The following is a 57,671-nucleotide window of genomic DNA, read 5'->3' on the forward strand; positions in this document are numbered from 1 at the left end:
CGGCTTCTCAGGGACCGCAGGCCTTGCGGGAGTTCGGAGCGGTCGGCAGGCCGGGGGCGCGAGTGTAGGTGAGATTCCGGTAACGAGCCGTTCACCCCGCGCGGGCTTCCGGGGAAACACGCGGTTCCTAGTGTCTCCGCTCATGGATGCGAAGCTGTATACGCCCTCGGATGCCGTGCCGGCGGATGCCGCGCCGGCGGCGGGAGCGCCGCCCACGCCCTCACTGCGCGAGACGGTCTACGCGAAGCTCCGCGCGGCCGTGCTCGACGGCGAGTTCGGTGCCCGCGAGCGGCTGGCCGAGGTGCGGCTGGCGGCGCGGTTCGGGGTGTCGCGGACCCCGGTGCGGGAGGCACTGGCGCGGCTGGCGTCCGACGGGCTGATCGAGCGGGGGGACGGCGGCTTCTTCGTCACGATCCCCAACCTCAGGCAGCTGAAGGACTTCTACGAGCTCCGGGTCACCCTGGAGCTGCGCGGTGTCGCACGGGCGATCGAGGACCCCTCCCTCAGGCACGACCCCGCGGTCATCACCGTCGAGCTGGACCGCTGGTACGCGATGCGGAAGTGCCCCCCGGCGCCCGACCCGCGGTTCGTCGTGCAGGACGAGCGTTTCCACGCCGAGCTCTCCCGCGCCTCCGGCAACCCCGCGCTCACCGACGCCCTGGTGGCCGTCAGCGAGCGGATCCGCCAAGTGCGAATGTACGACTTCCTCACCCAGGACCGGGTCGAGACGACCATCGCCGAACACATCGAGATCATGGAACTCGTCCGCGACGGACGGCTCGACGAGGGCTACCGGGCCCTGCACGCCCATGTCGGCGACTCGATGGCCGTGGTGCTGGAACGTGCCCAGCGCGCCATCACCCAGATGGCCGTGCACGCCGACCGTCTCTGAATCCCCCACACACACCCGCACGCCGGAAGGGCTGACCATGAGCACCGCCGAGTCACGGCTGACGACGACCGCACCACCCGGCACCGAGAAGAGCCAGGCGACGAAGGAGACCCTGGAGGACTACACCCTCCGCTTCGCGCCCCGCAGTTACCGCCGCTGGACCCCGATGGTCGTGGCGACCACCGCGCTCGGCGGCATCGCCTACATGGCCGACTTCTCCATCGGTGCCGGCATCGGCCTGGCCCACGGCACCGGCAACGCGCTCGTGGCGATCGCCGTGGCCGCCGTGGTCATCTTCGTCACCGGCTTCCCGCTCGCCTACTACGGCGCCCGCTACAACGTCGACCTCGACCTGATCACCCGCGGCTCCGGCTTCGGCTACTACGGCTCGGTACTGACCAGCGTCATCTTCGCCAGCTTCACCTTCATCTTCTTCGCCCTCGAAGGCTCGATCATGGCCCAGGGCCTCAAGCTCGGCCTCGGGCTGCCGCTGTGGCTGGGCTACGCGGTCTCCACGCTGATGGTGATCCCCCTGGTGATCTTCGGCATGAAGGCGCTCAGCAAGCTCCAGGTGTGGACGACGCCGGTCTGGCTGGTGCTGATGGTCGCCCCGCTGGTCTACCTGATCGCCGACGACCCCGGCAGCGTCGACCGCTTCCTCTCCTACGCCGGCACCGGCGGCGAGGGCGGCGTCAACCCCGCCTCCGTGCTGCTCGGCGCCGGCGTCTGCCTGTCCCTGATCGCACAGATCGGCGAGCAGATCGACTACCTGCGCTTCATGCCGCCCAAGACCGAGGCCAACAAGCGCGGTTGGTGGACCGCCGTGATCATGGCCGGCCCGGGCTGGGTGGTCCTCGGCGCCCTGAAGCAGGCCATCGGCGTCTTCCTCGCCGTCTACATCATCACCAAGGTCGGCGCGGCCGCCGCCCCGGAGCCGATCCAGCAGTTCAAGGGCGCCTTCGACGCGATGATGCCGTCCTGGCTCGTCGTCCCGCTCGCCGTGGCCCTCGTCGTGATCAGCCAGATCAAGATCAACGTCACCAACGCCTACTCCGGCTCGCTGGCCTGGACGAACTCCTTCACCCGGGTCACCAGGCACTACCCCGGCCGGATGGTCTTCGTCCTGGTCAACCTCGGCTTCGCGCTCGTCCTGATGGAGGCCGACATGTTCAGCTTCCTCAACAGCATCCTGGGCTTCTACTCGAACTGCGCGATCGCCTGGGTCGTCACCGTCGCCACCGACATCGGCGTCAACAAGTACCTGCTGAAGCTCTCCCCGCTCCAGCCGGAGTTCCGCCGCGGGATGCTCCACGCCGTCAACCCGGTCGGCGTGGTGGCCTTCACCGCCGCCTCGGGCCTGTCGATCGCCATGTACTTCCACGCCCTCGGCGACACCCTGCAGCCGTACTCCCCCGTGGCCGCCGCCGTCATCGCCTTCGTCCTCACCCCGCTGATGGCGATCGTCACCAAGGGCCGGTACTACCTGCGCCGCACCGGCGACGGCATCGACGAGCCCCTGCTCGACGCCGCGGGCAACCCCAGCGCCGTCACCCTCGACTGCCACGTCTGCCGCCAGCCCTACGAGCGCCCCGACCTGACCGCCTGCGCGACCCACGAAGCGGTCGTCTGCTCGCTGTGCCTGAGCACCGACAAGGTCGGCGACCACGTGCTGCCCGCACAGCCGGTCACCGTCTGACCCCTAGACACCCCGACACGCCCAGAGACACACCTCGCGACACCGGCAGCCCGTCAAGCACCGCCCCCACCGCCCCGCCGCCCGCTCCGGAGGAGCCGCCATCGTGTTCGACACCTTGCTCGTAGCCAACCGCGGCGAGATCGCCTGCCGCATCCTGCGCAGCGCACACGCCCTCGGGTTGCGCACGGTGGCGGTGTACTCCGACGCCGACCGCACCGCCCCGCACGTCCGGATGGCCGACGAGGCCGTACGACTCGGCCCGGCGCCCGCCGCCGACAGCTACCTGCGCGCCGACCTGGTGCTGGAGGCGGCCCTCGCCACCGGCGCGGGAGCGATCCACCCCGGCTACGGCTTCCTCTCCGAGAACGCCTCCTTCGCCGCCGCGGTGGAGGCGGCCGGCCTGGTGTTCATCGGCCCCACCCCGGCCCAGCTGGAGGTCTTCGGCGCCAAGCACACCGCCCGGGCCGCCGCGCTCGCGGCCGGAGTCCCCCTGCTGCCCGGCAGCGGCCTGCTCGCCGACGAGGCGGAGGCCCTGGGCGCGGCGGAGACGGTCGGCTACCCGGTCATGCTCAAGGCCACCGGCGGCGGAGGCGGCATCGGCATGCGGGCCTGTGCCGGACCGGGGGAGCTGCGGGAGGCGTTCACCCAGGTGACCCGCCTGGCCCAGGGCAGCTTCGGTGACGGCGGGGTCTTCCTGGAGCGGTACGTCGACAGCGCCCGCCACGTCGAGGTGCAGGTCTTCGGCGACGGCGCCGGCGGGATCGCCGTGCTCGGCGACCGCGACTGCTCCCTCCAGCGCCGCAACCAGAAGGTCCTGGAGGAAGCCCCGGCACCGGACCTCCCCTCCGACGTCCGAGCCCGACTCCACACGACGGCACGGGAGTTGTGCGCGTCGGTCGACTACCGCTCCGCCGGTACCGTGGAGTTCGTCTACGACGCCGCGCGCCAGGAGGCGTACTTCCTGGAGGTGAACACCCGTCTCCAGGTCGAACACCCGGTCACCGAGGAGACCCACGGCGTGGACCTCGTCGCCTGGATGCTGCGGCTGGCCCGCGGCGAGACCGGTTTCCTCCACGAGCCGGTCCCCCGCGGCCACGCGGTCGAGGCCCGGATCTACGCCGAGGACCCCTCCCTCGACCACCGGCCCAGCTCCGGCCTGCTGACCCGGGTCCGCTTCCCCGACGGCGTCCGCGTCGACGGCTGGGCCGAGACCGGGCAGCTGATCTCCACGGCGTACGACCCCATGATCGCCAAGATCATCGCGACCGGCGACACCCGCGCCGAGGCCCTCGACCGCCTCGCGCGGGCCCTGGCCGACACCAGGATCGACGGCGTGGAGACCAACCTCGGCCTGCTCCGCGCGGTCTGCCAGGCGCCCGACGTGCGGGCCGCCCTGCACACCACCGCCACCCTCGCGGGCATCACCGATCCGCGACCGCGCATAGACGTCGTACGCGGCGGCGCGCAGACCACCGTGCAGGACTGGCCCGGGCGCACCGGCTACTGGGAGGTCGGCATACCGCCCGGCGGCCCGATGGACGACCTCTCCTTCCGCCTCGGGAACACCGCCGTCGGCAACCCCGAGGGCGCGCCGGGCCTGGAGTGCACCCTGGAAGGAGCGGCCCTGCGCTTCTCCCACCCGACGGTCGTCTGCGTGACCGGCGCCCCGGCCGAGGTCCGGGTCGACGGACGGCCCGTCGAGCAGTGGCAGCCGCTGGAACTGGCGGCCGGCCAGGTCCTGGACGTGGGCACCCCGAAGGGCCCCGGCATGCGGACCTACGTCCTCGTCCGCGGCGGCCTCGACCTTCCCGACTACCTCGGCAGCACCGCCACCTTCACGCTCGGCGCCTTCGGCGGGCACGCCGGACGGGCGCTGCGCGCCGGAGACGTCCTGCGCCCGGCCGCGCCCGCCGCCGACGCCCCCGCCCCCTCGGCGGTGCCGGCCGCGGACCGCCCGCACCTCACCACCCACTGGCGGATCGCGGTCAGCGAAGGACCGCACCCCGCACCGGACTTCCTCACCCGCGACGGCCTGCGCACCGTCTACGAGACGGACTGGAAGGTATCCGCCCAGTCCGCCCGCACCGGCGTACGGCTCATCGGCCCGCGTCCCGAATGGGCCCGGCCGGACGGTGGCGAGGCCGGCCTGCACCCCTCCAACGTCCACGACACCGCGTACTCCGTCGGCGCGGTCAACTTCACCGGTGACACGCCCGCCATCCTCGGCCCCGACGGCCCCAGCCTCGGCGGCTTCGCCTGTCCCGTCACCATCGTCCGCGCCGACCGCTGGAAGACCGGACAGCTGCGCCCCGGCGACACCGTGCGCTTCGTCCCCGTCGGCGAGACGACCGCCGACGCCCTGCGCCGCTCCCCCGCCCTGCTCACCCTCCCGACGAACGCCGGCCCGGACGGCGACGACGGTGTCGTCGCCCGCCGCCCGGCCACCGACACCACCCCCGAGGTGACGTACCGGCGCGGCGCCGAGGACAACATCCTGGTCGAGTACGGCCCGATGACGCTCGACCTGTCGCTGCGCATGCGGGTCCACGCCCTCGCCCAGCACCTGCACGCGCTGCGCCCCTCGGGGCTCGTCGACATCACACCGGGCGTGCGCTCCCTGCACCTGCACACCGACCCCGACGTGCTCCCCCTGCGCACCCTCCTCGGTCTGCTCCAGGAGGCGGAGGACCAGCTCCCCGCGACCGCCGACCTGACCGTGCCCAGCCGGGCGGTCCACCTCCCGCTCTCCTGGGACGACCCGACCGTCGAGGAGGCCATCGCCCGCTACACGGCCTCGGTCCGCGACGACGCGCCGTGGAACCCGTCGAACCTCGACTTCATCCGCCGCATCAACGGCCTGGACAGCGTGGAGGACGTACGACGGACGGTCTTCGCTGCCCAGTACCTCGTGCTCGGCCTGGGCGACGTCTACCTCGGCGCCCCCGCCGCCACCCCGCTCGACCCGCGCCACCGTCTGGTCACCACCAAGTACAACCCGGCCCGCACCTGGACCGCCGAGGGCGGGGTCGGCATCGGCGGCGCCTACCTGTGCGTCTACGGCATGGAGAGCCCCGGCGGGTACCAGCTCATCGGCCGCACCGTCCCCGTCTGGGGCGGCCTGCGCCCGCCCCGCTCCTTCGCCGACGGCCAACCCTGGCTGCTGCGCTTCTTCGACCGGATCATCTGGCACCCGGTGAGCCCGGAGGAACTCCTCGACATCCGCGCCGACCTCACCGCCGGACGCACCGCCCTGGACATCCGGCCCGGCACCTTCTCCCTCGGCGAGCACGAGAGGTTCCTGCGCGAGAACGCCGACAGCATCGCGGCCTTCCGCACCCGCCAGGCGGCCGCCTTCGAGGCGGAACGCCAGGCGTGGGAGAAGGCGGGCGAGTTCGCCCCCCGTGAGGCACCGGAGGCGGTCGTCCAGGACGCCGCTTCCTTGACCCTCGAACCGGGCAGTGTCCTGGTCGAGGCGCCGCTCAGTTCGACCGTGTGGAAGGTCAAGGCGCGGCCGGGAGACCGGGTCGAAGCCGGCCAGCCGCTCCTCGTGCTGGAGGCCATGAAGATGGAGGTGGTGGTCCGGGCCCCCGCCGGCGGCGTCATCGCCGACGTGCTCGTCACCCCCGGCCAGCAGATCGACGGCGGCACCCCGCTGGCCGTCGTCAGGGAGTCCACCATGGAATCCGTCGTTGAATCCGTCGTTGAATCCGTCCTGGAAGAGGAGACCGCATGACCCAGGCCCCGACCGTCAGCTGCGCCGAGCGCGTCACCGACGCCTACCGGCGCATCGCCGAAGCCGACCGGCCCGAGGTCTGGATCACCTTGCGCCCCGAGACCGACGTCCTGGCCGAGGCCGGCGAGCTGGACCGGCGCATCGCCGCGGGGGCCGAACTGCCCCTGGCCGGCACCCTGGTGGCCGTCAAGGACAACATCGACGTGGCCGGCCTGCCCACCACCGCCGCCTGCCCCGACTACGCCTACCCGCCGGGGCGCTCGGCGCCCGCCGTGCAACGGCTGGTGGACGCGGGCGCGCTCGTCCTCGGCAAGACGAACCTGGACCAGTTCGCCACCGGTCTGGTCGGCACCCGCAGCCCCTACGGCCCCGTCCGCAACGCGCTGCGCCCCGAGAAGATCTCCGGCGGCTCCAGCTCCGGTTCGGCGGTCGCCGTCGCCCTGGGCATCGCCGACATCGCCCTCGGCACCGACACCGCCGGCTCCGGCCGCGTCCCCGCCGCCCTCAACGACATCGTCGGCATCAAGCCCACGCTCGGACTGGTCCCCACCACCGGAGTCGTCCCCGCCGCCCGCTCCTACGACGCCGTCACCGTCTTCGCCCGTACCCTCACCGAGGCCCAGCGGGCCCTGGCCGTGATGATCGGCCCCGACGAGGGCGATCCGCTCAGCCGCGCCTGGCCGGAGGACGTGCGGCTGTCGGCCCCGGAGCACCCCCGCCTCGCGGTCCCCCGGGACGAGGACCTCGCGCCGCTCTCGCCGGAGGCGCGGGCCGCGTTCCGTACGGCCGTCAAGCGCCTGGAGGCCGCCGGCGCCGAGGCCACCGTCATCGACGTCTCGCCCCTGCTGCAGGCGGCACGCCTCCTCTACGACGGCGCGCTCGTCGCCGAACGCTACGCCGCCGTGGGCGAGTTCATCGCCGGTGACCCGTCGGCCGCCGACCCGACCGTGGCCGGGATCATCCTCGCCGCCGGCGGACTGCCCGCCCACGCCCTGGCCGCCGACCAGGAACGCCTCGACGGGTACAAGGCGCTCGCCCGCCGCCTCCTGTCCGGCTACGACGCGCTGCTGCTGCCGACCACCACCGAGCACCCCGACATCGCCGCCGTCCAGGCCGACCCCGTGGCCGTCAACTCCCGCCTGGGCACCTACACCAACTTCGTCAACCTCCTCGACCTCGCCGCCGTCGCCGTGCCGGCCGGCGAGGCCGACGGCAGCCCCTTCGGCGTCAGCGTCATCACCCGCGCCTTCGAGGACCAGCCCGCCCTCGACATCGCCGCCCGCCTCACCGACGAACAGGCTCCGACTCCCCTGCCCGGCACGGGACTCGACCTCGCCGTCTTCGGCGCCCACCTGCGCGGCCAGCCCCTCAACCACCAGCTCACCGACACCGGCGCACGCTACGCGGGCGAGGTCACCACGAGCGCGGCCTACCGCCTCACCGCGCTGACCACCGTCCCGCCGAAGCCCGGCCTGGTCCGGGTCGGCCCGGGCGCCGGAGGCCCGATCGCCGGAGAACGCTGGACCCTCTCACCCGCGGCCCTCGGCCGCTTCCTGGCCGCCCTGCCCTCCCCCATGTCGCTGGGGCGGATCGAACTCGCCGACGGCACCTGGGTGCTGGGCTTCCAGTGCGACCCGCACACCGCGTCCACCGGAACGGACATCACCCACCACGGCGACTGGCGCACCTACCTCGCGACCGGCGCCTCCTGACCGTCGCTGCCGCGGCGGCGGCCGCCGGGCTCCTCGGGAGGAGTCGAGGCCCCGGCGGCCCGCACGACACCCGGCCTTAACGCCGGGGACGTGGGGGTGTGACGAACGGCCAGCAGAATCCACCACACGCCCATCGATGCGGAAGATTCATTCCGCTGTACGGAATTCTTCCGGGAAGGGGATTCGCATGACCGACGCATCCGCGCCGGCCCGAAACCGGGCCGTGGCCGTGCTGCTCTCACCGTTCGCCCAGGTCATCGCCGCTATCGGGCTCGGGATCGCGGTGGGGAACCTGTGGCCGGACGGCGCTCACCACCTCAAGCTGATCGGTGACGCCTTCCTCAACGCGATCAAGGCCGTCATCTCGCCGCTGGTCTTCTGCGTGGTGGTGCTCGGGATCGCCAAGGCCGGCGACATCAAGACCGTCGGACGGATCGGCGTCAAGGCACTGATCTGGTTCGAGGTCGTCAGCACGGTCGCGCTGCTGGTCGGCCTGGCCGCCGGCAACCTCCTGGAACCCGGGCAGGGCTTCGCCGGTGGTCACCCGAAACTCGACGCCGCGGCCGTGGACCAGAAGACCGCAGGCGCCCAACTCCCCGGTTTCACCGGCTTCCTGCTGAACCTGGTGCCGACCAGCGCGGTCGGGGCCTTCGCCAACAACCAGCTGCTGCAGGTGCTGTTGCTGGCCGTGCTCTGCGGGACGGCGATCGGACACCTGGGCCACACCCGCACCCCGCTGGTCCTGCAACTGGTCGACCAGGCCGGTCAGGTGATCTTCAGGGTCGTCGGGTACGTGATGAAGCTCGCGCCCCTCGCCGCGTTCGGCTCCGCCGCCTACCTGATCGGCCAGTACGGCATGTCGGCGCTCTCCTCGTACGGCGCCCTCATCGCCTGCTGCTACGGTGCCGCGCTGCTGTTCGTGGTGGGCCTGGCCGTGCTGCTCAAGGTGTTCACCGGGCTCAGCCTGTGGCGCTTCCTCCTCTACACCCGGTCCGAGTTCTCGCTCGCGGTGGCGACGGCGTCCAGCGAGGTCGTGCTGCCGAGGATGATGCAGAAGCTGCGCGACGCGGGCGCCGGCGAGGCGCCGACCGGGCTGGTGCTGCCGACCGGCTACTCCTTCAACCTCGACGGGGCGTCGATCTACCTCTCCGTGGCCACCCTGTTCATGGCGCAGGCGCTCGACGTGCACCTGTCGCTGGGCCAGCAGGTCACCATCGTGCTGATGCTCATGCTCACCAGCAAGGGCATGGCCGGCGTCCCGGGCTCCGCGTTCCTGGCCCTGTCGGCGACCGCCGCCGCCGTGCACGCCTTCCCCGCAGGCGCGGTGGCTCTGCTGCTCGCGGCGGACCGCCTGATGGACACCATGCGCGTGGTCACCAACCTGCTCGGCAACTGCGTCGCGACCTTCGTCGTGGCCCGCTGGGAGGGTCTGCTGGACATCGGCCGCGCCAAGGCCGCACTCGCCGGAGAGCCGGTGTCCACGGAGCGCGGCGCACGCGACACGACGACTGACCACCCGGAGCGGAGTGCGCCCGTACCGGTGGCCGCGCTCGACTGAGCCACCGGCCGGTGGGCGTCCCTCAGGAACGGGGTGGCCGCCTCAGCGCTCCGGACCGCCGAACCACCGGCCGGCGGCCCGCTCGAAGGCCGCACGATCGAAGGCCGAACGCTCGAAGGCCGCACCATCGAAGGCCGCACCATCGGGTTCGCGATCGCCCGCCCAGGCGACCGTGCCGTCGGGCCGGACGAGCACGGCGCCCAGGCCGAGGTCGTTCCTCGCCGTCCCGGCCGTGTACCGGATCCGGCCCTCCCAGCCCGTCGCCGAACCGTGCAGGGCCCGGTCGGCGGTGAGGTCGAGCAGGACCCCTCGCCCGTCGTGCATCAGGTCACCGAGGCGGGTGCCGTCCGCGAGGCGGAGGTCCGGGGCGCTGCGGCCGGTCAACGGGTGTTCGCCGCCGAGGTCGTAGCGGTTGGCCGAGCCCGACGTCCGCTCGAAGACGTAGGTCGTCCCGTCCCGGGTCCCGAGCAGGTCCCGGACCACTCCCTGGATCGCCCGGGCGTGCGGGTCCGGCCTCATGACCTCCACCTGGGCGCGTGACCAGTCGAGCACCGCCGCGCCGATCGGATGGCGCTCACCGGTGTAGGTGTCGAGAAGCCCGTCCGGCGCGTGCCCCCGCACGGTCGCCGCGAGCTTCCATCCCAGGTTCACGGCGTCGCCGAGGCCGAGGTTGAGTCCCTGCCCGCCGAGCGGGGAGTGGATGTGGGCGGCGTCGCCCGCGAGCAGCACCCGCCCCTGGCGGTAGGTCGTCGCCTGCATCGCCCGATCGGTGAAGGTCGAGGCGAGCCGGACGTCACTCAGGGTCACGTCGGTGCCGGAGACCCGGCGCAGGACCTCCTGGAGCTGGTCGCGGGTCGGTGGCTGCGAGCGGTCGAAGGCTCCGCCGTCGAAATCCATCACGCCGATGTGCCCGTCCAGGTGCGTCCGGAGGTACAGGCCCATCGGCGTCAGGTTGAACCCGGGGCGCAGCTTCTCCGGATCGGCGACCGTGGCGTGCATGACGTAGCCGGTGAACTGCGGCTCGGTGCCGACGAATTCGAAGCCCGCGTGCCGGCGCACCGCGCTGCGCCCGCCGTCGCAGCCGACGAGCCAGCGCGCCGGGTACTCGTGCTCGCCGGCCCGCGCGACCACACTCCCGTCGTGCTGGTCGACGGCCGTGACCGTGACGCCGCGCCTGATCTCCACGCCGAGCTCGGACGCCCGCTCGGCGAGCACCGTCTCGACCGCTTCGAGGTTCGTCACCGCACCCTCGGCCGCCGGGCCGGACAGCCGGAACGGCAGGGCGGTGAGGTCGACCTTGGCCGGGTCGAGCATCATGCCGGCGAAGTGGCCCGCGCCGCGCGGGGGTGACGGTTCGTCCGCGTCGAGGTCCGCACCGGGGTCCGCACCGGAGTCCCCCTCCGCGTCGTCGAGGGCGCCCGAGGCCGTCAGCAGCGGGCGCAGCAGCCCCCGGCGGTGGAACGCCTCGACCGACGCGGCGGACAGGCCCCGCATCCCGAGCGGTTCCGCCTTCCACGGGGAGCGCGGCTCCGGCTCCCGCTCCAGCACCAGGACGGAACAGCCCGCGAGGCGCAGCTCGCAGGCGAGGAACAGGCCGACCGGGCCGGCGCCCACGATCGCTACGTCATGCATGAGAACTCCTCGTTCCGAAGCGGGGGTCGAACGGCTCATCGGCCGTACTCGGTGATCATGTCGGCCAGGCGCCGGGCCGTGTTGTCGCCGGAGTCGGCTCCCTGGACCTGGGCGCCTTCGAAGACGACGTCCTCGGTGGGGCGGGCGAACATGGCCTGCTCGTACGCGGTGAGCACGGCCTCGACGTCGTCGGGGTGTGCGGCGAGGGCCGTGCCGAGTTCGGCGCCGTCGAGCATGGCCAGGTTGGCGCCTTCGCCGTTCGGGGCCACGAGGTGGGCGGCGTCGCCGACCAGGGCCACCCCCGGGACCCGGTTCCACCGGTGCCCGATCGGCAGGGTGTAGTGGGGGCGCAGGACGCGGGCGAGGACGAGGCCGCTGAGCCCGGCGCCGACGATCGTGACAGGCGTGTTCATGCTGGTGTCTCCTTCGGGATCGAGGCCGCCCGGTGAGCTCCGGCCGGCCGCCTCCGGAATGTCAGGCACTCAGAGACTGACCCGGGCCGCTCACACGGCGCACACACGGCACTGACAGCGGCTCACATGCGGCTGACACGCCCGTACGGCGGTGACGGGGGGCTGCTCGGTCTGCCAGCACTCACCACGAAGGGTCCGCCGACACGTCGGCGGACCCTCAGGAGTGATCGCGGTCGGCGATCTGTCGGCGATCTGTCTGCGGCGGGAAGACGTCCCTCAGCGGGTGTGGGCGATCTGCGAGTTGACCGCGCACCACTGGCCCTTCGCCATGTCTCCGGTCGTGTTGTCCGGCACGTCGAAGGCGGCCACCGCACCCGGCTGGAAGACCAGGACCATGCTGGAGCCGCCGTAGCTGAAGTACCCCAGCTCGTCGCCCTTGCCGACCGTCTGCCCCGGCGTGACCCCGATGGTGAGCGAGGAGATCTCGGTGATGCCGACGGGCATCACGCAGACGACGCCGACGGGGTCGGCGCTCTTGATGAAGACCAGGGCGCGGGCATTGACCGAGGCCTCGTAGATCTGCGACTGCACTCCGGCGTCCTCGTCGTGGCCCGCCGATTCGAGCTCCGTGAACGTCAGCCCCTCGACCACCCGGGCGCTGATGACCGTACCGCCGACCGGTGCGTGCCAGCGGTGGTAGTCACCGCCGGAGAGGAACGACTGGTAGACGTCGCCGCCCACGAAGCCCTCCGTCAGATCGCTGCCGTCCAGCATGTCGTAGAGGGAGTAGCGCTGGCCCTTGACCCAGAACTCGTCGGTGCGCTGCACGTTCCCCTGGATCCTGACCACCCTGCCGTCGTTGGGGGCGACGATGACCTTGGGATCCGTGCCGCCCGCGACCGGCCGCTTCTCGGGCCTGATCTCCCGGTGGAAGAAGTCGTTGAACGAGGCCAGCCCGCCGTAGGGCCGCCCGAAGTCGATCTCGAAGTCGTCGAGCTTGAGCTGCTGCCGAGCCGCCGGTGACAGCCATTGGTCGGTGGTCAGCACCTCACGGCTGGCGGGGCTGTCCAGGTACGCGCACCACTCCCGCATGATCCCCACGAGCGCCCTGTTGAGGTCCCTGTTGCGGAAGACCGCCTCCCCGGCCGGCGTGAACATCATGTCGTGCCGCACGATCGCGTTCCGCGCCTGCTGCCGCTCGACGTACCCGCCGACCTCCTCCAGCCAGGCGTGGACGACGGACCGGTCCTCCGGCAGGTACCCGCCCGCCCGGCCGAACGAGTTCCGGTAGCGGGCCTCGACGGCCTGCTCGCTGTACTGGTTACCGTTGCTGTACGTCATCGGGCTCCCTCACCTGACTGGTGAACTGAACGCGACAGGGAAGTCCTGACTCCGCGTCCACGTTCGGCAGCACGACCTCGACCCGCGGCGCGGGGTGCCCCGCGGGGTGCCGCACGACCCGGACGAGGCCCTTCGAAACGATCTTGATTCCGCCCACCCCGATAGAATTATCCGCACACGATCTACTGGGTGTCCATCCGGCTCATCACGCGGAGTCACATCGGTCGGGTTTCCACCACAGGGCAGGGGCCCGCAACCCACCACCCACACGTGGCGAGTGGACGATCAACGGGTGGCCGACTGCCACCGGAGGCGAGTTCGGCCGAACCCGTACCGATCGACGGTGTCCCGCGCAAGGATGTGCGCCGTCGAATGATTGACGGAGGATCAGATCATGAACGAAGTGATGCCGCCGCGGCGGCCGGGGGACGGCGCGGGAGCGGAAAGCGGGACGAACGTCGTCAACGTGATCACCAACTCGACGGTCCACGGCTCGGTCGTCCAAGGCGGCACCGTCCACCTGCCGCCGCCCCCACCACCGGAATGGCCGGTGTCCATCGGCGTCATCCCGATCCTGGCCAGCGCCTTCCAGCCGCGCACCGCCGTACGCGAGGCGATCGACCAGGTGCGGGCCGGGAACGAGACGGTGGTGCTCTCCCAGGTCCTCGCCGGGGGCGGCGGAGTCGGAAAGAGCCAGCTGGCGGCCCACTACGCCTGGCAGGCCCTGGAGGACGGCGTCGACGTGGTGGTCTGGGCGGCCGCCGCCGACCCGGTCTCCGTCCTCCTCGCGTACGCCGAGGCCGCGGCCGCCGTTCAGCTGCCCGGTGCCACCAACGCCGCCGACCGCGTCGACCAGGACGCCCGGCGCTTCCTGAACTGGCTCAGCAGCACCGAGCGCAGCTGGCTGGTGGTCCTCGACGACGTCACCGACTTCACCGCCACCGGGCCGCTGTGGCCCGGGCGGTCACGCCGTGGCAACGGCCGGGTCCTCGCCACCACCCGCCAGCGCGGCGCCCACGCCTCCGGCGGCGGGCGGGCCGTCGTCCCGGTCGACGTCTACGACACGGCCGAGGCCGTCGCCTACCTGCGCGAACGCCTCACCGGCGCCGGCTACCCCTACCTGCTCGACCCCCGGGCCGAGGACCTCGCCGAGGCGCTCGGACGGCTGCCGCTCGCCCTCGCCCACGCCGCCGCCTACATGGTCAACCAGCAGCGCACCTGCACGGCCTACCTGGACCTCTTCCGGGAGCGCACCCGCACCCTGGACGCCGTGCTGCCGCCCGAGGCGGACACCGAACTGTACGGGCGGCCCGTCGCCGCGGCGCTGCTGATCTCGCTGGACGCCGCCCAGCAGACCGAACCCAAGGGCCTCGCCGTCCCGGCCGTCCGGCTGGCGGCCCTGCTCGACCCCGCCGGACACCCCCGCGAGCTCTGGACCACCGACGCGGTGACCGAGTACCTCGCGAAGCAGCGCGCCGCCGGAGCGACCGGACCGGACTCCCCGCCACGCGCCGGCGGCCCGGACGCGGAGCCGGCCGAACCGGGGGAACCTCCGCCGGTCAGCGCCGACGAAGCGCTCACCGCCCTCGCCGTCCTGCACACCTACAACCTGATCAGCAGCTACCCGGCCGGGGTCGACCTCCCGCACCGGGGCCCGGTGGCCGCCCACCGGGAGGTCTCCATCCACGCCCTCACCGCCCGCGCCGCCCGGGACACCACCCCGGAACCGACCCCCACCCAGTCCGCGGTGATGTTCGCGATGTACCAGCTCTGGCCGGCGGAGGACCACCTCGACCACCGCCTCGCCGCCAGCCTCCGGGCCAACACCGCGACCCTGCGCGACACGGTCGGCAGCGAGGTCCTCCGGCTCTTCCCGGGATTCGCGCTACGGGACAGAGCAGGGCTGAGCCTCCTCGCCGCCGGCCTGCACACCGAAGCCGTCGACCACTGGGAGGAGGAGGTCGAGGCCAACCTGGCCGAACTCGGTCCCGAGGACCAACGCACCCTCATCTCCCAGGCCAACCTGGCCGCCGCCTACGAGCAGGCCGGCCGTGCCACGGACGCCGTCGTGCTCCGGAAACGGGTCGCGGTCGAACATGAGCGCCTCTTCGGAGCCGACTCCCCCGAGACCCTCGACATCCTCGGCTCCCTCGCCGCCTCCTACACCCAGATCGGCTTCGAGAGCGACGCGGTGACGCTCAAGGAGCACGTCCTGGCCGCCCGGGAACGGGTGCTCGGCCCGCTCCACTCCGACACCGTGAACTCGCGGAACAACCTCGCGCTCACCTACGAGATCAACGGGCGGTACGAGGAAGCGCTGGCCCTGAAGGAACAGGTGGTCGTCGAACTCGCGAACCTGCTCGGCGCGCAGGAGCATCCCCGGATGCTCATCGCCCTGGCGAGCCTCGCCTCCAGCTACGCCCAGGCCGGCCGGCTGGCGGACGCGATGGAGATCGAGGAGAACGTGCTGGAGGCCTCCGAGCGCATCCTCGGGCCCGACCACCCCGACACCATGGCCGTCCGGGTCTCCCTCGCCTCCTCGTACGCCGCGACGGGCCGGGGCGAGGAGGCCCTCGCCCTGCGACGGCAGGCCGTGGCCGACCAGACACGGGTCCAGGGCCCGGAGCATCCCGACACCCTCAAAGCCCTCGCCGACCTCTCGGTGTCCTGCCGGAGGACGGGGCGCCACGACGAGGCCGTCGAGATCGCGGAGCGGGTACTACCGCTCCGGTCGCGAGTCCTCGGACGGGACCACCCGGACACCCTGATCTCCGCCGCCAACCTGGTCAACGCCTACGCCACGGCAGGCCGACCGGGGCGGGCCCTGAAACTCGCCGAGGCCCTGCGCCCCCACCAGGAACGCGTCTTCGGCCCGCACGACGACAGCACGCTGGCGGGGCGCCACGCCGTGGCACTGCTACGCGTCCTCCGGGGCGAGTCCGTCCTCGCCGAGGATCCGGCACGGGCCGCGAAGGACGCCGAGCTGGCCATCGAGGCCGTCGGCCCGCACGTCGAACCCCGGCTGCCGGCCCTCGACGAGGCGCTGGAAGACGCCCGCCGCCTCGCCGAGGCGGCCCGCGCCGCGCTCCGGGCGCGCGAGGGTGCCCCCGGGGGCGGGGGCAAGGGCTGAGCCGGCGATACCGGCGGGTCCCCGGACACCCTCGCACGTCCCTGACCCTCGCGGCAGGACGGTCAGTGTGTGAACGCGTCCTTGACCCCGCGCACACCGGATCGCCGGTACGGCGTGGCGCTTCAGCGCTTCGACGGCCCCGCTCGGTTTCATGGTCCCGACCGGCCGTCCGGCGGGGCCGAGGACTGAGCGGCTGAGGGGCTGATGTGGTGAGCGGCATGTCGGCACGGGGTGCGGAGGACGGCCGGGGGAACCCGTCGCGCCGGCGGCTGCTGGCCGTGGCGGCGACGGTGCCGGTGCTGGTCGGATCCGCTCCGAGGGCGGCCGCGGTGGAACCGGCCCGGCGGCAGACGGTGATGCCGGTGCCTACCGTGGAGGCGGACTGGGGTGAGGTGGCCGAAGTCCTGGGCCGGCCGGGCACGATGGCGGACGGCTCGGTCTACCGGGTGCGCTTCACCCGGCAGGACCTGCCGGTGACCACCTACGGCGTCCGGCTGTTCGTGGGCTCCTACGCCGCCTTCACCCGCTACGGCGACGGCCGGACACTGCTGATGGGCAGCCTGTCGGTCACCGAGGCCGAACTGCAGCCCGCCGTCGACGCGCTGCACGAGGGCGGGCTGGACGTGACCGCGGTCCACAAGCACCTGCTCGCCCACGAGCCGGCCATGTGGTGGGTCCACTTCCACGGACACGCCCTCGCCCCCTCGGCCCTGGCCCGCACCCTGCGCGCGGCACTGGACGCCACCGACACCACCCCCGCCGCCTGACCGGGCGTCATCCGCACCGGCCGTCCGCCGGCCGCAACCAGTGCGGCATCGCCACCGAGGCCGACCTACCCGTCCTCAACCGCCCCGCCCCCTACCAGAACCCCTGGCCCACGCTCCCCCAGCCACCGTCGGGTCCGGCTCGCCCGGGCGAACCTCCGGGCGTCCCCGGACCGCGCGATCCGTGAGCCGGCCGGGCGGCAGTGACAGGTCCGCCCACACGGCCTTGCCTCCGTTGAGGGGGTAGTGCCCCCAGCGCACGGCCAGGCGTTCCACGATCATCAGCCCGTAGCCGCCGTGCCCGGCCGGCCGGTGTCCGGCGCGGCGCGGCGGCTCGGGGCTCGGGTCGGTGACCGTGACGCGCAGCCGGGCGCCGTGCTGGGTGAGGCCGAGGTCGCAGGGGCCGTCGGCGTGGCGTACGGCGTTGGTGACGAGTTCGGCCGTGACCAGCAGGACGTCGTCGGATGCGGCGGGCGGGTCGGCGAGGTGCCGGTCCCGTACGAACCGGCGGGTGAAGGCGATGGCGTCGCTGACGCAGTACGGATTGCCGTCGGTGTCGAGGGTGAGCCGGCGCTGGTGGTGGGAGGCCGCAGGGGCGGGGGTGGGACACATGGAAGGACCCGGCCTGTCCGGAGCTTCTTCGTGGTCGGGCGTGTGCCCCGCTCCGATCCGCCCAAACCGTTCCGTGCGGAGGGTTCAGTGCGGAGCTTCAGCGCGGCGCGGCGGGCGGCCGCAGGCTGTGGCGGACGGCCTGTTCGGCGGTGGCACGGACCGGGAAGAGCGGGGCGGTCTCGGTGATCTCCAGGACCCGGCGCACCATGTCGCTCGGCGCCACCAGGACCAGTGCGGTCGGTCGGCCGAGTGTCCGTTGTCGCAGCGTGAGCAGGAGGTTGAGGCCGGTGGAGGTGAACAGTTCCACCCGGGAGAGGTCGACCGCGAGGACGGAGGGTGCCCGGTCGAGGGCGGCGTTCAGCGCGTGTGCGGCGATCGGTTCGCTGTCCATGGTCACGTCGCCCGCCAGGGCGCAGACGAGCGCGTCCCCGATGGCCACGGTGTCACTCTTGAGACGGACGGACATGGGAAGGTCTCCTTCACGTACCGTTTCCATCCTCACCCGCTCACCGCATATGTCAAGATTTGCGTGAATCGAATGTCGTGTTTTCGACACCGTGAACCGGCGGTCGTACGCTGAGAGACGTGGAGAACGGCACCGCTCCGGGTGGGTCGTGGACCTTCCTGACCAACCACGCCCGCGTGCTCGTCCAGATCGCGCGCGACCCCGGCATCCGGGTCCGCGACATCGCCGCGCGCTGCCTGCTCACCGAGCGGGCCGTCCAGCGCATCATCGCGGATCTCGAAGAGGCCGAGTACCTCTCCCACGAACGCCGCGGACGCGCGAACCACTACCACGTCATCGACGGCAAGCAGCTGCGGCACCCGGCCGACAGCGGCCCCACGATCGCCGAACTCCTCGCCACCCTGCTGCGCTCGTCGACCGACGGCACTGCCGCGGCCCCGGCGGCCGGGCCGGGCGACGCGGCCTGAACCGGGCGCGCGGTCAGTCCGTGTCGCGGAACCAGGCGAGGGCGGTGTCGATGTCGAGGTGGTCGGGCTCCGATCCGGCGGGCACCAGCGTGAAGGCGTCCGCGAGGAAGGCGGTGACGGCGGCCTCCGGGGCGCTGAGCACGGCCTGGCCGTCCGGGCTCCGCAGGGTGATGAGGACTTCACCGGCGGTTCCCGGCCTGACCTTGACGTCGCCGTTGCCGGCCGGGGCGTGGCGGCCCTCGTTCAGCAGGTCGCGACTGAAGTACCAGCACACCTCGGCGTCGGGGCCGGTGCAGCCGCACGGGGTCAGCGGAAACACCAGACACGCCGCGTAGGGAAGGGCGGTGTCGAAGCGGAGTTCCACGTCCACCGGCAGATCGGGCAGCGGGCTGTCGGGGAACGTGACGGGCATCGGGCGGACAGCGGACTTCTGCATCGGGTCGCCCTCCTGCGACGGTGGTGCGCGCCGGCCCGGGCGGACCGACGTGTGTCAACGGCGCCTACCCGTCGCCGCGCATGCCAGTCGGCGGGTCCGGAATCTCCACAACTCCCATGCGTCCGGCGCACGTTGCCCGCCACACCCGCGCCGTCCGGCCCGGTCCGCCGGTCAGGGCTCCTGGCGGGCCCGGACGACGGCGCTCCCGACCAGCGCGCCGCCGTAGACGGTGTAGCCGACGCCGATCAGCCACGTCTGGACGACCAGCACCGTGCCGACGGTGCCGTAGGAGATGGCGTTGGACACCAGCAGCGGCGCGAAGACCACCCGGGAGAACAGCCGGAGGCCGGCCAGCGCCGCCATCGTCGCGACGGCTCCCGGCAGCAGGTCCCGCGGCGGGACGCGGCCGGCGAGCAGCAGCCGCTGGAGCCACCAGAACAGCAGGACACCGCCGACGGTCGTCGCGACGATCCGGAAGGTCGGCTGGACGGTCGAGTGGCGCCAGAACGTGCCGCTCCAGGCCGCCAGCACGATGTAGCCGGTCAGCCCGGCCAGGCCGAGGGCCTGGCGCCAGATCGCGTGCCACGGCCCGCGGTCGAGCTGCCAGATGCGCTCGTACACGCCCTGGACGGCGGCCATCAGGGAGACCCCGAAGACGGCCAGCGCGGCCAGGCCGAAGCCCGTGGTGGTGCTGAGTACCTGGCCGCGGGAGACGAAGAGCCGGTGGACGGCGGTGGCGCCCTCGCCGGTGAGGCCGAGGCCGTCGGTGATCCACTCGGCGATGCCGCTGCCGCGCGAGGGGAAGGCGGCCGCGATGACGATCAGCAGCGGGACGAGCGTCACGAAGAACAGCGCCGCGAACGCCATCGACCGCTGGAGCAGTTCGATGGTGCGGCCCTGCCCCCACACACCCTTGACCGTCGCCCGCAGGACCCGCCACGTACGCACGGCCGCTCACCCGGGTGCGCCGTGCGGCGACGGTCGGTTCATGGTCACTGGATCCTCACTGCGCCGGGTGCCCGTTGCCGGATCTGAGCCCTCAGGATGCCACCGGGGGCCGCACGCGACGACCCGGCGGCGCGGTGTGAGGGCTACTCCAGCACGGGCTTTGCCAGCTGAACGGCGACCAGGCAGGTGTCGTCGTCGGTGTCGGCCGGGCTGAGTTCCAGCAGGCGGTCGAGGTACCGCTCCAGGTCGGGGCCGGGCGCGCCGGCGGCGCGGATCAGCTGGTCGACGGACTCCTCGACCGGGCGGTCCCGGCGCTCCACCAGACCGTCGGTGTAGAGCAGCAGGACGTCGCCCGGGGGCAGGTGGGCGGTGTGCTCCTCGTACCGGGCGTCCTCCAGGGCGCCGAGCAGGATGCCGTGCGGCAGCGGCAGCACGTGGGCGCCGTCCGGTCCGACCAGGATCGGCGGCAGGTGGCCGGCCCGCGCCCAGCGCAGCCCGCCGTCGGCCTGGTCGAGCAGCACGCAGACGGCCGTGGCGGTGACATGGCCCGGTTCGCGCAGGGCGATCGTGTTGGCCCACTCCAGCAGCCGGGCCGGGCCGGCCCCGGTGACCGCGAGGCCGCGCAGCGCGTGCCGCAGCGCGACCATGCCGGTGGCGGCGAACACGCCGTGCCCGGCGACGTCCCCGACGGCGAGCAGCACGCGCTGGTCGGGCAGCGGCAGCACGTCGTACCAGTCGCCGCCGACCCGGTCCCGCTTCGCGGCCGGGCGGTAGCGGACGGCGGCGCGCAGGCCGGTGGCGCCGAGCGGGGGCGGTGCCGCGGGCAGGATGGCCTGCTGGAGCCGCAGGGCGAGCCGCTCGCCCTCGGCCGCCTCCTGTTCGGAGTCGGCGAGACGCGCCCGGGTGGCGCCGAGCGCGACCTCCGTCCGGTGCTGGGCGGACACGTCGTGGAAGGCGCCGCGGACGGCGCTCAGCCGGCCCTGGTCGTCGAGGACGGGCTCGGCGATCACGCGGGTGTAGCGGTGGGCGCCGTCCGGGCGGACCAGCCGGAAGACGGCGGACGCGGTCCGGTGCCGGTGGCGGACGGTGTCCAGCAGGCGCCGGATCGCGGGCTCGTCGTCGGGGTGGGTGTGCCGGGCGAGCCGGGCCAGCGGAACGGGGGCGGCGTCGGGCGGCAGCCCGTAGATCTCGCGCAGGCCGTCGCTCCAGCGGACCCGGCCGGTGTCGAGCCGCTCCTCGAAGCCCGCGACCCGGGCGAGCCGCTGGGCCTGCCGCAGCAGGTCGGTCTCCTCCTCCGCGTCACCCTGCCCGGGCTCGGGCTGCCAGCCGACCAGCAGCCGGTCACCGTACGGGGCGGCGGTGAGCAGGACGGTGGCGGGAACGGCGAGGACGTCCCGCTGGGCGAGGGCGTCCCGCCGGAAGACCAGTCGCACCCGCTCGCCGGGCAGTGGGGCCCCGGTCTCGTGCACCCTGAGCAGCCGTTCGAAGAGGCCGGCGGCACAGGCGACCGGATAGGCCTCCAGCAGCGAGGTGCCCTCCAGCGCGTCCTGCGGGCGGCCCAGCGGATCGTGGAAGTGCGCGTTGGCCCGCACGATCGTGAAGTCGTCGACCTGACCCCGGCGGACGACCGGCTCCAGCAGCAGGGCCGGGGTGGGCAGGCCTTCGAGGAGAGCGGTGTCCTCGTCGGCGGACGGGGCAGGGGTCCGGGCCTCGGCCAGGAGGGTCGCGCAGAGGTCGGCGAGGGCGTAGAGCCGGCGGCGCTGGAGCCCGCCGAGCGCCGGGGCGGGGCCGGGCACGGGCCACAGCAGCTCCAGCGCGCCCTGCCGGCGGCCCCCGACGAGGAGGGGGAGGACGGCCCTGGCCGAACCGGCGCCCACCGAGGGGCCGTCGCTCCCCGGGTCGCCGGGCCACAGCTCCGGCCCGCCTCCGACGACGCGCTGGGCCGGGGTGGGGACGCCGGGCGGGACGCGGCTCCAGGCGGCGGCCTCGGCGGCGGGCAGCCCGGCGTGCGCGGCGAGGGCGAGCGCGCCGCCCGGCAGGCGCTGCCACAGGGCGACGGCGTGGACGCCGAGCGCGCGTCCCGTCTGCTCCAGGACGGCTTCGGCGGCGCGTCGCGGGTCGGGGAGGGCGGCGAGCGCGGGGGTCAGCGGCGCCGAAGCGGGCTCCCCCGCGGGTGACGCGGGTTCGGGCTCCCCGGCAGGTTGCTCGGGCGGTGGGCCGGGCGCTGGCCCCGCCACGCCGGCGATGTCGGCGGCCAGGGCGACGACCGGTACGCCGGCCTCCCGGGCGAGCCGGGCGAGGTGGGCGGCGGCCTCGGCGGGGAGCACGCCGAGGCGCTCGGCCAGCATCCCCGTGGCGAGGTCCACGACGGCCCGGCCGCGCTCCCCGGCCCGCGTCCGGGCGGCGGCGTCCTGGAGCCGGCGGACGGTTTCGGCGAGGGCCCGGGCCGTACCGTCACCGGGCTCGTGCCCGGCGGTCACGGCGTGTCCAGCACGTGCCGCATCCGGTCGAGCAGGTCGCGGGTGTCGACGGGTTTGGTGACGTGATCGTCGGCGCCCGCCGCCAGGCTCTTGTCGTGGTCCCCGGGCATGGCCTTGGCGGTGACGGCGATGACCGGCAGGCGGGCGAGGCCTTCGTCGGCGCGGATGGCGGCGATCGCGGCGTAGCCGTCGAGGCCGGGCATCATCACGTCCATCAGGACCAGGTCGGTCTCGGGGTGGGCGCGGAGCAGGTCCAGCCCGGCACGGCCGTCGGGGGCGTGCAGGACGGTCAGGCCGTACGGTTCGAGCGCGGCGGCCAGGGCGAAGACGTTGCGGACGTCGTCGTCGACGATCAGGACGGTCCGCCCGGCGAGCGGGTCGCCGGGCCCCGGAGGCACCGGGGCCGGCGCCACCGGGTCCGGGGAGATCACGATCCGCGGCTCGATCTCCGCTTCGCCGTCCGGGTGTCCGGGCCCGCCGACCGGAAGGTGGAGGGTGAACCGGCTGCCCTTCCCCGCGGTGGAGCGCACGGTGAGGGTGCCGCCGAGGAGCCTGGCGAGTTCGCGGCTGATCGACAGCCCGAGGCCGGTGCCGCCGTAGCGGCGGCTGGTGGTGCCGTCGGCCTGCCGGAAGGCGCCGAAGATGGTGTCCAGGTGGGCGGGGTCGATGCCGATGCCGCTGTCCTCGACGTGGAACGCCACCGCTGAGGCCACCCGTCCGAGTTCGGGCGGCAGATCCGGGCCCGCGGCGCGCTCGATCCGCAGCTCGACCCGGCCGGTGTCGGTGAACTTGACGGCGTTGGAGAGCAGGTTGCGCAGCACCTGGCGCAGCCTGGCCTGGTCGGTGACTAGCTCCTCCGGCACCGAGCGGTCGACGTCGACCCCGAAGGCGAGGCCCTTCTGGTCGGCGAGGGGCTTGAAGGTCGACTCGACGTACTCCAGCAGCTCGCGCACGGCGAAGCGTTCGGGGGTCAGCTCCATCTTTCCGGCCTCGACCTTGGAGAGGTCGAGGATGTCGTTGATGAGCTGGAGCAGGTCGGTGCCGGCGGAGTGGATGACGCCCGCGTACTCGACCTGCTTGGGCGTGAGGTTGCCGGTGGAGTTCTGGGCGAGCAGCTGGGCGAGGATGAGCAGGCTGTTGAGCGGGGTGCGCAGTTCGTGGCTCATGTTGGCCAGGAACTCGGACTTGTACATCGAGGCGAGGCTCAACTGCCGGGCGCGTTCCTCCAGTTCCTGACGGGCCTGTTCGATCTCCAGGTTCTTGGCCTCGATGTCGCGGTTGCGCTGGGCGAGCAGGGCGGCCTTCTCCTCCAGTTCGGCGTTGGAGCGCCGCAGTTCCTCCTGTCCGGCCTGCAACTCCTCGGAGCGGGCCTGGAGTTCCGCGGTGAGGCGCCGGGACTCGCCGAGCAGTTCGTCGGTACGGGCGTTGGCGAGCAGGGTGCCGATGTTGACGCCGCAGGCCTCTGCGAACTGCTCCAGGAAGTCGCGGTGGACCTGGGTGAAGGGGTGGACGGAGGCGAACTCCAGGACGCCGAGCAGCCATTCCTCCAGGGCGATGGGCAGGATGACGAGCGAGCGGGCGTCGGCGGCCCCGGAGCCGGAGGCGAGGGTGGCGTAGCCGGGCGGCAGGTCGTCGACGACGACGGTGCGCCGGGTGCGGGCGGCCTGGCCGACCAGGGACTCCCCCGGCCGCAGCCGTCGGGTCTCTCCGGCCGGGCGGCCGTAGGCGCTGATCAGGGCGAGTCCGGGGCCGTCGGCGGTCTCCTCGGCGAGGAAGAAGGCGCCGTACTGGGCGCCGATCAGCGGGGTCAGCTCGTCGGTGATCATCTCGGCGACGGCCCGGATGTCCCGCCGGCCCTGGATGGCGGCGGAGAAGTGGGCGAGGTTGGTCTTGAGCCAGTCCTGCTCCTGGTTGGCCAGGGTGGTCTCGCGCAGCGATTCCACCATGGCGTTGATGTTGTCCTTGAGGTCGGCGACCTCGCCGGAGGCGTCCACGCTGATCGAGCGGGTGAGGTCGCCGGCCGCGACGGCGCTGGTGACCTCGGCGATCGCGCGGACCTGCCGGGTGAGGTTGCCGGCCAGTTCGTTGACGTTCTCGGTGAGCCGCTTCCAGGTGCCGGAGACGCCCTCCACCCGGGCCTGGCCGCCGAGCCGCCCCTCGCTGCCGACCTCCCGGGCCACCCTGGTCACCTCGGCGGCGAACGAACCCAGCTGCTCCACCATGGTGTTGACGGTCGTCTTCAGCTTCAGGATCTCGCCGCGCGCGTCCACGTCGATCTTGCGGCTGAGGTCGCCCTCGGCGACGGCGGTGGTGACCTGGGCGATGTTGCGCACCTGGCTGGTGAGGTTGTGCGCCATGAAGTTGACGTTGTCGGTGAGGTCCTTCCACGTCCCGGCGACGTTGGGGACGCGGGCCTGGCCGCCGAGGATGCCCTCGGTGCCGACCTCGCGGGCCACCCGGGTGACCTCGTCGGCGAAGACCGACAGGGTGTCCACCATGGTGTTGATCGCGTCGGCGAGCGCCGCGACCTCGCCCTTGGCCTCCACGGTGATCTTCCGGGACAGGTCGCCGCGCGCCACCGCGGTGGCCACCTCGGACATCGAGCGGACCTGGCCGGTGAGGTTGGAGGCCATCACGTTGACGTTGTCCGTGAGGTCCTTCCACGTCCCGGAGACGCCGCGGACCCTGGCCTGGCCGCCCAGGTTCCCGGCCGTGCCGACCTCCCGGGCCACCCGGGTCACCTCGTCGGCGAACGCGCAGAGCTGGTCGACCATCGTGTTGATGGTCTCCTTCAGCTCCAGGATCTCGCCGCGCGCGTCCACCCGGATCTTCTGGGTGAGGTCCCCCTCCGCGACCGCGGTGGTCACCTCGGCGATCGCGCGGACCTGCCGGGTGAGGTTGTCCGCCATGACGTTGACGGATTCGGTGAGGTCGCGCCACGTCCCGGAGACGTCCCGGACGTCCGCCTGCCCGCCGAGCCGGCCCTCGGTGCCGACCTCGCGGGCCACCCTGGTCACCTCGGCGGCGAACGAACCCAGCTGGTCGACCATGGTGTTGATGGTCGTCTTCAGTTCCAGGATCTCGCCCCGGGCGACCACCGAGACCTTCTGGGTGAGATCGCCCTCGGCCACCGCCGTGGCGACCTGGGCGATGGCGCGGACCTGGGAGGTCAGGTTGCCGGCCATGAAGTTCACCGAGTCGGTGAGGTCCCGCCAGGTGCCGGCCACGCCGGGAACGCGGGCCTGGCCGCCCAGGCGCCCCTCGGTGCCGACCTCCCGCGCCACCCGGGTCACCTCGTCGGCGAACGCGGACAGCTGGTCGACCATCGTGTTCACGGTGTTCTTGAGCTCCAGGATCTCGCCCCGCGCGTCCACCTCGATCTTCTGGGTGAGATCGCCCTTGGCCACCGCCGTGGTCACCTGCGCGATGTTGCGCACCTGCCAGGTCAGGTTGCCCGCCATCGCGTTCACCGCGTCGGTCAGCTCCAGCCACGTCCCGGCCGCGCCCGGCACCTGGGCCTGACCGCCGAGCAGGCCGTCCGTCCCGACCTCGCGCGCCACCCTGGTCACCTCGGAGGTGACCCGCGCCAGCTGGTCCGCCATCCCGTTGAAGACCGTGACGATCTCCCCGAGCACGCCGGGCTGGTCGAGGGTGAGCCGGGTGCGGAAGTCGCCGTCACGCACCGCCGTCAGCCCGACGAGCAGCCGCCGCAGGGCCTGCTCGGCCGGGCCCGCCGGGTCGGCCGGGCGCGGTGGGTCGGCCGGAATGGCCGGATTGGCCGGCTGAGCACCGGGCGCCGACTGCTCGTCCATCCGTCCCACCACCCGAATCGATCACACGGCCGGGGTGCCCCGACCGGGCGCCCCGACCCCGAGGGCGGCGGCGGGCCGCCGCCCTGTTCCACTGTGCCACCGGATCGCAGCGGGTGGCAGACGGCGGCAGAGGGCGGCAGAGGGCGGCAGGCAGGACGGGTGTCAGCCCGGCACGGTGTCGCGGATCGGAAACGCGTCCGTCACGCCGGTCAGTTCGAGCATCCGCAGCACCAGGGGCTGCGGACGGGCGAGTTCGATGCGACTGCCCTCGACCGCCGCGCGGTCCCGGGCGCGGAGCAGGGCGTTGAGTCCGGTGGAGTCGCAGAACTCCAGCCCGGCGCAGTCGATCACCACCACCGTCGCCGGCCCGGCGAGCGCCCGGCCGAGGGCCGCTTCGAACCCGGCGACCGTGTCCAGGTCGAGCTCCCCGTACGGGGCGAGCACGGTGCCTTCCGCCCACGGCTCGGCCTGGACGGTGAAGCCCTCCTGGTGCCGGGTCTTCGGCGGCTGGTGGGTCATGGTCGCGCGCTCCTTTCGTCCCCGGCACGGCTATCCACTGCGGCGGGCCGGAAACGTCCGGTGGGCCGGAAATTCACGCGGGTGTCCCGCCGTCGCCCGTTCCCTCGGCCTCGTCCGTTCCCTCAGCCTCGCCCGTTCGCTCGGCCTCGTCCGACCCCTCGGCCTCGTCCGCCCAGCCGGGGGCGTCGCGGTCCTCCAACTGCTCGCGCAGCCGGGTGAGCGTGGCGGTGAGCAGCCGGGAGACGTGCATCTGGGAGACGCCGATGCGTTCGGCGATCTGGGACTGGGTCCACCCGTCCCAGAAGCGGAGCTTGAGCACGGTCTGCTCGCGGCGCGGCAGATGGGCGAGCAGCGGCCGGACGGCGGTGCGGAAGTCGGCGAGGTCGATGCCGGGGTCGCAGGAGCCCAGTCGGTCGAGGATCGCGCTGCCGCTCTCGTCGCTGTCCTGGTCGCGCAGCGCGTCCAGGGAGTCGGGGCGGTAGACACGGCCGGCGATCAGGCCCTCGACGACCTGGTCCTCGGTGAGGTCGAGGGCCTCGGCGATCTCGTCGGGGTGCGGGAGGCGGCCGAGCTCCTGCTCCAGCCGGTCCGAGCCGCGGGCCACGGTCAGGTACAGCTCCTGCATGCTGCGCGGGACCCGTACCGGCCAGGAGGTGTCGCGGAAGAACCGCTTGATCTCGCCGGCGATGGTGGGGATGGCGTAGGTGATGAACTCGACGCCGCGCCGCGGGTCGTAGCCGTCGACGGCCTTGATCAGGCCGATCGTGCCGACCTGGAGGATGTCGTCCATGTCCTCGGCGCGGTGGCGGAAGCGGGCGGCGATGAAGCGCACCAGCGGCATGTTGAGCTCGATGACGGTGCCGCGCACGTAGCTGTAGGCGTGGCTCTCGCGGGCGAGCCCGGCCAGGCGCTCGAACAGCGCGTCGCTGAGTTCACGCGCCTCGGACTTGCCCATCGCGCGCAGCTGCGCGTCGGTCGGGCGCGGCGGCAGGTCGGGCGGGAGACCGGACGGTGGGGCGGCCGCCCGCTCGGCCGGGCGAACGGTTTCCAGTGTGGTGCACACGGGTGGCTTCTCCTGGCTTCGGGGCTTTCCGAAGGACCGTGCCCGGCTTCGTCGGGCGGCGGCCCCGGTGACACCCGGCGAGGGTGCGGATGCGGCCGGCTGTGTGCCGTGGCCGCTTCAGGGGGTTTTTACCCGAAACACGACATTTGATTCATGTTTCGGGCGGTCTACCGACCTTTCTCCGGGCACAGGCGTGGAGAGCGCGAGGTCCGAGTCCCGGGGCACAACTCAGTCCGGACGGACGGCTCGCTCCAGCGGCTCCAGCGGCTCCAACGGGGAGGGGACCTCCAGCCAGACCAGCTTCCCCTCGCCCTCGGGCAGCGAGCCCCAGGCCCGGGCGAGCCGGTCCACGACCCGCAGGCCGTGGCCGCCCGGCCGCCCGGGGTCGGTGAACGGGCGCAACCGCGGCGGGACCGGGCTCGCGTCCGTGACCTCCACCCGCAGCCGCACGCCGTTCCAGCTCAGCCGCAGCTCCCGCGGGCCGCCGGGGGCGTGCATGCACGCGTTGGTGACCAGCTCCGAGACCATCAGCAGGACGTCGTCCGTCACGGCCGACCGCTCGCCGGTGAAGGCCGGGAGCCAGTCCCAGGACGCCAGGGCCCGGCGGCTGAAGTCCCGGGAGCGCTGCACCGCGCCCTCGCTGCCCGCCAGCACGAGCCGCCTGGTCCGGTCGGCGTCGCCCGGCACGGGGCCTTCCTGCACGGGGCCTTCCTCGGGACGCTTCATACCGGGCCCGCCTCCCGCGCGGCGCCGAAATCGGCGGCGCCGAGATCGGGGTGGATGCGCGGCACCCGGTCGGCCCCGGTGACGCGCAGGCCCGCCCGTTCCCGCTCCCCCGAGCTGGGCTCGTCCGCTGGCCGTGCCATGGCGTGCTCCCGGTCCGGTCGTGGCGGCGTCGTGGCGTCCCGACCATCATGCCGCGCGCCCCACCTGGTCGCCCGGACGCGCACCGCCGAGCGGAACGCGGCCCCTGGCAGGGCCGGGCTCAGCAACTGCTCCTCGTCCACGCCGTCCACGCCCCGCGTTTGCCCGGCTGCACGGCGGCTACACGCCTGAGGGGGCAGGAGGCGATCACCATGACCACGCCCGAGACCGGACGCGGCGGCCCCGGCAGGCTCCGGACCGGCCGCAGGGAGTCCCCCGAGGAGCGGGCGGACCGGTGCTGGGTCGACCTGCTCCAGGAGGTGCGGGTCGCCCAGACCGGCGCCCAGGTGCTCTTCGGCTTCCTGCTGAGCGTGGTCTTCATGCCCCGCTTCGCCCAGCTCGGCGGCTTCGACCGGGGCCTGTACGTCGCCACGGTGGTCCTCGGCGCGCTCGCCACCGGCGCGCTCACCGCCCCGGTGGCCTATCACCGGATCTTCGCCGGCCGCCACCTCAAGCCCCAGCTGGTCGACGCCGCCGCACGGCTGGTCGCCACCGGCCTGGTCCTGCTGGCCCTGACGATCGGCTCCGCGCTGCTGCTCCTGCTGCGGGTGGCGACCGGTTCGGCGGCCGCGGGCTGGATCGCCGGTGCCGTCATGCTCTGGTTCCTCTCCTGCTGGCTGGTCCTCCCGGTCCAGCACGTGCGCCGCCACGACGGGCACTCCGACCGGCCGCCGCCGGCAGCCGGGCATGAAGTGACGCTTCCTGGGCAGACGCCGCCCGGGGCGGACGGGACCGCCCCCGTCACGAGAGGAGTCCGTGCCATGGGTACCGAGAACAAGCTGCGCAACGCCGCCGAGAAGGCCACGGGAAAGGTCAAGGAGGCCGCCGGGCGGGCCACGGGGGACCGGACGATCGAGGCGAAGGGCCGCGCCCAGCAGGCGAAGAGCGACGTGAAGCAGGCCATGGAGAAGATCAAGGACGCGGGGAAGGCCTGAACCGACGCACGACGCCCGACGCCCGACGCCCGACGCGTCCGCTGACGGAGCGTCGCTCCTCGGTCCGTAGCCCGAGTTCTGCCATCCTCACCGGGTGGCGACGGATCGGGCTACGGCCGGGACGACCGACTCGGGACGGGTGGAGGCCTTCAGCGACGGCGTGTTCGCCATCGCGATCACCCTGCTGATCCTCGAGATCAAGGTGCCGGAGGCCCACAGCGGGAGCGAACTGTGGCACGCCCTCGGCGCGCAGTGGCCCTCGTACTGCGCCTACGTGGTCAGCTTCCTGGTGATCGGCGTGATGTGGGTCAACCACCACACCGTGTTCACCTACATCGCCCGCGTCGACCGCACCCTGGTCTTCCTCAACCTGCTGCTCCTCCTGGTGGTCGCCGCGCTCCCCTTCCCCACCGCGCTGGTCGCCGACAACCTGCGCGTCCCCGACGCCTCGAACGTCGCCGCCGCCGTGTACGGGGCGGTGATGGTGGCCCATGCCGTCACCTTCACCCTGTTCTGGTACCACGTGACCCGGACCGGCCACTGCTTCGACGAACGCGTCGACGTCCGGGCCGCCCGCGCCACCCGTGCCCGCTTCAGCCTCGGCCTGGTCATCTACCCCGCCACCGTCGGCCTGGCCTTCGTCTCCGCGGCGCTCGCCCTCGCCGTCCACGGCGCCCTGGCCGTCTACTACGCCTTCAACCAGACGCCCGTCCCCACCCGAGACCCCGGGAGCCGGCCATGACCGAACCGACCTACGTCCTGGTACCCGGCGCCGGCGGCGAGGCCTGGTACTGGCACCGCGTCGTGGACGAGCTGCGCGCCCGGGGGCGCGAGGTGATCGCGGTCGACCTGCCCGGTGACGACGGTTCGGCGGGGCTCCCCGAATACACCGAAGCGGTCGCGCAGGCGGCCGGCGACCGCACCGGTCTGGTGCTGGTCGGCTTCTCCCTGGGAGCGTTCACCGCCTCGCTGGCCTGCGCCCGGCTCCCGGCCTCGCTGCTGGTGCTCTTCAACCCGATGATCCCCGCGCCGGGCGAGACGGCGGGCGCGTGGTGGGAGAACACCGGCCAGGGCGCGGCCATGCGCGCCAACGACGTCCGGGAGGGCCGGCCGGCCGACGCCCCGTTCGACCTGGAGACGTACTTCCTGCACGACCTGCCGGAGGACCTGCTCGCCGGGGCGCGGGCGCACGACCGGCCCGAGTCCGACGCGGTGTTCGCCACCCCCTGGAACCTGCCGGCCTGGCCCGAGGTCCCCACCCGGGTGCTGATCACCCGGGACGACCGCCTCTTCCCCGCCGACTTCCAGCGCCGGATCGCCCGCGAGCGCCTCGGCATCACCCCACAGGAGATCCCCGGCGGGCACCTGGCCCCGCTCAGCCGGCCGGCCGCCGTCACCGACCGGCTGGAGGCCTACTGGGCCGAGGTCGACTCGGCGGGCTGACCGACCGTCAGCCCCCGCACGGAGGATGAGCAGGCGCCCCGGGCCCCAGGTCACACCAGTGCCGCGCCGCCGTCTATCGCGAGCGTGGTGCCGGTGACGTAGGCGTTGGCCAGGACGAAGAGATAGGCCGCCGCGGCTTCCTCGGCAGTACCGACACGCCGCGTGAGCAGCTCGGCTCCGGCGCCCCGGAGGAAGGCCTCCGGGTCCGGGACGCTGCCGTCCCACAGCTCGGTACGGATCACGCCGGGCTGGATCACGTTGACGCGCAGAGGGGCGAGTTCGACGGCGAGTGCCCGGGCCAGGGCCTCGATGCCGCCGGTGATACCTGCCGTGAGCGCGGTCCCGGACAGGGGGCGGATCGCGAGGACGCCGGAGCTGAAAGTGATCGAGCCGCCGTCGCGCAGTCGCGGTGCGGCGTACTTGGCGGAGAGGAACGCGCCCCAGAACCGGCGCTCGAAGACGGCCCTGGCCTCCTGCGGGGTGGTGTCGACCAGCGGCTTGATCAGCAGGGATTCGCCCGCGGTGTAGACGAGGTGGTCGAACTCCCCGACCTGCTCAAAGAACGCGGCAATGGCCTCCCCGTCGGCGACGTCCAGGCGGCGGCCTTCGGCCGGTTCGCCCAACCGCTTCGTCGCGGCGTCCACGCGGTCCTGGTTGCTGGAGGCGACCACGACGTGCGCGCCGGCCGCCGCGGCCTGTCGGGCCACCGCGAAGCCGATGCCGGAGGTTCCACCGATGATCACGATCTTCTTGCCGGCCAGAGACATGGGATCCGTTCCTTCGTCGACGCGGTGCCGGGGCTCGGCACCGCCATGGCACGAACGTACGCCTCCTGATCGAGACGATGAATGACTGAAGATCTCAATTCCCTGTCATATCGTCTCGCCGTGCGGGCACTAGAGTGGCGCCATGGACATCCTGAGCGACACCCTCGAAGTCCTGCGCACGGGGCGCCCGATGGTGACGCGCACCGACGCGCACGCCCCGTGGGCCCTGAAGTTCCAACCGATCTCGGGAGCCGGGTTCCATGTGGTCGTGGAAGGGCACTGCCACCTGCTGCCACCGCACGGCCAACCGCTCGCGCTCGGCCCCGGCGACATCGTGTTCCTGCGGCGCGGCAGCGGGCACACCCTGTCCGACGTGCCGGGCCGCGATCCGGTGGACTTCGTACCGGAGCGCGTGGACCGTTCCTCGCCGATCGGCCAGGTCACTGTGGCCGGGCCGGGGCCGCGCACGGTGCTGGTGTGCGGCGCGTACGCGATCGACGTCGATCGCCCGCATCCGCTGTTCAGCGATCTGCCGGAGGTCATCCACCTCCCCGCGGTTCCCGGCCGCCACCCGGTGCTGCGCTCGGCGGTCGATCAGCTGTGCGCCGAGTTCCACGCGCCGCAGCCGGGCTCGGACGCGGTCGTCACGGCGCTCATCGATCTGCTGCTGCTGTACATCCTCCGGTCCTGGTACGCCGAACTGCCGACGGGGCGGACCCGGGGTTGGACGGCCGCGCTGACCGACCCCGCAGTCGCCCCGGCCCTGAAGGCGATCCACGACGATCCCGGCCGCCCCTGGACCGTGGAGTCGCTGGGCACCCGCGCCGGGCTGTCCCGCGCGGCGTTCGCCCGCCGCTTCGCCTCGGTGGTCGGCGAGCCGCCGTTGACCTACCTGACCAACTGGCGGATGGCCACCGCGGCGCGGTTGCTGCACCACTCGGCGGCGCCGCTGAGCACCATCGCGCAGCACACGGGGTACACCTCGGAGTTCGCCTTCGCCAAGGCTTTCAAACGACACTTCGGATCGCCGCCGGGGACCTTCCGCAAGCGGGTCAGGACGGCGGGCGACGAACCACGCGGAGACGACCGGCGGTGAGGGCCGGGACGTTCGACCCGGCGTCAGCGCCTCGCTCGCCGCTCGCCGTGCGGACGCCGGGGTGCTTGTGAGAAAGGTTGACGGCGCGTGCGAAGTGATGCACGCTGCCGCCGTCGCCTCCAATCGTCCCGCCGCATGGTGGAGGGACGAACCATCCGCAATTTGTTAGCGCTCACATTCGGCGGACCCCCACCCGCGCGTCTCAGGCGACGCCCCACCCGCGCGCATCGCCGAGGGCCCGCCCCGCTCGATCGCACCGTTTCAACCGGACGGCGGAACATCCGCCGGCCGGCGCCCTGACCTCCTGTCCACCCACAGCGAAGGAAGAGCTCATGAAACGCAGATCCTTATTCACCCCCCTGCTGTCCTCGATGGTCGTCATCGTGGCCGCGATCAGCATGGCGCTGGCCGGCGGCTTCAGCGCGACCGCCGCTCCGGCCGGGGCCGCCGCTCCGGTCAAGGCCGCTCCGACCAACGCCGCCGCGGGCACCGGTGGCTGCGGCAAGGCACCGTCGCTGGCGAGCGGCTCCCACACGATCACCAGCAGCGGCCAGAACCGCGGCTACATCCTGCGGGTCCCCGCCAACTACGACCAGAACCACCCCTACCGGCTGGTCTTCGGGTTCCACTGGCGGGGCGGCACCGCCAGTGACGTCGACTCCGGCGGCACCGACGGGTACAACTGGTCCTACTACGGGCTCAGGCGACTGGCGGACGCCGACAACAACGGCACCATCTTCGTCGCACCGCAGGGCTTCGACAACGGCTGGGCCAACTCCAACGGCCAGGACCTCACCTTCGTCGACGACATGGTCAGGCAGCTCGAAGCCGGTCTGTGCGTCGACTCGACGCAGCTCTTCTCCACCGGCTTCAGCTACGGCGGCGCGATGAGCTACGCGCTGGCCTGCGCCCGGCCGACGGTCTTCCGCGCGGTCGCGGTGTACTCCGGAGCGAACCTCAGCGGCTGCGCCGGCGGCACGCAGCCGATCGCGTACATGGGGCTCCACGGCCTGCGGGACAACGTCCTGCCCATCTCCTCGGGACGGGACCTGCGTGACCAGTTCGTCCGGAACAACGGCTGCACCGCGCAGAACCCGCCCGAGCCGGCGTCCGGCAGCCTGACTCACGTCGTCACCACATACTCCGGGTGCAAGTCCGGGTATCCGGTCGTCTGGGCCGCGTTCGACGGAGCGGGCCACGACCCCGGCCCGATCGACGGGTGCACCTGCGACGGCTGGCGCACCTGGACGTCCGGTGAGGTGTGGAAGTTCTTCAGCCAGTTCGGCTCCAGCACTCCCCCGCCCGGCAGCGGCAACCAGCAACTCGTGGGCCAGGCCTCGGGTCGCTGCGTGGACATCGGCAACTCCGCCACGACCAACGGCACCCAGGCCCAACTGTGGGACTGCCACGGCGGAACCAACCAGCGGTGGACCTACACGACGGGCAAGCAGCTCATGGTCTACGGCAACAAGTGCCTGGACGCCTCGGGCAAGGGAACCGCCAACGGCACCGCGGCGGTGATCTGGGACTGCAACGGGCAGACCAACCAGCAGTGGAACGTCAACTCCGACGGCACCATCACCGGAGTGCAGTCGGGCCTCTGCCTGGACGCCGCCGGCACGGGTACGGCGAACGGGACGAAGGCCCAGCTCTGGGCCTGCTCGGGCGCGGGCAACCAGCAGTGGAGCCTGCGTAGTTGAACACGGCTCCGGGGCCGGTCCCGCGGTTGCGGGACCGGCCCCGGAGCACATCCGCCGAGGGCACCGTCAGGAGTACGAGGACACCGTCAGGAGTACGGGCACACCCTCAGGAGAGGTTCCACTTCTGGTTGGACTGCCCGTTGCAGGACCAGAGTTGGACGAGGGCGCCGTTGCTCGTGGAGACGCCGGTCACGTCCAGGCAGAGTCCGGACTGGACTCCGGTGACGGTGCCGTCGGAGTTGAAGGTCCACTGCTGGTTGCTCTGGCCGTTGCACGTCCAGACGGCGACCTGGGTGCCGTTGCTCGTGCCCTTTCCGTAGGCGTCCAGGCAGAGTCGGCTCATGCCGCCGTAGACCGTCAACTCACCGCTCGGGGTGCGGGTGAAGGTCTGGTTGGCCGCACCGCTGCAGTCCCAGATCTGGGTCTGGGTGCCGAGGGTGGTCGACGCGTTCGGTACGTCCAGGCACTTGCCCGCGCCCACGGCGTGCATGGCTCCGGTGGTGCCGGTGCCGGGGCCGCCCGACACGCCCGCCTGGGCGATCACCTGCTGCGCCCCGGACGGCCAGTTGGTACCGCTGACCTGGACGTTCCCGGTGAGGACGTTGTTGTGCGGGGCGCCGGTGGCGACTTGGGTGGCGCCGCCGTTGTACCAGTTGCCGGAGAAGGTGCTGTCGTTGGTGTTGTTGCTGCCGCTCGCGTTGGTGAAGGCCCACACGCCCGAGTCCTGGACCACGTTGCTGCTCAGGCTCTCGGAGCGGGAGCCCTCGTCGAGGTAGAGGCCGACGGTGTTCCGGTTGTCGTAGACGTAGTTGTGGTCGATGCTCGTGCCCGGGTTGGCGGACAGGGTGTAGATGCTGCCGCCGTCGTGGAACACCTTCTTGGTGCCGTGCACCTTGTTGTAGCTGATGACGGTGTTCTTCAGGGTCGTCGCCGTGGTGTACACGGGCTGGTAGTTGTAGAGGCCGCGGTTGCGGTAGTCCTGGCTGCCGCCGATGTCGTTGGCGCCCCAGCCCCAGCCGACGTCGATGCCGTCGTAGGCGAGGTCCGAGACCTCGTTGTGGGTGATGACGGCGTGGGTGACGTAGGTCGAGAGGATCCCGGCCATGTCCTTGTAGTCCTTGGCGACATCACTGATCCGGTTGTCCTGGATGGTGATGTCCTGGTTCGTCATCGCGGCGTTGGACGGGTGGTGGGCGTCGGACTGCACACCGCCGACCACGATGCCGGCCCCGGAGTCGTCGGTGAACGTGTTGCCCGAGACCGTGATGCCCGAGGCTCCCAGCCCGACGCCGGAGCCATGGGCGTTGCTGTCGTTGCCGATGCCGAGGCCCACCTGGCCCAGGTGGGAGAAGGAGTTCCCGGAGAAGGTGATGGCGGAGGCCGCCGAGACCTGCACGGCCGCCGGCACCTGGTTCCAGCTGTTGCGGGCGGCCTCGAAGAGCTGGCACCCCGACTGGCAGGAGGTCATGAAGTCCGAGGGCTGGGTGAAGGTGCCCCCCAGGAACGCCCCGCTCTGCTGGTCGGCGTAGCCGACGTTGGTGCTGGGCTGCAGCCAGGTGGTGTGGTTGAAGGCGATGCCCTGGAAGGTGATGTCGTGCGCGGGGTTGGTGTAGCTGCCGCCGATCTGCACCAGGGAGGTCAACCGGGGCAGTTCGATGTCGTGGGCCGTGGCCTGCCAGCCCGCCGGGGCCTTGTAGTACAGCTGGCCCGCCTGCGGGTCCAGGTACCACTGTCCGGTGGACTTCAGGAACGCGTAGGAGTTCTGCAGCTGCAGCGACCCGCCGGCGAAGGGCTTGAACAGGGTGTCGTAGCCCCAGTTGTTGTTGTTCCAGGCCGGCTGCTGCATGGTGACGGTGGTCCCGCTGATGGACTGCACCGGGGCGTAGCGGTCGGTGAAGGAGTTCTGGCTCTCCAGCTCGATCCGGTTCTGCTGCGGCAGCGTGGCGAGATAGTTCAGCGCCGGGTTGACGATGGTCATCCCGCCGGCGGTGATGTTCACGTCGTTGCGCGAGATCGGGATCGCCGCCCGCGGCGCCAGCATCCCGTCGACGAACAGCTGCCGCGAGTCGGCACCGGTCGGGACCGGCGCCGCGTAGATGTTGTTCGCGGAGTCCTTCAGGGTCCAGCCCGTCACCTGCTGCCCGCCCGACAGCACCGGGCTCGCGCCCGGGGCGGCCTGCCAGAGCACCCGGTGGCCGTTGTTGCCCGAGTCGGCGCTGCCGAGCGTGAGCGGTGCGGTCAGCCGGTAGGTTCCCCCCGCGAGCTGCACCACGATGTCGCCGGTCATGCTCCCGTTGACGGCCTCCACGGAGGTCTTCGCCTGGGTCAGGGAGCACGGGGCCGAGGAGGAGCACGCGGTTCCGCTGCCGCTCGGCGAGACGTACAGGGTGGTCATCGTCGCCGCCTGGGAGACCGTGGCGGGCGCGATGACGGCGGCGCCGACGGCCAGGGCCGCGGCGAGGGCCCCTCTCGTGAGGCCGAAGACCGGGATTCTGCGGTGGGTGGGTTTCAGGTGGGTGGGTTTCATGGGTTCGCTCTCTCCTCGCACGGTGGTGGGCGGTGCGGGGCGGCTGGGACACCGCCCTCATGGAGCCGTCCCCGGCCGGTGCCGGCTGGGGACGGGGTGGTGTTCGCGGGCAGGCGCCCGGTCGGGCCGTGACCGGCCGGGGTGGTCGTCCTGTACCGGGCCGGTCCTCCTAGGCCGGGCCGGGTGCCTGCGCCGGGACGGTTGTCCTACGCCGGGCCTCGTGCCGGCGCCCGGACGGTCGTCGTCCTACGCCCCGGCGGTCGTCCCGCGCCGGGACGAGGGCGGGCCGGAACGCCGGTCGCGTCCCGGCTCAACTGCGGGCCCACTTCTGGTTGCCGGCACCGGTGCACTGCCACAACTGGACCAGGGTCCCGTTGGCGGTTCCGAAGGCGCTGACGTCCAGGCACAGGCCGGACTGGACGCTGGTGACGGTGCCGTCGGCGTTGACGTTCCACTGCTGGTTGGTCTGCCCGTTGCAGTCCCAGATGATCGCCCGGGTGCCGTTCGCCGTGCCCTTGGCCTCGGCGTCCAGGCACTTGCCGCCGAGGACCCGCAGCTCCTTGGCGCCGGTCTGGGTCCACTGCTGGTTGCCGCCGGTGTGGCAGTCCCACAGCTGCGTCTGGGTGCCGTTGGCCTGGTTGCTGTTCGGGACGTCCAGGCAGCGGTTGGCGCTGGTGCTGCGCAGCGGGGCGGCCGCGGCGCCACCGGTCTTGCCGTAGCCGGCGGCAGTGACGCCCGCCTGCACCGAGTTCTCGGTGGCGTCCGTGGGGAAGCCCGCGGTGATGGCGCCCTCGAAGAACTCGCCCTGGCCGGAGACGCTGTTGTCGCCGCCGGTCCCGAGCAGCAGGGAGCTGTCGGTCTTCATCGGCGAGTAGCCGTTGGGCAGTGCGCCGGAGTAGGTGGTGGTCAGCCCGCCGCTCGCGGCGTTTCCGTACTTCAGGGTGAAGTTGCTGGTCCCGTTGTTCTTCTCCAGGGCGGTGACGAAGGGGAAGTGGACGCCCTGGTTGTTCGGGTCCTTGTTGGAGCCGGTGTTGGTGTGGAACATCCCGTTCTCCAGGTCGGCCTCGACCCAGGGGCCTGAGCCGGTGCAGCCGCCGAACCAGCAGGCGTTGCCCCAGTAGATGGCGTTCATGGTGGCGTTGCCGGTGTCGGTGTGGCTGTTCTCGCCGCTGCCGTAGTCGAAGCAGCACCACTGGTTGGTGAACTCGGACGAGGTCACCATGTAGATGCCCTCGGGCTGGGAGCCGGTGGGAGCTCCGTCGGCGTGGTCGATGCGGTAGCCCACGCCCTGCGTGACCTTGACGCCGAAGACCGGGTGTCCGCCCGCCATGACGGGCAGCGCCGAGGCGTCCGCGCCGATGTCGGCGCCGTTGGGGCCCGGCCCCTTCCAGTAGCCGCCCCACGAGATGCCCAGGTCGTTGTGATGGGTGCTCTGGTCGTAGATCTTGGTGATGGTGCACGAGGTTCCGGCGCAGAAGGACGTCTGGGCCGACGCGTCGGCGTAACCGCCGACGGAGAGCAGGCCGACGTCGCGGTAGGCGTGGTCGGATCCGCGTTGGACCTGGTACAGCGGGCCGTTGTAGCCCGCGAACAGCGCCCGGGTGGTCGCGTGGGCCGCGATGCAGGGCGTGCCGCCGGCCGCGTAGAGGTCACAGGGCAGCGACGCTTCCGCCGCGGGGGCGGCCGCGGCGGAGGTCACCCCCGAGGCGGGACCGCTCGCGGCGGCCCGGCCGCCGAGGACGGCCATCGCCAGCACGAGGACCAGTAACAACACGGCGGGCGTACTGACCGGGCGTGAGCTGGTGGAGACGGAGGACGTGCGGTGGTGCATCGGAGCCTCCTTCGAGTGGGGACGCGAGCACGGGGCGGCGGCTGCCGGCCGATGGCAGGGTTCGCCGTCACCAAAGCCCGCAATGAGTACGACACATCTGACGCAGAGTGGTTCGGTTCACCGGCGACGCGATGACGTCCCGTTTGCCGGGCCGCGCTTCTCTCGGGGGAGAAAAGCAGCAACTCCTTCATTGTTAGCGCTAACAATGAAGGGAGAGGCATCGCCGGTACGCACTGCCTCGCCGCCGAAAGACACCCGGTGCGGCGAAATGAGACTGACACATACGTCGGCCGTACTTCAAGAGACGTGCAGCGGTCGGTACGGACCCCGCTCCTGGTTCGGCCCCGGCTCCGCACGGGTGCGCGGAGCCGGGGCCGGGTCGGGTGACGGGCCGTTCAGCTGCCCGGGTTCACCGTCGGGAACAGCTGGGCGAAGGTGTCGAAGGCGGTGGCGATGTCCGCCTCGGCCCAGAACCGGTGGTAGTTGAAGCTCGGCGAGGCGCCCCCGTCGAGGTAGCTCTGCACCTTGGACCACTGCGGGTCATTGGTGTACCAGGGGCGGATGGACAGGAAGGTGTTGCTGGCCGAGCTGACCTTGGTGCCGTCCGGGTAGGTGCCGCTCCAGCCGGAGGGGACGTACAGGCCCGTGTGGGTGGCGGGCGAGTACGCCTGGGTGAAGCGGCTGTAGTCGGTGCGGGTCTCGGCGGCCGAGTAGCCCAGGCCGTCGGTGTACTTGGCGTGCAGGGTGTCCAGGATGTTCTGGGCGAACTTCTGGGCGCCGCTGTTGCCGGACTTGGCCGCGTAGTACGCGACGGTCTTGGCGAGCGAGCCGGCCACCCCGACGTCGGTGGCGGTACCGCTCGCGGTGACGTGCAGACCCGTGTTGCCGCCGGGGCTGGTGGCGCTCCAGGTGTCGGGCGCACCGGTCCAGGTGAGCTTGTCGGGCGTGGTCAGGGTGCCGGTGGCGGGGTCGGCCTTGGACACCGACATGGCCCACGGGACCCACTTGTCGAGGATGGCCTTGGCCCGGGTGTCGCCGGTGGCGTAGTAGTACTCGGCGAACCGCTCCATCGACCAGGTCTGGAACCCGAACCACTGGTTGGAGGCCGGGTCGTGGTACTCGGGCTGCCAGTCGTAGTACAGGCCGTAGAAGGTCGGGTCGCCGGCCGGCGGGGCCGCGTCGTCGCCGTAGTTGCCGCCCCAGCTGTTGGTGGCGCCGCCGGCGATGCCGCCCTCGCTGGACTGCAGCCACTGGAAGAACTGGAGCTGCTTGTCCAGGCTGCCCGCCCAGTCGGTGGCACCGCTCGGCGAGAGCGGTTTCAGGCCGGGGTCGTTGGCGAGCACCCAGGCGGCCATCGGGTTCTGGTAGCCCTGGTGGGCGGCGGAACCGGAGATCCGCCAGGACCAGGTGCCCTCGGTCGACCCGCCCCAGGCGAAGTACCAGGTGAGCAGGCCGAGTTGCTCGTCCGCCTTGGAGGTGCCGCCCGGGCAGGTGGTGGCGCCGAGGCAGTTGCCGGCCTTCTTGAAGTACTTGTCGTAGAGCGAGTAGCGCAGGTAGTCGCCGAGTTTGGCGGCCTTGGCGAGGGTCCCGGTGATGGCCGCGCTCTTGCCCTGCGACTTGGCGAACTGCTCCGCCCAGTAGGCGGCCTGGACCAGTCGGGCGTCGGCGTCGGGCGCGTCGGTGAACTTGTACTGCTTGCTGTAGTTCCCGCCGCCGTCGTTGTACAGGCTGAGGAAGCCGGAGTTGCTGTTGCCGTACTTGAACACGTCGCAGTCGGGCTGCGGCACGGTCTCCCAGACCGACTCCTCCGGGCCGCGCTGGAAGGTGTTGATCAGGCTGGGCTTGCTGGTGCCGTCCTCGCACTGCCCGAAGCCGTACTTGTTGTCGGTGTCCAGCAGCCAGGCCGGGGCGTACACGTCCGGGCTGCCGTAGGTGCTCTTCAGCTCGCCGGAGAGCGGGTCGGTGCCGACCGGCGCGCTGCTGTTCAACTTGATCGGGTACTGGTCGGGTTGGGCCTTCTCGGGGCCGTAGGTGGCGGGCTTGGCCGGGTTGTAGGTGCTCTGGCCGGGCTGCTGGGTGTGGCTGGGGATCAGGTTGGTCTCCAGGCTGGTCCAGGCGTTGTTGAAGGGATTCCAGTCGCCGGTGATCCGCCCGTAGTCGGCCTCCAGCCACAGCCAGTAGCTGTAGGTCTCGGAGGTGGTCTCGTGGCCGTAGTCGGGAGCCTCCACGATCAGGGTCTCCACCGAGTGGTACGGGATGCCCTGGGGACTGAAGTACCCGTTCGCCGGGTTCTTCATCTTGCTGTAGAGGTCCAGGAAGTACTGGTCGTAGCCCGAGGTCTTCGCCGCCTCGGTCACCGTGACGGCGGCGGAGCCGAAGCCGGTCGCGGAGGCCGTGAAAGTGGCGGTGCCGCCGACCTGGCCGGCGTCGGTACCGGCCGCGATGGTGACGGTCTGCGGGACGTTCCAGTTGACCGGGGTGAAGCTGAGGGTGGCGCCGGAGGTGACGCTCAGGTCCGGGTCGCTGCCCGAACGGACCACCGTCACCGTGGTGTTGGCGGCCGGCGCCTGGGAGAGCGCGACGGTGAAGGTGCCCGTACTCCCCTGCTGGACGGCGAGCGAGGCCGGGCTGACCAGGACGCTCGGCCCGGCCACCTTGATCGCGACCGGGCTGGAGGTCGTGGTGGCACCGGCGTTGTCGGTGGCGACGGCGGTGACCGAGTAGTCGCCCGCCGCCACGCTCGCCCAGTTGACGGTGTACGGCGCGGTGGTGTCGCTGCCGATCAGGGTGTTGGTACCGGCCGAGGTCGAGGCGTAGAAGTCGACCTTCGCGACGGTCCCGTCGGCGTCGGCCGCGTCGGCGGAAACCGTCACGGTGGAGCCCGGGGTGAAGGTCTGCCCGGCGGCCGGCGAGGTGAGCGCGACGGTGGGGGGCTGGTTGGCACCGCGGCAGGGCGTGCCGTTGACGGTGAAGGCGGTGGGGGCGGTGTTGGCGCCGCTGTAGGAGAAGTTGGCGCTGGTGGTGTAGGCGGCGCCGGGGCTGATGGTCGGGGCGTAGCTCGGGTTGGTGGCGGTGACGGCCTGTCCGGTCTGGCTCCAGATGCCGTTCCAGCCGTTCTGGAGGGTCTGGTTGCCGGAGAAGGTGTAGCCGAGGGTCCAGCCGTTGATGGCGGCGGTACCGGTGTCCGTGATGGTGACGTTGGCGGTGAAGCCGCTGCCCCAGTCATTGCCGACGGCGTAACTCACGCCGCAGGACAGGCCGGTGGCCGCCGCCGCGGAGGGCACCGTGAGGGTGCCGCCCGCCGCGGCGACCAGGGCGAGAGCGGTGGCCGTCGCGGTGACGGTGAGCCGGTTTCCCCTGGCACGCAGGGCCTTGCGTCGCATGCGCGTCCTCCAGATGGGTGGGGTACCGCCACGCGGGTGGGGGGATGCGCGGCGGACGGAGGTGTTGCGTGCGATCGTGGGGCGGCGCGCCCGGCTTGGGAAGCGCCCGCGTGGCTCGGCGGTGTCGACCGGCGGGCCCGCCGGGTCGGGACCACGGCCGCGACCAGCCCGGAGCCGGATCCGGGGGCGGCGGCCGGCTCGGCGCGGTGGCGTGTAAGTTACAGCGCCTCCGGGAGCGCCCCCTGGGAGCGCTCCCACAGCTGACGCGGCGATCCCGGGCCCCGGCTCGACGCGCACGGGATCGCCGCGCGCGGTGGGGCTGTCGGATCCCTTGACGCTGATCGCTCAACCGATCACGCTGGCAGGGGTGGTGGCCCGGCACGGGTGGCGGACCGGCCCGGGTGGTGACCCGGCAGGGGTGGTGACCCGGCAGGGGTGGCGGGCCGAGGGTGCAACTCCCGTAGCGAGGACCGATTCAGGACGGCCCCCATGCCCCAGCCCATGCGCAGCAACGATCCCGCTCCGACGCTCGCCGAGGTCGCCCGTCGCGCCGGCGTCTCCACCGCGACCGCCTCCCGAGTGCTGAACCGTTCCGCCCCGGTCTCCACCGACGCGGCGGCCCGCGTCGAACGGGCGGCGCACGAGTTGGCGTACGTCCGCCGCCGGGCGCCCAGTGCCCGGGGAACCGGCGTGGTGGCCGTCGTCGTCTTCGCCGATCCGCTGCAGTACCACGCGGACACCTTCCCGGTCCGGCTGCTCTCCGGACTGCGGCGCTCCCCGCCCGGCGCCGAACGGGAGTTGGCCGTCTTCACCGTCCCCAGACGCTCCCGGCGGCCGCCGCTGGTGCGCTACCTGTGCGGCGGTCACGTCGACGGCGTGCTGCTCGTCGGCCCCTGGGGGGACACCGCGCTCACCCGGCTGCTGCACGCGGCCAGGGTACCCGTGGTGTCGCTGGGCCGGCCGCCGGAACCGGACACAGTGGCGTTCGTGGACGCCGACAACCTCGCCGGCGCCAGGGACGCGGTGCACCGGCTCTGCGCCTCCGGGCGCCGCTCGGTGGCCACCATCGCCGGGCCGCCGGACACCGCCGCCGGCGCGGACCGGCTGGCCGGGTACCACCAGGCGGTCGCCCCGATCGCCGCGGTCCGGCCCGCGGTGGCGTACGGCGACTTCAGCAGCGTCTCCGGTGAACACGCGATGCGGTGGCTGCTGGACCAGCACCCCGAGCTGGACGCGGTGTTCGCCGCCTCCGACCAGATGGCCGCCGGAGCACTCCGGACCCTGCGGCGGCACGGCCTGCGGGTGCCCGAGGACGTGGCGCTGATCGGCTTCGACGACGCACCGGTCGCGGCCCGGTGCCGGCCGGGGCTGACCACCGTCCGCCAACCGGTGGAGGAACTCGGCTCCCGCGCCATGGAGTTGCTGCTGCGCAACCCGACCCCCGGCGAATCCCTGGTGCTCCCCACCCGCCTGGTCGTCCGGGCCTCCGGCTGAACGCGCCCCGCACCCGCCGAGGTCCTGAACGGACCGGACGGACCGGACGGAGGAGGGACACCGGCGCCGGCGGCACGGAGTACGGGTCACGCGAGCGCCCATCGGCGGGTGTGCTCCCTGCTGAGCCGGATGACGTCGGCGGCGATCCTGGGGTCGGCGCTCGCCGGGGGGACGGGGGCGGGCTGGGCCTGCGGGCCGATGAGCAGGCCGGTCCGTCCGTCCAGCGACGGGTCGGTGGCGGCGAACACCGAGGAGCGGGCGGCCGTGGCGGCGGGGCTGGCGGTCGAGCGCTCGAAGCGCCGACGGACCAGCGGCCACAGCAGGCGCAGGCCCGGGGAGACGATGCGCGGCGAGGTCAGGGTGCCGTCGGTCATGCGGGTGGCGGCACCGCCGGGGTCGGCCGCGAAGACGGTGACGTCGGTGCCGCGCAGGCGCTCGGCCAGGTCCAGGGTGTAGGCGAGATTGGCCAGCTTGGCCCGGCCGTACCAGTGGAAGCCGTAGTAGCCGCCCGGCGGCTCGACGGCGTCGAAGGTGCGCTTGGCAGCCTTGACCGCGGCGGAGCTCACGTTCACGATCCGGCTCGGTCCGCCGGCCCGGAGCTGGTCCAGGAGCAGTTCGGTGAGCAGGTACGGCGAGAGGTGGTTGACGGCGAAGGACGCCTCGATTCCGTCCACGGTCTGCTGCCGCTCGGCGAACATCGCCCCGACGTTGTTGACCAGGACGGTCAGCGTGCCCAGGGCGGCCAGGTCGAGGGCGAGGCCTCGTACTTCGCCGAGTGACGACAGGTCGGCCGCGAGGAACCGGGGCCGGCCCCCGGTGGCCACGGCCGCGATCCGCTCCATGGCACGGGCGCCGCGTTCCGCGTCGCGGCCGGTCACGGTGACGGTGTACCCCCGCTCCGCGAGGCCCAGCGCCGTCTCCAGTCCGATACCGCCGGTCCCGGCGGTCACCACTGCCTGGCGTTCCATCAGCTTCGCCCCTTCTCGGCCGAGCAGAGCAAACGGATAGCTATCCGTTTGGAGTCGACACGCTAGCACGATCGGATAGCTATCCGGTTAGCCCCGTGTCGCGCCCCCAGGTGCAGATGTTCGAATTACGTGGGATCCGGACGCCGCGCGCCCGGCCTCCGATCTCCGAGCCGCGTCAGCGCGGAGGACGCAACCCCTCGAGGAGGACACCGAGGTAGATCTCGACCCGCGCGGGACCGTGGTCCCCGCTTCGCAGTGCGTGTTCGATCCCGCAGAGCAGTCGGCGCACATCGCCGGGCCCGATGTCACCGCGGACCGCGCCGTTCAGCCGAGCCCGGTCGAGCAGGCTCGCGACGGCCTCGTCCAGTTCGGCCTTCAGGGCCGAGGTCTGCGCCTCGGCGTCGCTGGCGGACTCGAGCACGGCGCCCAGACCGTCGTCGTCCAACGCCTTGACGAGCGTGAAGCGCAGCAGCCGGCGGAGGCCCTCGGAAGAGTCCTCCAGGTCAGCGGCGGCGCGGGCCTCGTCGACCAGTTCCCGGCACCGCTCCACCAGGAGCGCCTCGCGCAGCGCCTGCGGGTTGGGGAAGTGCCGGTAGACGGTTCCCACACCGACCCCGGCCAGCCGGGCGATGACGTTGAGCTGCAGTGACTCGTCCCCCGCGGCCAGTTGCTCCCGGGCGACGCGCAGCACCTGGGCCCGGTTCCGCGCGGCGTCTGCCCGCAGCGTCGCTCCCCGTCCCCCGTTCGTCGTCACGGTCTCAGCATACGCAGCGCGAACGACCCGTGAGCGCCGGTGTGCGGGCGGGTTTGTCCGCGGCGATCCGGTGCTCAGGCGCTCCGGCGCTCAGCGCGCGTCGGGCGGCCCCAACTCCCGCAACCGGCCGGTCAGGAAGTCGCGTTCCACGGTGTTCTCGGTGAGCAGCAGCGCCTCTTCGTACGCCAGGCGGGCGTCGGTCACCCGACCGAGCCGGCGCAGGAAGTCGGCGCGGGTGGCGGCCAGGTAGCCGTAGCCCGCGAGCTGTGGCTCGGCGGCGAGCGCGTCGAGTTCCGCGAGCCCGGTGGCGGGGCCGTCGGCGAAGCCCACCGCCACCGCCCGGTTGAGGGCCACCACCGGCGAGGGCCAGATCTGCACCAGGAGGTCGTAGAGCGCGACCACTTCCCGCCAGTCGGTCTCCTGCCAGCTCGGCGCCTCGGCGTGGACGGCGGCGATGGCCGCCATCAGGGCGAAGCGCCCCGGCGGACGTCGCACCAGGGCTTCGCGGACGAGCGTGATGCCCTCCGCGATGGCGGCCCTGTCCCAGCGCGTGCGGTCCTGCTCGGCGAGCAGCACCATCCGGCCGTCCTCGCCCGACCGGGTCTCGCGCCGGGCGTCGGTGAGCAGGATGAGGGCCAGCAGTCCGGCGACACCGGCGTCCTCGGGGAGCAGGGTGCGCAGCATCCGGGCCAGGTCGAGGGCGCGCTCGACCAGGTCGCGGCGGATGAGGTCGTCTCCGACGGGGGCGGTGTGGCCGGTGGTGAAGAGCAGGTGGACGACGGTGAGGACGGCGTCGATCCGCTCGGGGAGCTCCTCGGCGGGCGGTACCCGGTAGGGGATCCGGGCGGTGCTGATCTTCCGCTTGGCGCGGGTGATCCTGGCGGCCATCGCCGTCTCGCCGGTCAGGAAGGCGTGGGCCACCTCGGCCGTGGTGAGGCCGCAGAGCAGTCGCAGGGTGAGGGCGATCCGGGCCTCTTCGGTGAGGGCGGGGTGGCAGCAGGTGAAGATCAGCCTGAGCCGGTCGTCCGGGTAGTCGTCGGCCGCGTCCTCGTCGGCTCCGGGGCCGGGTTCGGGCGAGGTGTCGTCGGTGGCGAGGAGCTGCGGCAGGGTCCGGCGGAGGGTGGCGTTGCGGCGCAGCTCGTCCAGTGCCCGGTTGCGTGCGGTGGTGGTGAGCCAGGCGCCGGGGCGGTGGGGGATGCCGCGTTCGCCCCAGACCGTCAGGGCCTTGGCGTAGGCGTCCTGGACGCACTCCTCGGCGAGGTCGAGGTCGCGGGTGACGCGCGCCGTCGCGGCGAGCACGAAGGCCCACTCGCGGCGGTGCGCGTCGGCGACCGCTGCGGCGACCGCGGGATCGGTGGTCATCACGGCTCCGTCAAGGCATCGTCCCGGCCGGTGTCAGTCGTTCCGGCCGGTGTCAGGTGTCTTCGGCCGATCCTCAGGAGTCAGTCGATCACCCGGATCGGGCGGACCTCGACGCCGCCGAAGGGGGCCGGGACCTGCCGGGCCACGGCGATGGCCTCGTCCAGGTCGGTGGCCTCCACCAGGTAGTAGCCGCCGAGTGCCTCCTTGGTCTCGGCGAACGGCCCGTCGGTGACCGTCGGGCCACCGGCGCCGTTGTCGCCGCCGCTGCCGTCGCTGCGGAGGCTGGTCGCCGTGTCGGTGCGGTGCAGGGCGTTGCCGCCGAGGACGGCTCCCGCGTTGCGGGCCTGGAAGGCCCGGTGCTCGGCGTGGACCCGCTCCACCACCTCGGGCGGGGCTGCGGCCCACGAGGTCTCGTCCCCGTAGATCAGGATCAGGTACTGCGCCATGACGCGCTCCCCTTCTCACTCGGGCCCGCGGACCGGACCCTCCGTACAACCGACGTGCGACACCCGGCTGGATCGACAGCACCCACTCGGCCATCTTCCTGCGGCGGTGTCGATCCGGCCGGATCCCACCCGTCGAAGGAGTGAGACCGGACTCCGACCGGTGAAGAACGCGACCTGCGGAACGGAGCGGACGCCATGTCTTCCGAACTCTCCCCTCGTGCCCCCGCGACGGCCCTGCCGCAGCGGGGCTGGACCCTGGCCCTGGCCTCGCTCGGGCTGTTCATGGTCGCCCTCGACACGCTGGTGGTGGCGACCGCCCTGCCGGTGCTGCGGACCGACCTGCACGCGTCGCTCACCGACCTGGAATGGACGGTGAACGCCTACAACCTCAGCTTCGCCTGCCTGCTGCTCACCGGCGCCGCGCTCGGCGACCGGTTCGGCAGGCGGCGGATGTACGCGATCGGGCTGCTCGGCTTCGCGGTCGCCTCGGGCGCGGCCGCGCTGTCGTCCTCGGTCGGCGCGCTGGTCGCGGCCCGTGCCGTCCAGGGCGGGTTCGCGGCGATCGTCATGCCGCTGACGCTGACCCTGATCAGCCGGGCCTTCCCGGCCGAGAAGCGCGGGATGGCGATCGGGATGTGGGGCGGGATCGCGGGTGCGGCCGTCGCGATGGGTCCGGTGGTCGGCGGGGCGATCACCGGTGGCCTCGACTGGCAGTGGATCTTCTGGCTGAACGTCCCGATCGGGCTCGCTCTGGTCCCGCTCGCCCTGCTCCGGCTGACCGAGAGCTACGGACCACGGCCGCGACTCGACCCGTACGGCCTGGTGCTGGCCGGCGCCGGCTTCCTGGGCCTGACGTTCGGGCTGGTGCGCGCCAACACGGTGGGCTGGACCAGCGGCGAGGTGATCGGCTCGCTGACGCTCGGTGCGGCCCTCGTCGCCTGCTTCGTCCGCTGGCAGCAGCGGGCCCGTGACCCGATGCTGCCCCTCGGCCTGTTCCGCCTGCGCGGCTTCGCCACCGCCAACGGCGTGAGCTTCTTCATGTACGCCTCGCTCTTCGGCGCCCTCTTCCTGATGTCGCAGTTCCTGCAGATCGGGCTCGGCAACTCGCCGCTCGAAGCGGGTCTGCGGATCCTGCCCTGGACGGCGACGCCGATGCTGATCGCACCGGTCGCGGGCGCCCTGGCGGACCGCTGGGGCAACCGGCCGTTCATGGTGACGGGCCTGGCGCTGCAGGCGGTCGGGCTCGGCTGGGTCGCCGCGATCGCCCGGCCGGGGATGGGGTACCTGGAGCTGAGCATCGCCCTGACCGTGGCCGGGATCGGGACCTCGATGTGCTTCCCGACGGTGGCCAACGCGGTGATGGGATCGGTGCCCCGGCAGGAGGCCGGGATCGCGTCCGGGGCCAACAGCGCGATGCGGGAACTCGGCGGCGTCTTCGGCATCGCGCTCCTGGCCGCCGTCTTCACCGGCCCGGCGGTCTACGGGTCACCGGACTCCTTCATCGACGCCTTCAAGCCCGCGCTCTGGGTCGGCGCCGGGCTGGCGGCGGGCGGCATCGTCTCCGCCCTCCTCGCCCCGCGACGCCACGTTCCACCGCCCGAGGAGGACGCGGCTTCGCCGGCCGCGGAGCCCGAGACGGTGCGGTCGACCTCCTGACGGCATCCGGACCGGCGGGCAGCATCCCTGGCTGCCCGCCGCCTCCCGCAATCGCTCAGGCCGCCCAGGCGAACGGTGCCGAGAAGCTGTTCTTCCCTTCGTTCCCGAAGTCGAGGCCGAAGGCGTTCACCCGCGACCTCGTCGCGACGCCGGCCGCCAGGGTGTCCGCGGGGAATCCCACCCCGCTGACCCGTACGCCCTTTCCGGTCGCGTCGAGCGGGGAGACGAAGTCCTCGACCTCGATGTCGACCGCGTCGCCGATGTTCACCCGGTGGCGCCGGCCGTCGTCGACGTAGTCGATCCGGGCGACCTCCAGCCCGAGCATCTCGCCGACCAGCGGTACGAGGTCCCCCATCGGGCCGCCGCGCTGTCCGGAGAAGACCGCCCCGAGCGCTTCGGCCTGCTCCGGCGAGGCCGCCTCGTCCATGATCATGCCCAGCCGCCAGTTGCCGTCACTCATGAGCGGCGGGGCGTCACCCACCACGGCGACCGTCAGACCGCTCACGTCGACGTCGTCGACCTGGCCGGAGTCGACGTGGAAGGCCAGGACCACCCGACAGCGGTCGTAGTCCGCCGGAGCCGAGAGGCCGGAGGTGGAGCAGGGGCACACCATGTCGCAATTGCAGTTCTCGAAATACGTCCCCTCGATACGCCAGGCCATCGGAAGCTCCCTTCCCGCGGCTGGGACAAACGTCCCATACCCCATTTTCCGCCCCCTCGGATCACCCGGCAACGGCGCCGACCGGTGCCGACGTGCTCGCCTGTCCCGCCTCGTCCACGAGCGCGTCGCGACCGGCCCCTGCCCGGGCGGGCGCGCTGTCGTCAGCGGGCGAGCCTCGCGATGGCCGCCGGTGTGACGGGGGTGAAGAAGTTGACGAGGTTGCCGTCGGGGTCGCGGAGCAGGAGCGAGCGGTTGCCCCAGGGCATCGTGGTGGGCTCGGTCACGAAGTCGGCGACGAGACCGGCCAGGTTCCGGTGCACGTCGTCCACGTCGTCGACGAGGAATTCGATGATCACGGTGTGGTTGTCGGCCGGACGGGCGGAGCCGGGTGCGAAGAGTGCCACGGTGCGGGTGCTGCCGATCGCGAGGGTCGCGCCGGCGGTCCGCAGTTCGGCGAAGTCCTCGGTGGACCAGTCCGCCCGCACTCCGGTGGCCCGCTCGTAGAAGTCGACGAGGCGCGCGACGTCGCCCGTGATGATCCGGGTCGAAACGAAGTCCATGGTGCTCTCCTGAGGTCGGTGGAGTCGCTGCGCCTCGAACGCTAGAGCAGATAGTGGACAGAATCGGTCCGGTATCAGCGCTAGGCTCGTGGACATGGCTCGACCTACTGGCCGCGTGCTCGCCCTCCTGGAACTCCTGCAGTCCGGCGGCATCAGAACGGTGGCCGAACTCGCCGACCGGCTCGGCGTCGACGGGCGCACCGTGCGGCGGTACGTGGACCATCTGGTCGATCTCGACATCCCCGTCGAGGCGGTCCGCGGCCGCTACGGCGGGTACCGGCTCGCCCCCGGGTACCGCCTGCCGCCGCTCATGCTCAACGACGACGAGGCGCTCGCCGTGCTGCTCGGGCTCGTCGCCGGCCGCAGGACCGGGCTGCTGACCGCGACCGGGACCGCGGCTGAGACGGCAGCGGCCAAGATCCGCCGGGCGCTGCCCGAGCGCCTGGCCCGTCGGCTCGACGCGGTCATGGAATCCCTCGCCTTCACGGCTCCGCCCGGCGAGTCGGCCAACCCGGAGACCGGGGTCCTGCTCGCCGTCGCCGATGCGGTCCGCCGACGCCACCCGGTCTCGATCAGGTACACCGCCGGGGACGGCCGACGAAGCGAACGCACGCTGCACCCGTACGGGATCGTCACCCACGCGGGCCGGTGGTACGTCACGGGCACCGATCCCGGGATCGGCGAGGACCGGACCTTCCGGCTCGACCGCATCGCGGACGCGAGGCCCCTGCCCGGCTCGTTCGAGCCGCCCGCCGGACTCGATCCGGCACAGCGCGTCCTGTCAGGGCTCGCCAAGGCCGCCTACCGGCACGAGGTGACCCTGCGGATCCACGGGACGGTCGAACAGATCCGGGCCCGACTCCCCGCCAGCGTCGCGAGCCTGGATGAGCCCCCGCCCGAGGACGGCGCGGATCCGCATGCCGAGCGTTGGATCCACGTCGAGCTGCGGGCGGAGCGGCTCGACTGGCTGCCCCCGGTACTCGCCTCGCTCGACCGGCCGTTCGTCATCGAGCGACCGGACGAACTCCGAGACCTCGTCATCGCGCTCGCCGACCGGCTCATGGCCTCCGCCCGCCGAGCCTGACGCCGCCGTCCGCTGCGAGAACCCCGGGCCGGCCCGAGGGAGGTGAAGGGCCTGGGGGACGGTGTCGGTGGAACGCCAGCCGGCACCGTCCCTCACGGGCTTCCACTGTCGGCGTTCGCGCGGTGCGGGCCCGGGCGGCGGCCCGGGCCCGCACGGTGCGGTGATCAGGCTTTGGCTGTGGAGCCGCTCTTGGACGAGGCCTTGGCCTTGGTGTCCGACTCGGGCTTGGCGTCCGACTCGGCCTTGGTGTCCGACTCGGCCTTGTCGCCCTGGTTCAGCGCGCCGCCGATGGCGCTCAGGTTGGGGACGCCGGTCGCGGCCGGTGCCACCTTGCCGAAGAGGTCGACGGCGATCTGGGCCATCTTCTGCTGGTGTTCGGTGGCGGTCTTGAAGGCCTCCTGGGCGCGTTCACCGGCGGCCTTGTCGTTGCCGGAGGCGGCTTCGATGCCCTTGGTGAGCACCTCGCTCATATTGCTGAGGCCGCTCATGTCGCGGAACAGGCTCGCGGTGGCCATGGCCTGCGCCGCCTGCAGGCCGGTCGGGTCGGGCATCGCCGAGAGCTGCGAGAACTTCGCCTGGGTGGCTCCGAGGGCGGCCACCGTGAGGTCGAGGTCCTTGGCGCGCGTTCCGGTGGCGACCGGCGCGATGTCGGCCGGCGTGATCTGGATGGGCGAGTCCTTCCAGTTCCAGAACCGGGTGAGGTCGATCTTCTCGGCCGAGTTGGCCCGGCCGAGTACGGCCTCGGCGAAGACGCCCTTGGTGGCGATGGCGATCGTGTTGGTCACCGGCGCCCCGAACGTGGCGTCGCCCGCCTGGCGGGTCTTGGTCCACGCCTCTCGTTCCTGCTCACTGCCGAAGTTCCACCGGAAGCCGAGGTAGTTGCCGGTGGCGGCGATCGGCTTGGGGTCCAGCAGGGTGCCGAGCAGGACCGGCGCGGCATTCGAACCCGCCGGCGTGTACGAGTAGTTGGCGAGGATGCGGCTGAGCGTCAGCTCGTCGGCGTTGGCCCAGACGGCCTGGCTGTAGTGGCGGCGGTTGTCGTTCAGGTGGTCCAGGACCGCCTGCGGCACGTTCCCGCCGCGCACGTGGAAACCGAGCGAGGCGACGTAGGTGCGGGAGCCGGACTTCACCGTCGAACCGAACAGCCCGCAGATGGCCGCGCCGCCGGCGTCCTCGGTCATGTCGGGCGCGGCCGTGGTGGTCGCGGCGATCCCGAAGTTGGCCACGCCCGAGTCCATCGTCAGGCGCAGCCCGGAGAGGCTGCCACGGGCGGCCGTGCCGAACCAGGCGTCGACGGAGAGCAGCTTGTCGGCGGCCGCGAAGGTGTAGGAGGCGCGTTGCTGCACGCCGGAGCCGCGGGTGTCGCCGCAGCGGAAGACCTGGCCCTGGAAGACCACCTGGATGCTGCGGATTCCGGCCTCGTCGTACCAGACGTCGATCTTGGACGCGTAGGGGGAGTCGGCCTTCGGTGGGGCGTCGAAGAGTATCGGCGCCTCTCGGTCCACGGTGAGGAGCCGGAGAATGAGTCCGTTGCTCAGAAGTGCCCAGTGGTCCCCGCTGGTGGATGAGACGAGGTCTGTCAGCGCCGAGAGCTTGACGATGATCTCGTTCTTGGGAGGGGTCCAGGTCGTCGCGCCGGCCTCCACCACGAGGGCCTTGCCGTCGGCGGTGACGCCCCAGAGCACGCCGTCCGGGCCGGCGGACAGGCGCTGCACGTTCGGCGCCGGGGTCCGCTCCGTCCAGGTGGTGCCAGTGCGCTCCCAGGTCCGCCCCTGCCGGCAGTACCAGGCCTTGTTCTTGCCGACGACGGCGATGTCGTCGGCCGTGGTGTTCAGGTTCTGCGCTACGCCGTTCGGGTCGCGCTGGTAGATCGAACTGTCCATGCCGATGAGGAAGAGCGTGCCGTCCGAGCCGCAGGCGAGGCTCCGCCCCGCCCAGCCGTTCGCGTCACGCCGCCAGGCCGTCCCGTCGAAGTGCACGAGTTCGTTGTCGGCCCTGAGCGCCCACACGACGCTCTTGCCCGGTGCGATGCGGATCAGCTCGCTGTCCAGTCCGGTGGTGGGCAGCGGGTTCCACTGCCGGGCCACCGGATCGAACCGGACCGGACTGCCGTCGAACCTGCGCACCCCGTACACGCCCATGGCCGAAGCGGCGATGTCGGCCAGCTCCACCCCGTCGAAGCCGGCGGTGGGCGGCGTCTCCGGCGCCGTGCACGCGTCGAGCTTGCGCACGGTGGTGTCGAACGGATTGGCGGCCCGGATCTTCGCCGCCCAGTCGGCCGGCGCCACCGACGCGAGCACCTCCTTGTAGCGTTGCAGGCTGGTGTAGTTGAAGGTGAGCTCCTGCAGCGGGATGAACAGGCAGCGCTCCAGCTTGGTCGGCTTGGTCGTCACGGCGTAGACCTGGACGACCTCGTAGTACTGCACCGACATCGCGTGCATGTGGTTGTAGTTGGTCACGACCCGGGTGAGGACCTGGTCCTTCTCCGACTGCGTCGTCTCGCGCACGACCGTCATGTTCCGGCTGCGGGCCGCGGTCGCCAGCTGCTGGGTCCGCTCGCTGATGCGCTGCGTCGCCTCGGCCGCGACCGACTTCACGCCGGTCGAGCGCGACACCGCGGTCGTGAAGCCCGAGTTCGACGACTCGCCCCAGTTGCCGCCGCCGCCGATGCCGAAGACCGAGACCCCGATGCTGCCGCCGGAGCTGGAGGACCTGCTCGACTGGGACGCCCGGGACGTGCCGAACTGCTCCTCGCGGGCGATCGCGTTCGCGACCTCGCTGATCGACCGGTTCTGGTCGCTGGTGCCGGACAGCGTGTCGTTCTCGGACGTCGCCTCGGTGCCGGTGGCCTTGGTGCTGCGCTGCCAGTCGACGACCGCGACCTTGGTGCTCTCGCCGGGCGCGAGCGCGAGGCTGTGCAGCAGCCGGCCGAGCGTGACGCCCTGGGCCGACCAGCTCTGCTCCGTCGTGACGATCATGCCTTCGGCCGGGCGGTCGTAGAACGGCAGGTTCTCCTCGCCGAGGTCGATGGCGCCGGTCAGCTTGCGCGCCGGCTTCGCTCCGGGGATGTCGGTGAGCACCACCGAGCGGTACCGGACGATCTCCGTCGGGTAGTTGCCGGTGGTCGGCAGCAGGTCCTTCGGCGTCGCGCCGTCGAGCATCGCCTTATCCACTTCGAACTTGGGCGACGCACTCGCCGGGGTCGTCGGGGTTGTCGCTGGTGTGGCGGCCGGCGTGGTGGCTGGTGTGGCGGCAGGTGTGGCGGCCGGCGTGGTGGCAGGTGTTCCGGTGCTCGGGGTGGTCATCACGATTCCCGTCTGCGAGGAGGGTGAGGGAGCGGCCGACAGCGCCGCCAGGACGTGGAGTACCTGGCCCATAGAGGCGAACGGCGCCTTCCGGATCGCTCGAAACTACACAGCCCGTTCACGACAGCGACACACTTTGCCGAACTTGGCCAGAATCAGTGCACGACTCAGCGGGCCCAACGTGGCGTCCACTCCGGGGAGTTGATCGCCCGCGTCCATGACGGGAGTTCGCGCTCCCCCACTCCGGGCGCTCGCCCCGGATGGTCCCCGCCGACACCTTGCCGACGACACCGGTCACGCCTCGGCGCGCAACTGCTCCTCGGAGGTGCCACGGCGCCAGTAGCCCGAGAACTCGATGTTCCCGCGGTCGAATCCGCGTTCCCTGACGAGGTGTCGCCGCAGCGCCTTGACCGCGCCGGACTCGCCGGCGATCCAGGCGTAGGGCACTCCCGGCGGCAACTCGGCGGCGCGCACCGCGTCGGCCAGCGCACCATCGCCGGACGGGCCTTCCGCGCCGCGGACCAGCCAGGTGATCTCCACCTCGGCCGCGCTCGCCAGGTCCTGGACGTCCTGCGCGTGCGGGACCTCGATCCAGGCCTTGGCCTTGGTGCCGGCCGGCAGCCAGTCCAGGATGCCGCCGAGGGCGGGCAGCGCGGTCTCGTCGGCCGCCAGCAGCACCCAGTCGGTGCCGGGCGGCGGCCGGAAGCCCACACTGCGGTTGTCCGCCACCGCCGGGCCGAGCAGCACCACCCGGTCTCCTGGCGAGGCCTGCGCGGCCCACCGGGAGGCCGGCCCGGCGGCGCCAGCCGGGTCGTCGGGCCCGGTCCCGTGCAGCGCGAAGTCCACGTCCAGCTCGGCGGGTTCGGCGCGCTGGGCGCGGACGGTGTAGGAGCGCAGCACCGCCTGCTGCTCGGGCGGCACCAACCGCCACCGCCGGTACCAGCCGTCGCCGGTGCGGTCCGGCAGCAGCGGGGCCGGCTGCCCCGGCCGCGGCAGGAAGAGCGAGAAGCTCTGGTCCCGCCCGCCGGAGGCGAAGCCGGCCAACTGCCCGCCGCCGAAGGTGATCCGGGTCAGGGTGGGGCCGAGCCGGTGGGTCCGTACGACGTGGGCGTCGAAGAAGCGGAACTGCCCGGCCACGATGCCCGGGTCGTCCGCGCTCCCGACGCCGACGTCCGCTACGGCGCCGGGCTCGGTGGCTGGTTCGGTGGCCATCAGGCGGTCACCCGACCTTCTTGGCGGACTGAACGGCCTTGGCCAGCCGTTCCAGCAGCGGGGCGGCGCCGGCGTACGAGAAGCGCGGCACCGAGCTCCAGGGGGTGATCTGGCCGGCCTTCACGGCGGGCAGCTGGGCCCAGGCCGGCTTTCCGGCCAGGTCCTTGGGCTGGAGGGCGGTGCCGCGGTCGTCCAGGAGGAGCAGGTCGGCCTGGTACTTGCCCGCGTTCTCCCAGCTGAGGCTCTCGAAGTAGCCGCCCTGGTCCAGCTTGTCCGGGACGATGATGTCCACGCCGAGCTGCGCGAAGTACATCAGGTCGGTGCTGATCCCCGGGTTGGAGGCGTAGAAGAGGTCGGCGCTGCCGGAGCAGGCCAGCACCTTGATGCCGCCGGCCGCCTTGGCGGCCTGCCGTACGCTCTCGGCGGCCGCTTCGAAGCGGGCCTTGGCGTCGGTGACCTTCTTCGCCCCCAGGTCGGCGCCGAGCGACTCGGCGAGCTTGGCGTAGTGCTCGATCGGCTGGGTCATCGGGACCCGGGCCACGGTGATCGCCGCGACGGTCGGGTTGAGCTGGAGGATCTTGTCCTTGCTCTCGTCCGGCACGTACCAGAGGGCCCCCGGGTCGTACATGTGGGTCACCAGCAGGTCCGGCCGGAGCGCCGCGTACTTCTCGATGCCGAACTCGCCCCAGGAGTTGCCCAGGATCTCGACCTTGTCGACGTTCAGGTCGCCGGCCTGCGGGTCGGCCTTGCCGTCCGCGGTCCTGGTCTCGCCGAAGACGCCGACGATCTGCTTGTCCAGACCGAAGTCGACCAGGGCGGCCGCGGTGCCGGTGAAGGCGACGATCCGCTTGGGGGTGCTCGGGGCGGTGAGCGTCTTCGGCTGGTCGTCGGTGAAGGCCCACGAGCCGTTCCTGGCTCCGCCGGCGGGCGCGGCGTCCGGGGCGTCGGTCCTCGGACCGCCGCTTCCGCAGGCGGTCAGCAGCGCGCCGAGGGTGGTGGCACCGCCGACTGCGAGCAGGCCGCGACGGGACAGTTGACTGGCGGTTCGGGAGTGCATGGCGGTTTCTCTCTCGCGATGACAGGGCCGGTGAGGGCTTCGTGTCGGGGAGCGCAGGGCTCAGGCAGGGGGGCGCAGGGCGCGGGCAGTGGCAGCGGAGCCACGCCGGAACATAGGTTAACCTAACCTAAGTTCGTGTCCGGAGAAGGGGCGCCAGATCCTCTCCCGGCCCTCACCGCCGAGCCCGGAGCCACCGCCGTGTCCGTCCCAACGTCGCCGCAGGTCACAGGAGACGTCCCCGCCACCGAGCCGGGCCCGGGCCCGGGTACGGCCCCGGCCCACCCGACCCCAGCCCGCCCGCCCACGGCCCGCACCGCGCTGCGCACCGGCGGCCTCCTGGCCGCCCTCCTGGTCCTGCTCGCCGTGCTCGCGCTGAGCATCGGCGTCGGCGCCAAGTCGCTGACGCCCGGCCAGGTCTGGCACGGGCTGCTGGACCCCACCTCGCCCGACTACGCCGTCGTCCACCGGATGCGCCTACCCCGCACCCTGCTCGGCCTGCTGGCCGGCACCGCGCTCGGTCTGGCCGGCGGCGTGATGCAGGCCGTGACGCGCAACCCGCTCGCCGACCCCGGACTGCTCGGCATCAACGCCGGCGCGTCCGCCGCCGCCGTCACCGCCGCCTCCCTGCTGGGGGTGGCCACCTTCGACGGCTACGTCTGGTTCGCCCTGGCCGGCACCGCGGCCGTCTCCGTCCTGGTGTACGCGGTCGGCGGCGGACGCGGGGCGACCCCCGCCCGGCTCGCGCTGGCCGGGGCCGCGCTCAACGCGACGCTCTACTCCTACGTCAGCGCCGTGATGCTGCTGGACACCAAGTCGCTGGAGCGCATGCGGT

At 72.4% G+C, this 57,671-nt stretch carries 42 protein-coding genes and 1 pseudogene (1 of these 43 running past the window's edge); 17 read left to right on the top strand and 26 right to left on the bottom strand.

Annotated features, from left to right (window positions below; all coding sequences use genetic code 11):
- The first annotated feature begins 142 nt into the window (after nt 1–142).
- The 5 genes from IE332_RS07405 to IE332_RS07425 all read left to right on the top strand — a co-directional run bounded on the left by IE332_RS07405 (nt 143) and on the right by IE332_RS07425 (nt 9,591).
- Entirely contained in the window at nt 143–892 is a 750-nt protein-coding gene (locus tag IE332_RS07405) for a GntR family transcriptional regulator (protein WP_189914334.1), read from the top strand.
- A 37-nt stretch (nt 893–929) separates the two neighbouring features.
- Nucleotides 930–2,588, top strand: coding sequence for a purine-cytosine permease family protein (locus IE332_RS07410; RefSeq protein ID WP_189914335.1), 1,659 nt, complete (start codon nt 930–932; stop codon nt 2,586–2,588).
- Nucleotides 2,589–2,691: 103 nt separating this feature from the next.
- A complete protein-coding gene (gene uca, locus IE332_RS07415; protein WP_189914336.1) occupies nt 2,692–6,321 on the top strand; it encodes an urea carboxylase in 3,630 nt (1,209 codons plus the stop codon).
- Complete coding sequence (gene atzF, locus IE332_RS07420) at nt 6,318–8,033, top strand: allophanate hydrolase (protein WP_189914337.1); 1,716 nt, start codon at nt 6,318–6,320, stop codon at nt 8,031–8,033. The genes uca and atzF overlap by 4 nt, the downstream gene beginning before the upstream one ends.
- Nucleotides 8,034–8,220: 187 nt before the next feature.
- On the top strand, nt 8,221–9,591 hold the full coding sequence (locus IE332_RS07425; RefSeq protein WP_189914338.1) for a cation:dicarboxylate symporter family transporter: 1,371 nt from the start codon (nt 8,221–8,223) through the stop codon (nt 9,589–9,591).
- Between the two features lie 42 nt (nt 9,592–9,633).
- Here the strand turns inward: IE332_RS07425 and IE332_RS07430 are convergent, their stop codons facing one another.
- From IE332_RS07430 to IE332_RS07440, 3 genes and pseudogenes are all read right to left on the bottom strand, one after another.
- Nucleotides 9,634–11,223, bottom strand: a complete 1,590-nt coding sequence (locus tag IE332_RS07430; protein WP_189914339.1) for an FAD-dependent oxidoreductase — start codon at nt 11,221–11,223, stop codon at nt 9,634–9,636.
- Between the two features lie 35 nt (nt 11,224–11,258).
- A pseudogene (locus IE332_RS07435) lies at nt 11,259–11,585 on the bottom strand (FAD-dependent oxidoreductase); the annotation flags it as partial.
- A 327-nt stretch (nt 11,586–11,912) separates the two neighbouring features.
- The gene (locus tag IE332_RS07440; RefSeq protein ID WP_189914340.1) at nt 11,913–12,977 is read right to left on the bottom strand and encodes a phosphatidylserine decarboxylase family protein; all 1,065 of its coding nucleotides are present in this window, start codon (nt 12,975–12,977) and stop codon (nt 11,913–11,915) included.
- Between the two features lie 394 nt (nt 12,978–13,371).
- On the opposite strand from IE332_RS07440, the gene IE332_RS07445 reads away from it, so the two are divergent.
- Together IE332_RS07445 and IE332_RS07450 are read left to right on the top strand one after the other, a co-directional pair.
- Complete coding sequence (locus IE332_RS07445; RefSeq protein WP_189914341.1) at nt 13,372–16,107, top strand: tetratricopeptide repeat protein; 2,736 nt, start codon at nt 13,372–13,374, stop codon at nt 16,105–16,107.
- 218 nt (nt 16,108–16,325) lie between these two features.
- Nucleotides 16,326–16,874 (top strand): DUF1259 domain-containing protein, encoded by a 549-nt coding sequence (locus tag IE332_RS07450; protein WP_189914342.1) that lies wholly within the window; start codon nt 16,326–16,328, stop codon nt 16,872–16,874.
- Between the two features lie 75 nt (nt 16,875–16,949).
- On the opposite strand, the gene IE332_RS07455 is transcribed toward IE332_RS07450, so the two are convergent.
- On the bottom strand, nt 16,950–17,483 hold the full coding sequence (locus IE332_RS07455) for an ATP-binding protein (RefSeq protein WP_189914343.1): 534 nt from the start codon (nt 17,481–17,483) through the stop codon (nt 16,950–16,952).
- Nucleotides 17,484–17,580: 97 nt separating this feature from the next.
- Nucleotides 17,581–17,949 carry an STAS domain-containing protein gene (locus IE332_RS07460; RefSeq protein ID WP_189914344.1) on the bottom strand — a complete coding sequence of 123 codons (369 nt, stop codon included), beginning with the start codon at nt 17,947–17,949 and terminating at the stop codon, nt 17,581–17,583.
- 119 nt (nt 17,950–18,068) lie between these two features.
- Between IE332_RS07460 and IE332_RS07465 the strand changes: the two genes are divergently transcribed.
- Nucleotides 18,069–18,416, top strand: a complete 348-nt coding sequence (locus IE332_RS07465) for a helix-turn-helix transcriptional regulator (RefSeq protein WP_189914345.1) — start codon at nt 18,069–18,071, stop codon at nt 18,414–18,416.
- Between the two features lie 13 nt (nt 18,417–18,429).
- Here IE332_RS07465 and IE332_RS07470 read toward each other — a convergent pair whose 3' ends face one another.
- The 8 genes from IE332_RS07470 to IE332_RS07505 form a co-directional block, all read right to left on the bottom strand.
- Complete coding sequence (locus IE332_RS07470) at nt 18,430–18,852, bottom strand: SsgA family sporulation/cell division regulator (protein ID WP_189914346.1); 423 nt, start codon at nt 18,850–18,852, stop codon at nt 18,430–18,432.
- A gap of 171 nt (nt 18,853–19,023) precedes the next feature.
- A complete protein-coding gene (locus IE332_RS07475) occupies nt 19,024–19,800 on the bottom strand; it encodes a YhjD/YihY/BrkB family envelope integrity protein (RefSeq protein WP_229928396.1) in 777 nt (258 codons plus the stop codon).
- 143 nt (nt 19,801–19,943) lie between these two features.
- The gene (locus IE332_RS07480; protein WP_189914347.1) at nt 19,944–22,280 is read right to left on the bottom strand and encodes a SpoIIE family protein phosphatase; all 2,337 of its coding nucleotides are present in this window, start codon (nt 22,278–22,280) and stop codon (nt 19,944–19,946) included.
- The gene (locus IE332_RS07485; RefSeq protein WP_189914348.1) at nt 22,277–26,092 is read right to left on the bottom strand and encodes a HAMP domain-containing protein; all 3,816 of its coding nucleotides are present in this window, start codon (nt 26,090–26,092) and stop codon (nt 22,277–22,279) included. Before IE332_RS07485 ends, IE332_RS07480 begins: the two co-directional genes overlap by 4 nt.
- A gap of 162 nt (nt 26,093–26,254) precedes the next feature.
- Entirely contained in the window at nt 26,255–26,611 is a 357-nt protein-coding gene (locus IE332_RS07490; protein WP_189914349.1) for an STAS domain-containing protein, read from the bottom strand.
- Nucleotides 26,612–26,684: 73 nt separating this feature from the next.
- The gene (locus tag IE332_RS07495; RefSeq protein ID WP_229928397.1) at nt 26,685–27,674 is read right to left on the bottom strand and encodes a SigB/SigF/SigG family RNA polymerase sigma factor; all 990 of its coding nucleotides are present in this window, start codon (nt 27,672–27,674) and stop codon (nt 26,685–26,687) included.
- Nucleotides 27,675–27,902: 228 nt separating this feature from the next.
- On the bottom strand, nt 27,903–28,376 hold the full coding sequence (locus tag IE332_RS07500) for an ATP-binding protein (RefSeq protein WP_229928398.1): 474 nt from the start codon (nt 28,374–28,376) through the stop codon (nt 27,903–27,905).
- 20 nt (nt 28,377–28,396) lie between these two features.
- Entirely contained in the window at nt 28,397–28,540 is a 144-nt protein-coding gene (locus tag IE332_RS07505) for a hypothetical protein (protein WP_189914351.1), read from the bottom strand.
- A gap of 210 nt (nt 28,541–28,750) precedes the next feature.
- Between IE332_RS07505 and IE332_RS42180 the strand changes: the two genes are divergently transcribed.
- The 3 genes from IE332_RS42180 to IE332_RS07520 all read left to right on the top strand — a co-directional run bounded on the left by IE332_RS42180 (nt 28,751) and on the right by IE332_RS07520 (nt 30,976).
- Nucleotides 28,751–29,533, top strand: coding sequence for a DUF6328 family protein (locus IE332_RS42180; protein WP_189914352.1), 783 nt, complete (start codon nt 28,751–28,753; stop codon nt 29,531–29,533).
- A 94-nt stretch (nt 29,534–29,627) separates the two neighbouring features.
- On the top strand, nt 29,628–30,275 hold the full coding sequence (locus tag IE332_RS07515) for a TMEM175 family protein (RefSeq protein ID WP_229928399.1): 648 nt from the start codon (nt 29,628–29,630) through the stop codon (nt 30,273–30,275).
- Nucleotides 30,272–30,976: an alpha/beta fold hydrolase gene (locus IE332_RS07520; RefSeq protein ID WP_189914353.1), complete on the top strand. Its 705-nt coding sequence runs from the start codon at nt 30,272–30,274 to the stop codon at nt 30,974–30,976. Before IE332_RS07515 ends, IE332_RS07520 begins: the two co-directional genes overlap by 4 nt.
- 50 nt (nt 30,977–31,026) lie before the next feature.
- Here the strand turns inward: IE332_RS07520 and IE332_RS07525 are convergent, their stop codons facing one another.
- Entirely contained in the window at nt 31,027–31,743 is a 717-nt protein-coding gene (locus IE332_RS07525) for an SDR family oxidoreductase (protein WP_189914354.1), read from the bottom strand.
- A gap of 142 nt (nt 31,744–31,885) precedes the next feature.
- Between IE332_RS07525 and IE332_RS07530 the strand changes: the two genes are divergently transcribed.
- On the top strand, nt 31,886–32,839 hold the full coding sequence (locus tag IE332_RS07530) for an AraC family transcriptional regulator (RefSeq protein WP_189914355.1): 954 nt from the start codon (nt 31,886–31,888) through the stop codon (nt 32,837–32,839).
- Nucleotides 32,840–33,171: 332 nt separating this feature from the next.
- A complete protein-coding gene (locus IE332_RS07535) occupies nt 33,172–34,539 on the top strand; it encodes a ricin-type beta-trefoil lectin domain protein (protein WP_229928400.1) in 1,368 nt (455 codons plus the stop codon).
- A gap of 106 nt (nt 34,540–34,645) precedes the next feature.
- On the opposite strand, the gene IE332_RS07540 is transcribed toward IE332_RS07535, so the two are convergent.
- The 3 genes from IE332_RS07540 to IE332_RS07550 form a co-directional block, all read right to left on the bottom strand.
- On the bottom strand, nt 34,646–37,066 hold the full coding sequence (locus tag IE332_RS07540) for a ricin-type beta-trefoil lectin domain protein (protein ID WP_229928401.1): 2,421 nt from the start codon (nt 37,064–37,066) through the stop codon (nt 34,646–34,648).
- Between the two features lie 310 nt (nt 37,067–37,376).
- On the bottom strand, nt 37,377–38,897 hold the full coding sequence (locus IE332_RS07545; RefSeq protein ID WP_229928402.1) for an arabinofuranosidase catalytic domain-containing protein: 1,521 nt from the start codon (nt 38,895–38,897) through the stop codon (nt 37,377–37,379).
- Between the two features lie 395 nt (nt 38,898–39,292).
- Nucleotides 39,293–42,280 (bottom strand): glycoside hydrolase family 48 protein, encoded by a 2,988-nt coding sequence (locus IE332_RS07550; RefSeq protein ID WP_189914356.1) that lies wholly within the window; start codon nt 42,278–42,280, stop codon nt 39,293–39,295.
- A 489-nt stretch (nt 42,281–42,769) separates the two neighbouring features.
- Here IE332_RS07550 and IE332_RS07555 point away from each other — a divergent pair, with 489 nt between their 5' ends.
- The gene (locus IE332_RS07555; RefSeq protein WP_229928403.1) at nt 42,770–43,774 is read left to right on the top strand and encodes a LacI family DNA-binding transcriptional regulator; all 1,005 of its coding nucleotides are present in this window, start codon (nt 42,770–42,772) and stop codon (nt 43,772–43,774) included.
- Between the two features lie 86 nt (nt 43,775–43,860).
- Here IE332_RS07555 and IE332_RS07560 read toward each other — a convergent pair whose 3' ends face one another.
- From IE332_RS07560 to IE332_RS07575, 4 genes are all read right to left on the bottom strand, one after another.
- Nucleotides 43,861–44,742, bottom strand: coding sequence for an SDR family NAD(P)-dependent oxidoreductase (locus IE332_RS07560; protein ID WP_189914357.1), 882 nt, complete (start codon nt 44,740–44,742; stop codon nt 43,861–43,863).
- Between the two features lie 175 nt (nt 44,743–44,917).
- Nucleotides 44,918–45,496, bottom strand: coding sequence for a TetR/AcrR family transcriptional regulator (locus IE332_RS07565; RefSeq protein WP_229928404.1), 579 nt, complete (start codon nt 45,494–45,496; stop codon nt 44,918–44,920).
- A 90-nt stretch (nt 45,497–45,586) separates the two neighbouring features.
- Nucleotides 45,587–46,858, bottom strand: coding sequence for an RNA polymerase sigma factor (locus IE332_RS07570; RefSeq protein WP_189914358.1), 1,272 nt, complete (start codon nt 46,856–46,858; stop codon nt 45,587–45,589).
- 80 nt (nt 46,859–46,938) lie between these two features.
- Complete coding sequence (locus IE332_RS07575) at nt 46,939–47,304, bottom strand: YciI family protein (protein WP_189914359.1); 366 nt, start codon at nt 47,302–47,304, stop codon at nt 46,939–46,941.
- Nucleotides 47,305–47,499: 195 nt separating this feature from the next.
- Here IE332_RS07575 and IE332_RS07580 point away from each other — a divergent pair, with 195 nt between their 5' ends.
- Nucleotides 47,500–48,960 carry an MFS transporter gene (locus IE332_RS07580; protein WP_189914360.1) on the top strand — a complete coding sequence of 487 codons (1,461 nt, stop codon included), beginning with the start codon at nt 47,500–47,502 and terminating at the stop codon, nt 48,958–48,960.
- A gap of 55 nt (nt 48,961–49,015) precedes the next feature.
- Here the strand turns inward: IE332_RS07580 and IE332_RS07585 are convergent, their stop codons facing one another.
- Together IE332_RS07585 and IE332_RS07590 are read right to left on the bottom strand one after the other, a co-directional pair.
- On the bottom strand, nt 49,016–49,621 hold the full coding sequence (locus IE332_RS07585; RefSeq protein WP_189914361.1) for a DUF1326 domain-containing protein: 606 nt from the start codon (nt 49,619–49,621) through the stop codon (nt 49,016–49,018).
- Between the two features lie 161 nt (nt 49,622–49,782).
- The gene (locus IE332_RS07590) at nt 49,783–50,181 is read right to left on the bottom strand and encodes a VOC family protein (RefSeq protein ID WP_189914362.1); all 399 of its coding nucleotides are present in this window, start codon (nt 50,179–50,181) and stop codon (nt 49,783–49,785) included.
- Between the two features lie 94 nt (nt 50,182–50,275).
- Between IE332_RS07590 and IE332_RS07595 the strand changes: the two genes are divergently transcribed.
- Nucleotides 50,276–51,265: a helix-turn-helix transcriptional regulator gene (locus IE332_RS07595; protein WP_189914363.1), complete on the top strand. Its 990-nt coding sequence runs from the start codon at nt 50,276–50,278 to the stop codon at nt 51,263–51,265.
- Between the two features lie 164 nt (nt 51,266–51,429).
- Here IE332_RS07595 and IE332_RS40745 read toward each other — a convergent pair whose 3' ends face one another.
- From IE332_RS40745 to IE332_RS07610, 3 genes are all read right to left on the bottom strand, one after another.
- Nucleotides 51,430–54,426 carry an SdiA-regulated/phytase-like domain-containing protein gene (locus tag IE332_RS40745; RefSeq protein WP_229928405.1) on the bottom strand — a complete coding sequence of 999 codons (2,997 nt, stop codon included), beginning with the start codon at nt 54,424–54,426 and terminating at the stop codon, nt 51,430–51,432.
- 438 nt (nt 54,427–54,864) lie between these two features.
- Nucleotides 54,865–55,782, bottom strand: coding sequence for a siderophore-interacting protein (locus tag IE332_RS07605; protein ID WP_189914364.1), 918 nt, complete (start codon nt 55,780–55,782; stop codon nt 54,865–54,867).
- 7 nt (nt 55,783–55,789) lie between these two features.
- On the bottom strand, nt 55,790–56,839 hold the full coding sequence (locus IE332_RS07610; protein WP_189914365.1) for an ABC transporter substrate-binding protein: 1,050 nt from the start codon (nt 56,837–56,839) through the stop codon (nt 55,790–55,792).
- Nucleotides 56,840–57,037: 198 nt separating this feature from the next.
- Between IE332_RS07610 and IE332_RS07615 the strand changes: the two genes are divergently transcribed.
- On the top strand, nt 57,038–57,671 hold the 5' portion of the coding sequence (locus IE332_RS07615) for a FecCD family ABC transporter permease (RefSeq protein ID WP_189914366.1). The gene runs 464 nt beyond the window's last position; only the first 634 of its 1,098 coding nucleotides appear in the window; the start codon lies at nt 57,038–57,040; its stop codon lies beyond the right edge, outside the window.

This window comes from Kitasatospora xanthocidica (assembly GCF_014656195.1).
Taxonomy (GTDB): domain Bacteria; phylum Actinomycetota; class Actinomycetes; order Streptomycetales; family Streptomycetaceae; genus Kitasatospora; species Kitasatospora xanthocidica.

Bases quoted from the DNA above. Each gene is read 5' to 3' on its own strand.
- IE332_RS07405 (WP_189914334.1), top strand. From the start codon at position 143: ATGGATGCGAAGCTGTATACGCCCTCGGATGCCGTGCCGGCGGATGCC.
- IE332_RS07410 (WP_189914335.1), top strand. From the start codon at position 930: ATGAGCACCGCCGAGTCACGGCTGACGACGACCGCACCACCCGGCACC.
- atzF (WP_189914337.1), top strand. From the start codon at position 6,318: ATGACCCAGGCCCCGACCGTCAGCTGCGCCGAGCGCGTCACCGACGCC.
- IE332_RS07425 (WP_189914338.1), top strand. From the start codon at position 8,221: ATGACCGACGCATCCGCGCCGGCCCGAAACCGGGCCGTGGCCGTGCTG.
- IE332_RS07430 (WP_189914339.1), bottom strand. From the start codon at position 11,223: ATGCATGACGTAGCGATCGTGGGCGCCGGCCCGGTCGGCCTGTTCCTC.
- IE332_RS07440 (WP_189914340.1), bottom strand. From the start codon at position 12,977: ATGACGTACAGCAACGGTAACCAGTACAGCGAGCAGGCCGTCGAGGCC.
- IE332_RS07445 (WP_189914341.1), top strand. From the start codon at position 13,372: ATGAACGAAGTGATGCCGCCGCGGCGGCCGGGGGACGGCGCGGGAGCG.
- IE332_RS07450 (WP_189914342.1), top strand. From the start codon at position 16,326: ATGTCGGCACGGGGTGCGGAGGACGGCCGGGGGAACCCGTCGCGCCGG.
- IE332_RS07455 (WP_189914343.1), bottom strand. From the start codon at position 17,483: ATGTGTCCCACCCCCGCCCCTGCGGCCTCCCACCACCAGCGCCGGCTC.
- IE332_RS07460 (WP_189914344.1), bottom strand. From the start codon at position 17,949: ATGTCCGTCCGTCTCAAGAGTGACACCGTGGCCATCGGGGACGCGCTC.
- IE332_RS07470 (WP_189914346.1), bottom strand. From the start codon at position 18,852: ATGCAGAAGTCCGCTGTCCGCCCGATGCCCGTCACGTTCCCCGACAGC.
- IE332_RS07485 (WP_189914348.1), bottom strand. From the start codon at position 26,092: ATGGACGAGCAGTCGGCGCCCGGTGCTCAGCCGGCCAATCCGGCCATT.
- IE332_RS07490 (WP_189914349.1), bottom strand. From the start codon at position 26,611: ATGACCCACCAGCCGCCGAAGACCCGGCACCAGGAGGGCTTCACCGTC.
- IE332_RS07505 (WP_189914351.1), bottom strand. From the start codon at position 28,540: ATGGCACGGCCAGCGGACGAGCCCAGCTCGGGGGAGCGGGAACGGGCG.
- IE332_RS42180 (WP_189914352.1), top strand. From the start codon at position 28,751: ATGACCACGCCCGAGACCGGACGCGGCGGCCCCGGCAGGCTCCGGACC.
- IE332_RS07520 (WP_189914353.1), top strand. From the start codon at position 30,272: ATGACCGAACCGACCTACGTCCTGGTACCCGGCGCCGGCGGCGAGGCC.
- IE332_RS07525 (WP_189914354.1), bottom strand. From the start codon at position 31,743: ATGTCTCTGGCCGGCAAGAAGATCGTGATCATCGGTGGAACCTCCGGC.
- IE332_RS07530 (WP_189914355.1), top strand. From the start codon at position 31,886: ATGGACATCCTGAGCGACACCCTCGAAGTCCTGCGCACGGGGCGCCCG.
- IE332_RS07535 (WP_229928400.1), top strand. From the start codon at position 33,172: ATGAAACGCAGATCCTTATTCACCCCCCTGCTGTCCTCGATGGTCGTC.
- IE332_RS07540 (WP_229928401.1), bottom strand. From the start codon at position 37,066: ATGAAACCCACCCACCTGAAACCCACCCACCGCAGAATCCCGGTCTTC.
- IE332_RS07545 (WP_229928402.1), bottom strand. From the start codon at position 38,897: ATGCACCACCGCACGTCCTCCGTCTCCACCAGCTCACGCCCGGTCAGT.
- IE332_RS07550 (WP_189914356.1), bottom strand. From the start codon at position 42,280: ATGCGACGCAAGGCCCTGCGTGCCAGGGGAAACCGGCTCACCGTCACC.
- IE332_RS07555 (WP_229928403.1), top strand. From the start codon at position 42,770: ATGCCCCAGCCCATGCGCAGCAACGATCCCGCTCCGACGCTCGCCGAG.
- IE332_RS07560 (WP_189914357.1), bottom strand. From the start codon at position 44,742: ATGGAACGCCAGGCAGTGGTGACCGCCGGGACCGGCGGTATCGGACTG.
- IE332_RS07570 (WP_189914358.1), bottom strand. From the start codon at position 46,858: ATGACCACCGATCCCGCGGTCGCCGCAGCGGTCGCCGACGCGCACCGC.
- IE332_RS07575 (WP_189914359.1), bottom strand. From the start codon at position 47,304: ATGGCGCAGTACCTGATCCTGATCTACGGGGACGAGACCTCGTGGGCC.
- IE332_RS07580 (WP_189914360.1), top strand. From the start codon at position 47,500: ATGTCTTCCGAACTCTCCCCTCGTGCCCCCGCGACGGCCCTGCCGCAG.
- IE332_RS07585 (WP_189914361.1), bottom strand. From the start codon at position 49,621: ATGGCCTGGCGTATCGAGGGGACGTATTTCGAGAACTGCAATTGCGAC.
- IE332_RS07590 (WP_189914362.1), bottom strand. From the start codon at position 50,181: ATGGACTTCGTTTCGACCCGGATCATCACGGGCGACGTCGCGCGCCTC.
- IE332_RS07595 (WP_189914363.1), top strand. From the start codon at position 50,276: ATGGCTCGACCTACTGGCCGCGTGCTCGCCCTCCTGGAACTCCTGCAG.
- IE332_RS40745 (WP_229928405.1), bottom strand. From the start codon at position 54,426: ATGCTCGACGGCGCGACGCCGAAGGACCTGCTGCCGACCACCGGCAAC.
- IE332_RS07605 (WP_189914364.1), bottom strand. From the start codon at position 55,782: ATGGCCACCGAACCAGCCACCGAGCCCGGCGCCGTAGCGGACGTCGGC.
- IE332_RS07610 (WP_189914365.1), bottom strand. From the start codon at position 56,839: ATGCACTCCCGAACCGCCAGTCAACTGTCCCGTCGCGGCCTGCTCGCA.